Source organism: Thalassotalea sp. PP2-459 (assembly GCF_001913705.1).
Lineage (GTDB): Bacteria > Pseudomonadota > Gammaproteobacteria > Enterobacterales > Alteromonadaceae > Thalassotalea_C > Thalassotalea_C hakodatensis.
In genome coordinates this window covers 1-41,690 of sequence record NZ_MKQD01000039.1, presented here as the reverse complement: position 1 = coordinate 41,690, position 41,690 = coordinate 1, and the positions used below count along the sequence as shown (strand labels likewise).

At 39.4% G+C, this 41,690-nt stretch carries 34 protein-coding genes; 8 read left to right on the top strand and 26 right to left on the bottom strand.

The genetic code is table 11. The annotated features are described in order from the left end of the window. Window positions 1-76: 76 nt before the first annotated feature. From BI291_RS09490 to rppH, 7 genes are all read right to left on the bottom strand, one after another. Window positions 77-424, bottom strand: a complete 348-nt coding sequence (locus BI291_RS09490; protein WP_074498520.1) for a hypothetical protein — start codon at window positions 422-424, stop codon at window positions 77-79. 259 nt (window positions 425-683) lie between these two features. Further along, on the bottom strand, window positions 684-1,418 hold the full coding sequence (locus BI291_RS09485) for a CPBP family intramembrane glutamic endopeptidase (protein WP_074498519.1): 735 nt from the start codon (window positions 1,416-1,418) through the stop codon (window positions 684-686). A gap of 413 nt (window positions 1,419-1,831) precedes the next feature. Continuing rightward, a complete protein-coding gene (locus tag BI291_RS09480; protein WP_074498518.1) occupies window positions 1,832-2,017 on the bottom strand; it encodes a hypothetical protein in 186 nt (61 codons plus the stop codon). Between the two features lie 411 nt (window positions 2,018-2,428). Continuing rightward, window positions 2,429-3,280 carry a thymidylate synthase gene (locus BI291_RS09475; RefSeq protein WP_074498517.1) on the bottom strand — a complete coding sequence of 284 codons (852 nt, stop codon included), beginning with the start codon at window positions 3,278-3,280 and terminating at the stop codon, window positions 2,429-2,431. A 56-nt stretch (window positions 3,281-3,336) separates the two neighbouring features. Next, a complete protein-coding gene (locus BI291_RS09470) occupies window positions 3,337-4,131 on the bottom strand; it encodes a sulfite exporter TauE/SafE family protein (RefSeq protein WP_074498516.1) in 795 nt (264 codons plus the stop codon). Window positions 4,132-4,188: 57 nt separating this feature from the next. Next, on the bottom strand, window positions 4,189-6,465 hold the full coding sequence (gene ptsP, locus BI291_RS09465) for a phosphoenolpyruvate--protein phosphotransferase (RefSeq protein ID WP_074498515.1): 2,277 nt from the start codon (window positions 6,463-6,465) through the stop codon (window positions 4,189-4,191). A gap of 162 nt (window positions 6,466-6,627) precedes the next feature. Then, window positions 6,628-7,125 carry an RNA pyrophosphohydrolase gene (rppH, locus tag BI291_RS09460; protein WP_074498522.1) on the bottom strand — a complete coding sequence of 166 codons (498 nt, stop codon included), beginning with the start codon at window positions 7,123-7,125 and terminating at the stop codon, window positions 6,628-6,630. Between the two features lie 156 nt (window positions 7,126-7,281). On the opposite strand from rppH, the gene mutH reads away from it, so the two are divergent. Together mutH and BI291_RS09450 are read left to right on the top strand one after the other, a co-directional pair. Then, window positions 7,282-7,959: a DNA mismatch repair endonuclease MutH gene (mutH, locus tag BI291_RS09455; RefSeq protein WP_074498521.1), complete on the top strand. Its 678-nt coding sequence runs from the start codon at window positions 7,282-7,284 to the stop codon at window positions 7,957-7,959. A 22-nt stretch (window positions 7,960-7,981) separates the two neighbouring features. Continuing rightward, on the top strand, window positions 7,982-9,403 hold the full coding sequence (locus BI291_RS09450) for a diguanylate cyclase (protein WP_175573106.1): 1,422 nt from the start codon (window positions 7,982-7,984) through the stop codon (window positions 9,401-9,403). Here BI291_RS09450 and BI291_RS09445 read toward each other — a convergent pair. From BI291_RS09445 to BI291_RS09395, 11 genes are all read right to left on the bottom strand, one after another. Further along, window positions 9,396-10,274: a D-hexose-6-phosphate mutarotase gene (locus BI291_RS09445; RefSeq protein ID WP_074498513.1), complete on the bottom strand. Its 879-nt coding sequence runs from the start codon at window positions 10,272-10,274 to the stop codon at window positions 9,396-9,398. The genes BI291_RS09450 and BI291_RS09445 overlap by 8 nt on opposite strands. A gap of 152 nt (window positions 10,275-10,426) precedes the next feature. Then, window positions 10,427-11,656, bottom strand: coding sequence for an amidohydrolase family protein (locus BI291_RS09440; RefSeq protein ID WP_074498512.1), 1,230 nt, complete (start codon window positions 11,654-11,656; stop codon window positions 10,427-10,429). A gap of 11 nt (window positions 11,657-11,667) precedes the next feature. Beyond that, window positions 11,668-13,050, bottom strand: coding sequence for an amidohydrolase (locus tag BI291_RS09435; protein ID WP_074498511.1), 1,383 nt, complete (start codon window positions 13,048-13,050; stop codon window positions 11,668-11,670). Window positions 13,051-13,272: 222 nt separating this feature from the next. Further along, complete coding sequence (msrQ, locus tag BI291_RS09430; protein ID WP_074498510.1) at window positions 13,273-13,854, bottom strand: protein-methionine-sulfoxide reductase heme-binding subunit MsrQ; 582 nt, start codon at window positions 13,852-13,854, stop codon at window positions 13,273-13,275. 8 nt (window positions 13,855-13,862) lie between these two features. Continuing rightward, on the bottom strand, window positions 13,863-14,870 hold the full coding sequence (gene msrP / locus BI291_RS09425; RefSeq protein WP_074498509.1) for a protein-methionine-sulfoxide reductase catalytic subunit MsrP: 1,008 nt from the start codon (window positions 14,868-14,870) through the stop codon (window positions 13,863-13,865). Window positions 14,871-14,980: 110 nt separating this feature from the next. Further along, on the bottom strand, window positions 14,981-15,529 hold the full coding sequence (locus BI291_RS09420; protein ID WP_074498508.1) for a DUF2058 domain-containing protein: 549 nt from the start codon (window positions 15,527-15,529) through the stop codon (window positions 14,981-14,983). Window positions 15,530-15,565: 36 nt separating this feature from the next. After that, on the bottom strand, window positions 15,566-16,192 hold the full coding sequence (locus BI291_RS09415; RefSeq protein ID WP_074498507.1) for an NTP transferase domain-containing protein: 627 nt from the start codon (window positions 16,190-16,192) through the stop codon (window positions 15,566-15,568). Then, on the bottom strand, window positions 16,174-17,175 hold the full coding sequence (locus tag BI291_RS09410) for an XdhC family protein (protein WP_074498506.1): 1,002 nt from the start codon (window positions 17,173-17,175) through the stop codon (window positions 16,174-16,176). The genes BI291_RS09415 and BI291_RS09410 overlap by 19 nt, the downstream gene beginning before the upstream one ends. A gap of 11 nt (window positions 17,176-17,186) precedes the next feature. After that, window positions 17,187-17,669, bottom strand: a complete 483-nt coding sequence (locus BI291_RS09405) for an iron-sulfur cluster assembly scaffold protein (RefSeq protein ID WP_175573105.1) — start codon at window positions 17,667-17,669, stop codon at window positions 17,187-17,189. Window positions 17,670-17,685: 16 nt separating this feature from the next. After that, window positions 17,686-18,936, bottom strand: a complete 1,251-nt coding sequence (locus tag BI291_RS09400; protein ID WP_074498504.1) for an aminotransferase class V-fold PLP-dependent enzyme — start codon at window positions 18,934-18,936, stop codon at window positions 17,686-17,688. A gap of 136 nt (window positions 18,937-19,072) precedes the next feature. Continuing rightward, entirely contained in the window at window positions 19,073-19,456 is a 384-nt protein-coding gene (locus tag BI291_RS09395; protein WP_074498503.1) for a hypothetical protein, read from the bottom strand. Between the two features lie 470 nt (window positions 19,457-19,926). On the opposite strand from BI291_RS09395, the gene BI291_RS09390 reads away from it, so the two are divergent. The 6 genes from BI291_RS09390 to BI291_RS09365 all read left to right on the top strand — a co-directional run bounded on the left by BI291_RS09390 (window position 19,927) and on the right by BI291_RS09365 (window position 25,966). Continuing rightward, a complete protein-coding gene (locus BI291_RS09390; protein WP_074498502.1) occupies window positions 19,927-22,341 on the top strand; it encodes a penicillin acylase family protein in 2,415 nt (804 codons plus the stop codon). A gap of 8 nt (window positions 22,342-22,349) precedes the next feature. Next, entirely contained in the window at window positions 22,350-22,736 is a 387-nt protein-coding gene (locus tag BI291_RS09385) for an MAPEG family protein (protein WP_074498501.1), read from the top strand. 252 nt (window positions 22,737-22,988) lie between these two features. Continuing rightward, window positions 22,989-24,182 carry a chorismate mutase gene (locus BI291_RS09380; RefSeq protein WP_074498500.1) on the top strand — a complete coding sequence of 398 codons (1,194 nt, stop codon included), beginning with the start codon at window positions 22,989-22,991 and terminating at the stop codon, window positions 24,180-24,182. 216 nt (window positions 24,183-24,398) lie between these two features. Then, window positions 24,399-25,130, top strand: coding sequence for a hypothetical protein (locus BI291_RS09375; protein ID WP_074498499.1), 732 nt, complete (start codon window positions 24,399-24,401; stop codon window positions 25,128-25,130). Window positions 25,131-25,154: 24 nt separating this feature from the next. Next, the gene (locus BI291_RS09370; RefSeq protein ID WP_074498498.1) at window positions 25,155-25,751 is read left to right on the top strand and encodes a hypothetical protein; all 597 of its coding nucleotides are present in this window, start codon (window positions 25,155-25,157) and stop codon (window positions 25,749-25,751) included. 38 nt (window positions 25,752-25,789) lie between these two features. Then, on the top strand, window positions 25,790-25,966 hold the full coding sequence (locus BI291_RS09365) for a DUF3012 domain-containing protein (protein WP_074498497.1): 177 nt from the start codon (window positions 25,790-25,792) through the stop codon (window positions 25,964-25,966). A gap of 15 nt (window positions 25,967-25,981) precedes the next feature. Here BI291_RS09365 and BI291_RS09360 read toward each other — a convergent pair whose 3' ends face one another. The 8 genes from BI291_RS09360 to BI291_RS09325 all read right to left on the bottom strand — a co-directional run bounded on the left by BI291_RS09360 (window position 25,982) and on the right by BI291_RS09325 (window position 41,112). Beyond that, a complete protein-coding gene (locus BI291_RS09360; protein WP_074498496.1) occupies window positions 25,982-26,461 on the bottom strand; it encodes a thioredoxin family protein in 480 nt (159 codons plus the stop codon). Between the two features lie 6 nt (window positions 26,462-26,467). Further along, on the bottom strand, window positions 26,468-27,607 hold the full coding sequence (tyrA, locus tag BI291_RS09355; protein ID WP_074498495.1) for a bifunctional chorismate mutase/prephenate dehydrogenase: 1,140 nt from the start codon (window positions 27,605-27,607) through the stop codon (window positions 26,468-26,470). Between the two features lie 9 nt (window positions 27,608-27,616). Further along, the gene (locus BI291_RS09350; protein WP_074498494.1) at window positions 27,617-28,714 is read right to left on the bottom strand and encodes a 3-deoxy-7-phosphoheptulonate synthase; all 1,098 of its coding nucleotides are present in this window, start codon (window positions 28,712-28,714) and stop codon (window positions 27,617-27,619) included. Window positions 28,715-28,982: 268 nt separating this feature from the next. Further along, the gene (gene acs / locus BI291_RS09345) at window positions 28,983-30,926 is read right to left on the bottom strand and encodes an acetate--CoA ligase (protein WP_074498493.1); all 1,944 of its coding nucleotides are present in this window, start codon (window positions 30,924-30,926) and stop codon (window positions 28,983-28,985) included. A 334-nt stretch (window positions 30,927-31,260) separates the two neighbouring features. Further along, window positions 31,261-33,819 carry a glycoside hydrolase family 3 protein gene (locus BI291_RS09340; protein WP_074498492.1) on the bottom strand — a complete coding sequence of 853 codons (2,559 nt, stop codon included), beginning with the start codon at window positions 33,817-33,819 and terminating at the stop codon, window positions 31,261-31,263. Window positions 33,820-33,821: 2 nt separating this feature from the next. Beyond that, window positions 33,822-34,976, bottom strand: coding sequence for a sugar MFS transporter (locus BI291_RS09335; RefSeq protein ID WP_254849556.1), 1,155 nt, complete (start codon window positions 34,974-34,976; stop codon window positions 33,822-33,824). A gap of 211 nt (window positions 34,977-35,187) precedes the next feature. Then, complete coding sequence (locus BI291_RS09330; RefSeq protein ID WP_074498490.1) at window positions 35,188-38,148, bottom strand: TonB-dependent receptor; 2,961 nt, start codon at window positions 38,146-38,148, stop codon at window positions 35,188-35,190. Between the two features lie 72 nt (window positions 38,149-38,220). Continuing rightward, complete coding sequence (locus BI291_RS09325; protein ID WP_074498489.1) at window positions 38,221-41,112, bottom strand: glycoside hydrolase family 16 protein; 2,892 nt, start codon at window positions 41,110-41,112, stop codon at window positions 38,221-38,223. Window positions 41,113-41,690 lie beyond the last annotated feature (578 nt).

The following is a 41,690-nucleotide window of genomic DNA, read 5'->3' as shown; positions in this document are numbered from 1 at the left end:
CACATGAGAGTCTGGGTAACCTGCCGCCGGCAGTTTACCGAGAAAAACTGGAAAATTCTAATTTAGAACTGTGTCATTAATGGGGAAGTGGACACGCCCACTTATTCTTAAACGATAAATCCCAAGATACATTAATACTTCTTAAAAAGTTGAATATACTGATTGTTGATTTTTCCATAGGAATTACATTATTTTCATCATCAGTTATTTTGATTTCTACCTTAAACATTTTTGAAGTTGTATCGATAACTAGTTCACCATCATCTGTCATAATTGAAAATTTTTCTTTTATTTTTATGATGTTATTATCGCGATTCACTCTAAATATTTCTTTACCGCGACATAGTAGAATAATAGAAACATCGCTAAACCAAAAATTTAGTAAGGTATACTTTTCACCTCTAAAATCAAATGTGTATTTCACAAAGCCTCCTAAGAAATCGCCCTAACTTTTGTTCAAGTGATGTTTTCATGTTTTAAACAAAGTGACTTAGTGCCTGTTGATTTTTCACGTTTATTTTTGCAGCAGTTTAATAGTATTTAGACAAGGCATTGCGATTAACGTGTGGTTATTCCACATGAAAAAGCAATAACGACGTATAAATGACAAAAAACGCTGCCCTTTGGGTTCAACAACATTTAATCTCGAAAGATCAACACCCCCTAGTGAAAGAGTAAGATAATTAAAAGTAAAATAATTCAATGATAACCAAACTATTAAGCAATATATGAATTACAATCGTATAGCTAGTATTTTGGGTTTTATAACGAACAAAACCTAACAATAAACCTAAAAAGAATATATAAATTAAAGTAGACACATTGTCATATTTCGTATGAATTGCAGTAAATATAAACGTAGTAATGACTAATGCTCCAATATCCCCTAGTTTAGTCTGCTTTATTTTGCTATAAAGCCAACCACGAAAGATTAACTCCTCAATAATGGGGAAAACAAAAGAAGTAGTGGCGATAATAAGCACAAACATAGCTAAGCCATCATTAGCGGCTTGCACATCAAGCATAAAATTTTCAGCTGGTAGATTTAGTACAACACCCAATAATGTTGATACACACACAAAAATAAAAACAACAGCTAACCACTTCATTAACTCTTGGCGATTAATTGAATGAACAGCCCAATAATCTAGTCGTTTCGTCCAATTATTTCCATGTGTTGCCTTAACCAATATATATATATTTATTAATGATGATATTAGTGACAATATTAATAAGACAGGAATACTATTAATCCAATCATAAAAAGCTTCTAGGGAATAGTTACCCTTTTGCTGGATACCAAAGTAAATATCAAAAAAAATACTAAGTACAGTTGGCGTTAAAATTAATAAAGCTAATAACCAAAGTGATGTATTAAATAAACTCGTCAATGAGTTCTTGGTTTGTGTACTATTCATTATTACTTCTGTTGTCAAAATTGTGAATATATTGTCGATTAGATTTAAAGTTGTTTAAATACCATACCTGCACTGCCGCTGGTAAAACTAATACTCATTTTCTGTATATCATTAACCGTACTAATTTTAATTCTCTAATTGAATAAAAATAAGCCGATAATAATTCCATATGATCTTTTTAAAGCAATCAACTGCCCTTCTTAAAAAAAAGAATATACCAAAGGCAAAAATAGAGCGGCAATAAAACTTAGCAAGACTCCCAATATATAAGAAAAAAACACAAAATCTGCTTTTCTTAAAATGGTAATTTTCTCATCGAAGTACACGGCTAAAATCAACATACAAAGAGATACTAAATATTTAAACACCTTATTCTATTAATCCCCTCAATTTTAAGTTGAAGGGTTAATCTACTAGAACAACTTACGGTAATAATAACGGGCGCTTGCTGAAGCTGAAGCCCAAGATTTCCTATGATGATCATTAATTCCTTTTGCTCCGCCTACTGACTCATATAAATATGCACCAACCGCTCCCCAACCTAAACCTCTAACACCACCATCTACTTGTTCAATTTCATTTACGTTTAATTCACGCATAATATTACACTCCTTGTATCCAGCATTTTTAATAAATAATACTGGTTTGTTAATTGACTCATTCACACCATGAGAATGAGCGGTTAATTAAGCCGACATTAGTAGTTTTGAATACCGTAAACTCAAGTCTGCTGCTCTTATCTCCTGAAAAACATTTAATATGAAATCTGACAGAAAAATCTTCATACAACTTGATTGCAATACTGGTTTCTCATCATCAGAAATCAGTACGGTAATCCATATTCAGAAGATAGGGTCAAAGGTAGAATGGACAATTAAAGGTGGCAATTTAAAAACATTGTAAAAAGCTTGTATAAATGTTGGCTAGGCATTTAGCGCATTAAAATGCCTTATGTATCGCCAACATTGTATTTTCAGTGAAGTGAATAAAAAATGGAGAGAGTTTAGCTGTTAAACACTAAAAGGGTAAGCGATGGCTTCATGATGTTGATAGCCTTTAACCGTAAAGTCGTCCGTTGTTACCCATGTTTCCAAATCTTTTAACGATTTAATATCAGGATTAATTTCAAGCTGCGGTGAAGCAAACGGTTCTCTGGTTAATTGTACGTCACGTAGTAACGGCAGTTGATCTTCATAAATATGCGCATTGACTATTTTATGGTAAGCCTTACCAGGTTTATGACCAGTAATTTGTGCCATTAACGCTAAAAAGGTAAATACTTGAACTTGATTGAAGTTTAAACCCAGCGGCACATCGCACGAACGTTGGTAACTGGTTAAATAAAGCGTATCACCTAACAAAGAAAAGGTGTGAGTATGCATACAAGGGCGTAAACAACCTAAATCAAATTCTCCAGGATTATAAAAGGTAATAATTTCACCACGATCATCAATACCGTTAGCAAGGTTATCAACCACTTTTTTAAGCTGATCTAACGGGGTACCGTCAGGCTTTTGCCATGCACGTCCTTGCACACCATAAACCCTACCCATATCATCTTCACCTTTGCGATAAGGGTTATTCAACCAGGCGTCATTATCATTTGCATTGGCGTTCCAGGTGTTACAGCCTATTTCACGAAATTGTGCCGCGTTACTGTAACCACGTAAATAACCAAGCAATTCAGCGATGGCGGCTTTATAAAAACTTTTTCGTGTTGTAATTAGCGGAAATTTATTACCAGCCACATCGTACTCTAAATCTGCGTTGATCAACGTTAAGCACTTTTTACCTGTGCGCTCATTCGTTACCCACTGCCCTTGTTCGATAATGTTTTTACATAACGCTAAATATTGTTTCATGGCTGTTAATGACTCTTACTAATGTTCCATTCTTTACGGTGATTGTACGCTATTTTTTAACGAAAAATCATTCTTATCGCCACGAGAATTAAAAAACCAGCAAACATTCGTTGTAAATAACGAACGGGTAATTTACCCGCTAGCCTCACCCCATAAGGCGCAAATAATGAAGACGTTAATACAATACCTAACAAAGCAGGTAAATAAATATAACCTAAACTCCAATGCGGTAAATTTGGTTGATCTAACCCCGTGATAATAAAGCCCGCGGCGCCAAATAAAGCTACCACTAAACCACATACCGTTGCTGTGCCAATAGCATGACGGATAGACACCGAATAATAACTTAATAAAGGCACTAATATAGCACCACCGGCTATACCCATCATGCTAGAAATGCATCCAGTACCGAACCCCATAGCACGAATAGTATGATCACCTGGTAAAGGTTTGCTCTTTTGTACTTTTATAGAAAACAACATGTAAGAGGCCAAAATAATAACCGCAGTAGCAAAAATATAGGTTAAAACCTCTGTAGAAAGTGAATCAGCCACATAGGCTCCTGATATGGCGCCTAAAGCTATCATTACCATAAGTTGTCTGGCCAGCGGCCAAGGAATGTTACTATTTTTATGATGAGCAAAGCTTGCTGAAGCAGAAGTAAAAACAATTGATGCTAAAGATGTTGCGATAGCGATAGGCATCACTAACTCTGCATTTACGCCTAGTAACGGCAATAAATACACCAAGGCAGGTACAATGACTAAGCCACCACCTATGCCAAGTAATCCTGCTAGAAAGCCTGCAATACATCCTAATAAAGCACAAGAAATAACGACATTTATAAACATGTTTGATTTCCAATAATAGGCACGAAGGCAACGAAGAAAACAACAATAAAAGCAAGACTACATACCAGCGCGAACAAAACCACCCAAGTTCAATAGTTCAAGTTGTTCATTAAGGTAATCAATAACCTGTTGGGTATCGGAAAAAGTAAGAGCTTTTGATAATATTGCTTTTGCAGTTTTATACTCTACATGACGAATAACCCATGTTATTCGTGCAACATTATGTGAGTTCATACTTATTTTATCATAGCCCATTGCGAGCAATAATAAAGCGCCGGCTGGTTCACTTGCTAATTCTCCACACAAGCTTAATGGTACCATAAAACGCTGAGATTCTTGAGCTATCATATTTAATGCTTTTAACACCGATGGGTGATATGAATTATATAAATTTGCAACACGTGCATTATTTCGATCAACCGCGAGTAAATATTGTGTTAAATCATTGCTGCCGACAGAAAAAAAGTCCACCTTCTGTGCTAGTTCACCTAATTGAAAAATAACACTGGGTACTTCAATCATAATACCTATTTTAGGTTTAGGTAATGATTTACCTTGTTCAAACTCAAGCTCAGCAGAGAGCTCATAATAAGCCTGATTAATCAATCGTATTGCTTCATCAACCTCCACTATGCTCGAAATCATCGGTAACATAATTTCTAAATTACCAATGTTAGCGTTAGCGCGTAACATAGCTCGCACTTGCAATAAAAATATTTCAGGATGATCAAGGGTAATACGAATACCTCGCCAGCCAAGAAATGGGTTATCTTCAATAATAGGAAAATAAGGTAAAGCTTTATCACCACCTACATCTAACGTACGCATGGTGACTACTTGCCCAGAGAAAGCTTGTAAAACTTGCTGATATAATACTGTTTGCTCAACCTCAGAAGGAAAGCAGCTTTTATTCATAAACGGAATTTCAGTGCGATATAAGCCAATACCATCAACACCAGTCGTTTTAGTATGTTCAAATCCTGAAGATAAGCCTGCATTTAATAACACAGCTATCGTTTTACCATCTGGCGTTTCAGCAGGTAACCCTTCAACTTCTTTTACTTTAGCGGTAAGCGCTGTTTCTTCAGCAATTAGATGCTCATATTCTCTTATGAGCGCATCATTAGGCGCAACGAAAAGTTCACCAGTATAGCCATCAATAATGCACATTGATTGGTCAACTTTCTCTAATGGGATACGGTTTACTCCCATTACAGCAGGAATTGCTAATGCTCGTGCTAGAATGGCAGCATGTGAATTATTTGAACCTTGCAGGGAAACAATGCCTTTTAACCCTAAATGCTGATATTCAGCAACTAACGCTGCAGTCACATCTTCTGCCACTAAAATAAAGGATTCAGGCACCGCTTGTACGGTTGTGTTTAATACCTTTAAGTTATATAAAATACGATTACCTAAGTCTTTAATATCACTCGCACGCTCTCGAAGATAATCATCATCTAAACCCTCAAACTGAACTACGTAACCGTCTATTACCAGCCTTAGAGCACTTTCAGCAGTCCAACCTTGAGCAATTTTTTCACTGACTTCTTTACCAAGATTTGCGTTATCCAATAGCTGTTTATACATATCAAAGATATCTAAGCTATTATCTGCAATGCTACGAGCAAGCTCTTTCGTCATTCGTTCAAAGTCAGCACGCGTTGACTTAACAGCCTTCAAAAAACGTTGCTGCTCGTGAACTACATCATGAGTTTGCTTCAAAGAGACACTACGAAGTTCAATATTAGGTTGCATCGAAAAGATGGGTGCCATCGCAACACCTGAAGAGCCTGCAACCCCTTTAATTGAGGAAACCCATTGGCTATTGCCTTGCTGCTTAGTCAGTATATCTGTTGCTTCTGCACTGGCTATTGCGGTGGCAATTTGTGCAGCAAGAGTAACAATAAAGGCTTCTTCCGTTTCTGTAAAATAGCGTGCTTGTTCTTGTTGAATAGAAATAACGCCTAACACTTTGCGTTGATGAATAATGGGTGTGCCTAAAAAAGCATTGAACTTATCTTCTTTCACGGCTGGAGCATGCACAAAATGCGGGTGTTGACGAGCATTAGCGATATTTAGAGGTTCTTCACGTTGGGCAACCAAACCAATAAGCCCTTCGCTAAAGCCTAATGTTGTTTGTCCTAACGACTCTTGAGCAAGACCATCAGTGGCCATTAAAATAAAGTGTTGTTTTTGATGATCCGCCAAATATATTGAGCAACAGTCAGTGCGCATCACCGTTTTTATTTGCGTGACAATACGCGTTAGCGCACTATCAAGTGCACTATCTTGGCTAAACTCCAGTACTATTTTACGTAAACTGGTTAACATCTGAAACGCTTATACTCCTACGGTTATGAATGGGCATTGCTGGGTATTACTCCAATCAGCCATTAACGCCACCGACAAAATATACGAACAAATAATACCCCTAAAAAGAAAAATAGCCCACTGGATCAAAAGTGAGCTATTTCAATTCATACATAGTTATAACTAATTTCGACGCTTTCGACGAGGAATTGCAAACGTTGTGTTAGAGAATTCTTTCATCACTTTACGATAAACGTCTCGTTTAAATGCAACTACTTGCCTTACAGGGTACCAATAACTTACCCAGCGCCAATCATCAAACTCAGGGTGATTTGAGTGCTCTAACTCAACAGCAGACTCTTTCGCAGTGAGTTTGAGTAAAAACCACTTCTGTTTTTGACCTATACAAACAGGTTTGCTTTCATGTCGGATCAAGCGCTTGGGTAACTTATAACGCAACCAATGTTTTGTCGTAGCCATCAACTTAACATGTTCTGGCTTTAAACCGACTTCTTCATATAACTCACGATACATGGTTTGCTCTGGTGTTTCGCCTTCATCAACCCCCCCCTGAGGAAATTGCCATGAATGCTGACCAAAACGTCGTGCCCAAAATACTTGTCCCCTGTCATTAATTATAACTATGCCGACATTGGCTCGATAGCCTTCGGCATCTATCACAGGACTTCCTAGAAAAATTTCACTATAAACTGATTCTTCCACAATAAAGTTCGATGAGCAAATAGAAAAATCAACGAATGTTAAATTTCCAGATATGTCTTGCGGCAATTGCTGCTCTTTCAGATAATAATAAGTAAATAAATGACACTTATTATTATGCAAAAACCTAATCCCCCAAAAACAGAAGAAGAATTACTTGCACGTGCCCAACGTATTGCAGGGCTATCATTAGGTGAAATTGCTCAACAATATGGTATTGCAGTACCTTCAAATTTGACTAAAGAAAAAGGTTGGGTGGGTTTGCTATTAGAACATGCATTAGGCGCTAGTGCGGGTTCAAAACCTGAACCCGACTTTACTGAATTAGGCATTGAGCTAAAATCTATTCCAATCAATCAACAAGCAAAACCTTTAGAAACTACCTTTGTTTGCGTTGCCCCACTCACAGGTTTAGTTGGTAATACATGGCAAAATAGTCATTTAAAGCATAAACTAACCAAAGTATTGTGGGTTCCTGTTATTGCTGAGCGAGAAATTCCTGTGGCTGAACGTATTGTATGCACACCTTTTTTATGGTGTCCGAGTGATTACGAAGAACAGTTAATGGCACAAGACTGGCAAGAACTCACCGATATGATAGTGTTAGGGGAAGTCGAAAAAATTAATGGTAAACATGGTCAAGTGTTACAATTAAGGCCGAAAGCTGCCAACAGCAGCGCGAAAACAAAAGCATATGACTATGAAGGAAAACCATTTATGACCTTACCTAGAGGTTTTTATTTGAAAACCGCATTTACTCAATACTTAATTAATCAACATTTACGTGTAATATGAGTTAACCACCGCCATGAAGTTTATGCGCAAATTTGAAAGATACTTGTCTGCACTATTCTTATTTACCATTATCACTTTATTACTCACTTCTTATTTCACTTTTAAAGAGGTGATAAACAGTTATAACAAAAACCAATATCAATCAATTATCCCGTTATTTTCAATCGTTAACACTGAAATTATTCGACCACTGAATACTGCATTTTTTATTGCTAATGACCCTTTATTAATTGATTTAATTGATCAAGAGCAAGTCAGTAAGAGCCGTTTACTGACTTATTTACGCACCATGTCTATAAGGCATAATGTTGTTACTTTTCTTGCACTTGAAAAGCATGATATTGATATTGATTCTAACGGCGAAGTACTTTCTTTATCAAGCGATAAAGCAGAATGGTATCACCGTTTAAAAGCGCAAGAATACACGCAGTTTGCTGACATAGGTAAAGCTGAAGATCCGCACCTATTTTTTGATATTAAGCTGTTTAACGCACGAGATGAGTTTCTCGGTTTTGCCGGTGTTGCGATAGATCTCGACCATTTTGCAGACGCCTTTTCTGAGTATAGAGAGCGCTTCGGCTTTGAATTAATTTTTGTAAACGAACAAAATGAAGTAACACTATCATCTAATCATTTAATGAAAACTGAAAGCCACCACCGTCAAGACGAAATCATTCATGTTAACGATCTTGACTGGTATCAACAGATGATAAAAAACGGTGGAAAACAACTTGCTAATTCAATTATTGCTTACTCCGATGGTAACAGAGTAATTTCTCAAATGCCTTTACCTGCTTTAAATTGGCGTATGTTTATCATTTCGCCACCCGCTTCTGAACAACAAGAATACTGGACACTATTTTTGACTCGAATCGGTATATTTTTACTGATTATTATCGTGTTATATTCAGTCTTCATTGGCGTTGTTGATTATTTCAAAAAAAGATTAGTTGAGAGTTCAGAAACAGACTTTCTCACTAAGCTTCCTAATCGCAGTTACTTAACATGGAAATATGAAGAGTTATCTTGCGAGCACGATAATATTTGTGTGGTGATCGCCGATATTGACCATTTCAAAGAAATAAATGATCAATATGGTCACGTCGTTGGTGATGCTGCTTTACAAGAAGTGGCCCGCAAACTTGAAGCTTGTTTACGAAATGAAGATATCTGTGGCCGCTGGGGAGGAGAAGAATTTGTTATGATCCTCCCCGATATATCATCAGAACAAGCTATTGAAATTATTGAACGCATGCGTGAAAGCATTGCAAATAACGCCTTTAGTCATTCAAGTATGAGTCAATCATTTAACATCACAATAAGTTTTGGCCTTTGCCATAAAAACAGTGGTAATCAATCACTCGATAACTTAATACAGCTAGCTGATACCGCGCTTTATCAAGCGAAATCTAAAGGTCGAAATCGTACTGAATACGTTAAATAATTTCTATCTGTTGGCTTACCGCCTTAGATTGGCCAGCCTCAATTGACACCCACTGAGTGTTTGCTGCCTCGAGGCAGACATATTCAGTTTCACCACCTTGATGTACATCTGCCATGGTCGCCGCTATCTCTCTACCTGGATTCCAAACAACCCATTGTTGGCAATCATTACTGGTTACTTTTATAGTACGTTGCCAACCGGTGTCTTTGATCAACTGCTCAGTATTATCATAATAAATACGATCAAGTGGGCCCACACAATTCACTAACTCGTCTATTTGTTGTTTCTTGCCAGTAATTTTATCATCAAAATGTACTCCTTTAAGCTGAGGAAGTTGCACATTTTTAGGATCACTAACAGCAAAATAGCTATGTAAGGCGTGGCCAAATTTTAACGGTAACTCTCCTGTATTTTTGATCGATAACCGTTGAAATAAATTATTTGAAAAAATTAAGGTTTGTTCAACCTCAAACGAGTGTTGCCACGCTGAATGTCTATTTTCTCCTTTAATGCTTAACACTAGCGTAATAGCTTCTTGTGTAATTGAACATGACGTTACTTGCCAATCACTGGTTCGTGCAAAGCCATGATTTCCTAGATTATTGCCTTGTTCATCTATCAAGGGGCCGAACCATGGCCAACAAATAGGAATTCCCCCTCTAATTGCTTTTCCTGTTTGATACTCAGCTTTATCACTTAACCAAAGAACAGCACGTTGATTGGTTGGCTGCCAACTAAGTACATGACCACCATAAACACTGACTTTGGCCTGACACAAAGGATGTTCAATCAGTAAAATAGCGTGTTCGTTAGCAAGTTGTTGTTGGCTAATGCTTGCGTAGTCAGTTGATTTTAAAAGCGTAAGGCTCACAAGGTATACCTAATTAAGTGTTAAAGTTTAAGTGTATCAAAGCATAGAATGGAAGAAAGTATAAAAGTATTCAGTGCATACAAAAAAAGCCAGACAAATTTGTCTGGCCTTAATAATATATTACGTGGCAGTTAGCACACGTATAACACTAATTACTTCACGTATGCTCTAGGCATATTCGTTTCAGCCGTGTAACGATCACGTAGTGCGTCTTGACGGCTCAATGTAGATGTTTCTACACCATCAATCCACATTTGTTCAACACGTGTGCTTAATTCAAATGGGTCACCGCTCCATAATACTAGGTCTGCTTTTTTCCCAACCGCAATACGACCAGCATCAATATTGAACGCATCTGCAACGTTAGCCGTGACTGCTTTTAAAGCATTTTCTTTTGAAACGCCGTTTGCTACAGAAATTCCCGCATCAAAACGAAGCATGTATAGATTATGTGTATCACCACTTACCGAATAAGCAACATTAACACCAGCATCAAACAAAGTACTTGCACTTGCTAAAGTGCGGTGCAGTGCATCAAAGCTAGGCAAGTTGTTAATTGCCCCCATAATAACCGGCACTTCTGCCTGCGCAATTTCATCTGCAACACTAACGGCATCACCAGCACCCGCAATCACTAAATCGAGAGAAAACTCTTTTTTAAGCGCGAGTAAAGCGAGAATATCTGTTGCACGATCAACATAGGCTATCATCGGTTTTTCACCGGCTAATAACGCATTAATTGCTTGGTCGGCACGCTTTGGCTTTTTCGCGTCTTTTTTATCCTTTTTCGCTTTCGATAATGCCTCTTTCGTATCTTGTAATTTATGACGAAGTTTTTGAATTTCCATGGCACGAGAGCCTTTACGCTTTGCACCTAAGTCAACAATGACGGCAACATCAGTCATACGTATGCTATCAAATTCACCCGATAAGTCAGCGAAGAATGCCTGGCCTTTAAACATATCATCGCCACCACGAGGAACCGATATATTGGTTGTAATTCCACCTTTTCGCGTATAAGGAATAACCGTAGATTTCGGGTTAAATGCCGTACTAGCATCAAAGGTTATGTTTGCTTTTTTCTCGCTAGAATCGCGCGTGCTTGACACCGCCGATACTTCAACTAAACCAAGCTGGTTCATTGAACCGATAAATCCTGGTGTCAGTGTTTTACCGCCAGCATCTATAGAGGTATCAGCATTAACAGTTTCAGGATTAATCGCAGTGATCACTCCTTCATCAAAAACAACAGTAGCGTTCGTTAACACTCCTTGTTCTGTCATGGTATGAATCGTTGCGTTAGTTACAGCAATGCTTTCTGCATATGCTGAGGCAGTGCTAGTAAGTGCTAACGTTAATAACGAAGCTTTAAATAATTTCATGGTCATTCTCCTTACTGCTGGCCTAATGAAAAATCACTAACGGCTTGATATTTATCATCAAAACGGTCATAAACCTTTGCGCCATCAATAAATACTTGTTCCGCTTGGGCATAAACACTAAACGGGTTGCTATTCCAGATCACCACATCAGCACTCTTACCTGATGCTAAACTACCTGTTTTATCTTCAATACCAAGTGATTTTGCTGCATTGGCGGTGATCCAAGTGATCGCATCTTTTGGCTTAATATCAAAGCCATTTTCATTGGCACGATACATCACTTTACCGGCTTCTTGGTTTAAACGTTGAATGGTAGTCGCTGAATCTGAATGTACAACCGCACACGAATTGGCTTTACTATCAACCACGGCAACATTTTCTTGGATCATGTCGTAAGCTTCCATTTTAAAGCCCCACCAATCTGGCCACATTGCTGCACAATTACCATTCTCAGCAAGTGTATCCGCAATCTTGTAAGCTTCTATAGCATGGTGGAATGTACCTGCGTGGTAACCAAACTCTTTTGAGAGATCGATCATCATCGCCATTTCTTCCGCTTTGTAGCAATGGTTATGAATTTTTATCTCGCCATCAAGCACACCTTTTAGCGTATCAAGTTCAATATCTCTAGCGGGTGCTTCTGAGTTTTTACCTTCAGCATAGTCTGCTTCATATTTATCCCATGCGCGTTTATATTCTACGGCCTCGGCCCAAGCCATACGGTAACCAGCCATGTTACCCATTCGTGTGGCAGGGGAAACTTTTTTCGAACCGTAAACACGTTTTGGATTTTCACCACAAGCCATTTTTAAACCATAAGGCGCATCTGGAAATTTCATCCCTTGCATAGTGTGACTAGGTACATTACGTAAGGTAACCCCTCGCCCACCAAATAAATTTGCCGAACCTGGTAAAATTTGTAAGGTCGTAATACCACCTGCACGAGCCCTATTAAAACCAGGATCTTGCGGCCAAACACTGTGTTCTGCCCATACTTCAGAGGTATTTGGTTGTGTTGCTTCATTGCCGTCAGAATGTGACTCAGCTGAAGGGCTTGGATATACCCCCAAGTGCGAATGTACATCGATAACACCAGGTGTTACCCATTTACCTTTCGCATCGATAATGACAGCACTATCTGCAGAAAGCGAAGCACCTACTTGGCTAATTTTCCCATCAAGCATGAGTACATCTGCATTATCTAAACGCTCTCCAGTGCCCGTTAATACGGTAGCATTGCGAATAATGGTTGTTTGCTGAGGAAGCACTTGATAAGTGCTCGGATATGGATTTTTATTAATCTCTACTTTTTCATCTTGTTTTTCTGACTGAATACACGCCGTCAAAGACACTGAAATAGCAGCAACTAATACCGAAGGTATAAATTTTTGCATGTGAGGTTCCTGAACAAAAAATGTTATTAACTAACATTTGTAAATTTATCGTTATATTTTTATCACCGTAACATTATTACGTAGTGAAGCTTTCGACAAGTGCATTTTTTCGCAATTGTATCAAAGTGCGACAAGACGTTTAATTTTAACGATAAGTAACCAGCACAAGATGTGTAGACAAGAAGAATTGATTGAAATTACAATATCAAATGTTATTTGCTATTAAGAGTTTAAGAATTTACGCTTCCTTAAAAAGAGTAAAATAGTGATAATCACTCCGTAAATAACCGGTTCAGTCACACTAGCTTTCACCGACCAATAAAAGTGTATCCCCCCAAGTAAAATAGCAAAATATACCCAGTTATGCAGTTTTTGCCAGCGCCTTCCCATACGCTTTTTAACCACTGACCATGAGGTGATAGCTAACAGCACTAGGATGATAAACGCTACCATACCTACTGTGATGTATGGTCGTTCAATAATCTCTTCAAAAAATAGCGCAAGGTTAAATTGAATTTCAAATGCCCAAAAACTCAACACATGGCATAGTGCATATAGAAAAGCATACAAACCAATTAATCGCCTATTTTGCATCAAAAAAGGCTTCTTGATGTACTTTGTTAATGGCGTAACGGCTAAGCTTAGTATTAGTAAATTTAATGCGCCAATACCGGTAAAATGTAACACGTACTCGACAGGATCTGCACCCAGCTGATCTGTGATGGCCATATAATAGACATTGATTAATAATGTTAAACTTATCGCGTGAATCAACACCTTTAACGTAAGTGTATCTCTTCTCATAACAACCTTTAAAAGTGTTTTGTTAAGTTCATATTTCGATATAGTTCAGCAACTTGCTCACCATAGCCATTAAATGGCAAAGTCTCTATGCGATTTCGAGCAAACAAGCCTCCGGTGGTTAATCGCCGTTCGCTAGCTTGGCTCCAGCGAGGATGATCAACGTTAGGGTTAACATTAGCGTAGAAGCCATATTCATTTGGCGCCAAAATATTCCAGGTTGTTGGCGGCATTTTTTCAACCAAACGAATGCTAACGATTGATTTGATACTTTTAAAGCCATACTTCCAAGGCACTACTAAGCGAATCGGCGCGCCATTTTGCGGCGGTAATGTTTTTCCGTAAAGCCCTACCGATAACAACGTTAAATCGTTAACGGCTTCATCAATTCTCAACCCTTCAACGTAAGGGTAATCAATACCGCCACCCATACGACGACTTGCCTGACCAGGCATTTGCTTAGGATCATATAACGTTTGAAAGGCAACAAACTTCGCTTTTGATGTTGGTTGCACTTTTTTCAACAAATCAGCAAGCGGAAAGCCTATCCAAGGGATCACCATGGACCATGCTTCTACACAACGAAACCGGTATATACGTTCTTGCAACGTAAACATTGATAACAGCTGATCATAATCTAAGGTAATCGGTTTTTCACACTCGCCTTCTATTCGAAGTTGCCAAGGGTTAACCTGTAGCTGTTGAGCATTTTCTACTGGATCTGATTTACTGGTGCCAAATTCATAAAAATTATTATGAGAAGTGACTTTTGCTTCTGGCGTTAACGTTTCATCAAGAGAGATCCTTTTTTCGAACGTTAACGGGGTTGTTTTAAAAGGTGAGCGTTCTTTTTCACTTGAAAACCAATCAAGTGCTGATGCTTGAGAAGGCGTTGCTAATAAACCCGTAGCACCTACGAAGCCAAGCTGCTTTAGCATAGTACGACGCGCTAAATAAACATTCTCATCTGTAACACTATGCTCCGGAAGATTAACGGCGCTGCTAATCGATTTTTTCATAACCTGCCTTGCCTCAATAATACCAATGAATATAAATACATTACTACGAATGAACTAGCCAATGAGTTCATTCGCATATTATTAGACCTGACTTTAGTAAAATATATTCGCTACCACATTAAATCATCTGGAATTTGATATTCAGCGTACGGGTCGTCTTCATCAACATCACTGGTAACTTTATCGTTTTGCACCAACAACACCTCTGGAGCTAATGCAGCCACTTTGTCGGCGGTTTCAGAGGTCACTAAATACGTTGTTTCGTCAACACCACACAAGGCTAAGCGGCCATTGACTAAGGCATCATAACTTGTGTTATCTAAATGCATTTTTTTAATTTTATTGTTAAAAGTATAGTTATATACTTTCTCACCATCGACGCCTGTTACTTGATGATGCTGTAAAATTTGTACAATTCTCAGCTTATCTTCTTTTTCTTTTAATGCCTGTTGACGTTGGGCATTTAATGCTGAATCTTTTATTTGTTTTTCTTGTTGTTGCTTAGCTAAATCTTGCTGCACTTTCTCTTGTAAGCTAGCTTCAACTTGCTGCCCACTTTTTTGCTGCTTTTTCTTTTTCCGTCTTTCCGTGTTTGCTTTACGCGCACTTTGTTTGGTGGCAAGGCCGGCTTTTAATAGTTGATCTTGTAATGAAGACATGATGTTCTCAAAAATAATTAAGTTTTCGCTATTTTATCAAGCTAGATCAGAATTCATAGTCTGAAAATAACGTAAACAGTGTTGAAGTTGCTCTGGTGTATCTAAATCTGCAAATGCTGCTTCTAATGATAAAGAAATAACATTATCGCCATGTTGATTTACAATCGCCTTAGCGCCAGAATCTGGTGGTATGTGTTTAAGTTGCTTAAAGTAATCGCGGGGAAAAATAATTGGCGGCGAAAATGCACCACTTTTACCGCGCGCACAAATGATACTGTTCGATGCTTGTTGCCACGTTTGTTTGGTTAACGCTAAATCTGCAGCTGTTAACTGCCATTGATCAACCAACAGTAACATTACCCCCTTCACCGTTGAAGGCAACGCATTAATCCCTGCTGCTATTGAACTTCCCATACCTTGTTGCCAATTTGGATTATTCACCACATTAACGGGTAAGTGATTGACCGCATCACTGACTTTTTCTGCATAACAACCCACAACTACCAGCACATTATTAGTGAGTGTTAGCGCAAGCTCACACTGCCTTGCAATGAGCTTATTTCCTTGCACTTCAACTAATTGTTTTGGCTGACCCAGCCTTGATGAACTACCGGCCGCTAATACGATTACAGCCAGCTCACTTTCTATTGTTGAATACGCCATGACTTTATCTGACTCGACTGAAATTGATGACTAATAAACTGCTGAATTTCAGCACAAATTGACAACGCGATGGCTTGTGGACTTCGTCCCCCTATATTTAGCCCAATAGGAGCAAAAACTTGTTGTTGTACATCAGATGCCGTTAACGACAACGCATTAAGTAGCTTATCTCGCCGACCTGCGGGACCTAATAAACCAATATAGCCAATATTAGCCGCTAACGCATGCTTAAGTATCTCACCATCATTATTTAAATTATGAGTCATCACAACAACAGCATCAAACCCCTGATAGTCACCAGCATTTGATTGTTCTGGTCGTAATTTACGCTTGGCAAAACAGTGCGCAAATGCTGGTTGGTCTAAATATGCTTGTCGATGATCTTGTAAAGTTACTCGCCAACCCAATTGCTCAATCATAGTAACTAACGGTGCTACATCAGGACCAGCCCCACACACTAATAAAGAAAATACCGGTGTAACCGGTGTGATCAGCCAATCTCCTTCGGGTAATTCGCGCTGAATATTATCATGATCAAAATCGTTGCTAGCCGTAATAAATTCAGCCATCCCTGCACTTTTATCTTCCACTTGCTGACAATAATATCCTGATTGCCTTTGCTGCACAGCCTTGAGTAATGATACGAAATTAAGATGGTTATTTATTTTCGTTAGTGGTTGTAGATAAATATCAATAGCACCGTCACACCCTAATCCTAGACCCCATAATAAGTCAGCATCAGCTTTTAAATCATACGTAAGTAGTTTTGTATGATTTTCTCTTAACACCTCTTGAGCGTGTAAAGCAATATCAGCCTCTAAACAGCCGCCACTTAATAAACCTGTACATTGTCCTTGCGCAGAAATTAACATCATGGTGCCTGTTTTTCGATACGTTGAACCCTTGGTAGCGACGATGGTCGCTAATACATAGTCTTGCTCAGTTGAAAAATTGCCTACAATTTGTAACCAGTTTTCTTGCATGTGTTAACCCTTTAAGGCTGGTCTTGCAAACATTTTAGTGTTTCCATTAAGGTATTCCAAGGCAGTAATGCACATTGTTTTCTAACGGGAAACTGTTGAATCATCAATAGTGGCGAAAACTGCTCTGCAAGCTCCCCTATCATTGAGATGTTCGTAGATAATGCCCCTGTTAACTGCTGAGCCATTAGCATAGCCTCAACTAAAGTTATCCCTTGTGCTTCTTGACACATAATAGATGCAGATGCTCGACAAATAGCACAGCTATCCCCATGAAAGGCAATGGCCTTAATCACTGATAATTCACCTTGATGCTTGATTTCACAACTCACCGTAATTTCATCACCGCAAGCGGGGTTCACACCTTCATATGAAGCATCTGCATTAATTGCCAACTCAAAGCCAACAGGGTGTTTATGATGAGCAAGTAAAGCAGTTTGATACAACTGGTGCTGAGATTTAGTGTGATCTACATGCTGTTTTTTGGTTAAAGCCAAGTGCATAACTCCAACATTAAAGTGCCATCATTTTATGTGCCGTTGTTAAACTAGCCACTAATTTATCAATATCTGAGACATCATTATACAACCCTAATGACGCGCGTATACTTGCGTTAACACCCAATGTTTGATGTAACGGTTGCGCGCAGTGATGGCCTGCACGAATTGCAATGCCATCATTATCAAGTAAGCTGGCAATATCATGGCAATGTACTTTTTTAACTTGAAAACTTACCAAAGTAGGAATTTTCTCCTCGACATCGGTGGCACATCGCTTTATCAGCGGTTGATAAAAGGGTAATTTTTCAAGCTCTGAATGCAAATATCCTGCTAAGTTATCAATATATTGATTAACATCATGCCATGAAATGTCCGCCATGTAATCAATCGCTTCAATTAAGCCAACAATCGCAGCAACATTATGAGATCCCGGTTCAAATTTGAGCGGACCAGCAATAAAACGACTTTGTTGATAACTTACTGACTCAATTACCCCGCCTCCTAATTGATACGGGCGCATGTTATCAAAAAGGTTTCCTTTTGCGTATAAAACGCCACAGCCTGTTGGACCATAAATTTTATGGGCTGAGAATACATAAAAATCACAATCGATTTCACTGACATTGACTGACCCTTTACAAATGGCTTGTGCACCATCAATTAACGTTGGTATACCTTTATTACGAGCAATACGACAGATATTAGATACCGGATTCATCAACCCAAGTACATTAGAGCAATGTGTAATTGCCAATAATTTTGTATCGCTATCAAGCAATGCGGATAAGTTTGCTTGATTGATTGTGCCATCTTTGTTCAAAGGCGCAATTCGCAACTCAACATTGTATTGTTGAGCTAAACGTTGCCAAGGCAGTAAATTAGCATGATGTTCAGCTGCACTGATCACTATATTAGCTTGGTCGCCATCTTGTTTTTCGATAAGCAAAGGTTCAACAAAGCTATATGCCACCATATTAATAGCATCAGTGGTACCATGATTAAACGAGATATTCTCGCCACTTTGTGCTCCAATAAAATGTGCGACTTTCTCGCGAGCTTGTTCGACTCTTTCAGTCACACTGGCACTCAGCTGATATAAGCCTTTATGACTATTTGCATGGGCATAACATTGATAGTGAAACACCGCATCAGCGACATGTTTTGGAGTTAAGCATGTGGCGGCAGAATCTAAATAACAAAGATTAGGGTGTGCGTGTGATAGATAAACTGGAAAGTCGTGCTTCCATGGACTAACAATAGACATGAGTTTTCATTCATTAACGAGCGTAATTTAACGTTACCAACGCTACGCTAAGATAGCAATTCGCTATTTGTAAGTTTTAATGACATGCGTTTCAGTTGTGAAACAACCTTCACACTACACGAAAATGGTTACGGTATTATTTGACCAAACGCATAGGTACAACATCAGGCTTGACTTCTTCTTGAGGGTTTTTCTTGACAGTTTTTGAAGCCGTTACTTGTTTCTCTGGTGCAACAAGTATTTCTTTATGAACCGATTCGCCATTTTGGAAGCGGTGATATGAAATTTCATCTAAGCCAATTTTTTGAGCAAATTGATAAAAGCTTTTAAAGTCATGCTTAGAAAACTCATCATCATCTTTATTCAATAAACCATCAATGTACATTTTATTGCCATTAATATTACAATTTGCAATAGCTTGATATGGCTCACCATACTCATCAACTTTCAATGCACGAACGGCTTTGATTTCAAAATACCAATCGCCAACTTGGATATAACGTGAATGTGTTTGTGACATTTTTATTCTCTACTAAAATACGCCCACACATCAATCTAGATGTGTTGCACTATAAACAAACATGGTCAAGCAAAAACATCTTGTTTGATAAACGATTGAACAACTGACCGAAAAAAGAATTGCGATTGGCGAAATGCCATGTCCTTGCACTATCTATGATTATTACATTGTTTTTAGCTTTCGGCTAACACTTTTTTTACAAAGACAATCGCTCGTTTTTACAGCGTTCTATAATCTCACGATCTAACCGCTGTATTTAACCTGAACTCGGGATAAGAAATTAGCCAATCAACTGAAACGGTAAGCTTTTTTATTTATCAAACTGTTATATCACGGAGTTTTTCCTTATTACTGCGCACTTCCATCAACAACTCAGCCCAGTTAAAGGCGAAGTAAGTATCGTACATTGTTCCTTTCTCACATTTCAGGTACTCTAAATTTATAAGACATTTACCTTTATTTACCTACTGATGAATCGCGTAAAAAAATCTCTCGCTGCCGGCTTACTACTACTGTTATTAATCATTTCGATGGCAGCAACATGGCTATACAGCCAAATAGATGGCTCATTACCACAACTTGAAGGTAAAACAACATTATTTGGCTTAGAAAAAAGCGTTATGATAGAGCGCGACAGTAACGGTGTGGCAACCATCACAGCAGATAATAGGCAAGATCTAGCGCTTGCTACCGGCTTTTTACATGCCCAAGAGCGCTTCTTTCAAATGGACACTTTACGAAGAAACGCCGCTGGTGAATTATCAAGTTTATTTGGTGCCACTGCACTTTCCTATGACAAATCAGTTCGGATCCATCGGTTTCGTCAACGTGCAGAAGATATCGTTCAACAGCTTTCACCTTACGAAAAGATAATACTTGATGCCTACACTACAGGTGTAAACGAAGGTTTAAGACGTTTAAAAGCTTACCCCTTCGAATATTTATTGTTACAACAGCGACCAGTTGAATGGCGTCCAGAAGACAGTATTTTAGCTGTCTTTTCTATGTATTTAGATTTACAACATAAAGATGGAAAGCGAGAAAGAACACTAGGATTATTGCAAACGTTGTTAAATGACAAGGTATATCAATTTTTAAACCCCAAAGGCAGTGTTTGGGACGCCGCATTAGATGGCACTTCATATCAACCAGCACCACTACCAGACACGCCTTGGCCTAGTGCAACATCTTCAACAATTCCATCAAAGAACACCCATTCTTTAGTATTAACGTTAGTTGATGCTTTTAATACACACAAACACACCGAAGCATTACCTGGCTCTAATAATTGGGCAGTTTCAGGCGCTTTATCTCAAACAGGTAGTGCTATTGTCGCTAACGACATGCATTTAACGTTACGTATTCCTAACACTTGGTATCGTGCCCGGTTTATATATCAAGACAATAATGCTACAACCGATATAACTGGCATTACACTGCCCGGCACCCCTACCATGGTTTCAGGCAGTAACGGTCATATTTCATGGGGTTTCACCAATAGTTATGGCGACTTTAGTGATGTGATCGTATTAGAAACCAATGAGCAAAACACTGAGTACCTCACACCAGAAGGTTTTAAACCTTTTATCAACACCACACAAATGGTAGCAATTAAGCAACAACTTTCAGAAGAAGTACAACTTCAAGAAACTATTTGGGGACCTGTTATTGGTAAAAACCATTTAGGTCAATTACTTGCTTATCGCTGGACAGCACACGACTCGACGGCAGTGAATTTAGGCTTATTGAAATTAGAATCGGCTGCAACGGTAAAACAAGCATTTACCGTTGCAGCAAATACCGGTATTCCAGCACAAAATATGGTTGTTGGGGATAAAAACGGTAACATTGGCTGGACAATAATAGGAAAGATCCCTAAACGAAATAAACCCTTTGGTGAAACACCTGTATCGTGGGCGAAGGGTAAGTATCAATGGAATGGATATTTGCCAGCCAAAGATTACCCCAGCATTTATAATCCAAAAACACAACGATTATGGACGGCAAATGCCCGTGTTGTTGGCGGAGATATGCTGAAAAAACTAGGCAACGGCGGTTACGCATTAGGTGCACGTGCGAAACAAATTTCACAACGCTTATTTGCAGAAAACTCTTTCGATGAAACAACACTACTGGATATTGCACTTGATGATAACGCTGTATTTTTAGATCGTTGGCATGAATTTATTATCGATCAGGTATTAACTACCGATATCATTGAGCAATACCCTGATTGGCAAGAAGCAAAAACCTTATTACTCGCAGAAACCGAACTATCGGCAAGTGTCGATTCAGTAAGCTATCGTTTGATCAGAAACTTTCGTTTAGCGCTCCGTGATCGCGTATTTAGTCAATTAGCAGCTAACATGGAAAACATTGATAAGTCTTTTGAAATTCGTTCCATCCGCCATCAATTAGAAATACCGCTATGGCAATTAGTCACCCAACAACCGAATAACTTCTTATGGTTGCCAGATGAAGAGTGGCAGCAAACTTTTATCTTGGCATTTGAGCAAACCTTTCAAACGCTAACGAAAGATCAAGACCTTACTAGCGCAACGTGGGGGCAACAAAATACAGCTGCGATACAACACCCGTTAGCGAAAGGCTTACCACTGCTCTCGAGTTGGTTATCAATGCCAACAACACCCATGCCGGGTGATAGTTATATGCCAAGAGTACAAAGTGCTCACTTTGGAGCTTCTCAGCGTATGGTAGTATCACCAGGCTATGAAGAGCATGGTATTTTTCATATGCCCACGAGTCAAGCAAGCCATCCTTGGAGCCCTTATTTTGCAGTAGGGCATCAAGATTGGCTGGACGGTAAGACATCCCCATTTTTACCTGGAAAAACTAAATATACACTAACCTTGCTAAGTTATTAGGAACCAACATGACTCTTCTCATCAGCTGTTTACTCATTGCCCTATTGTTGCCGTATATTGCTAAATTACCTGTTGCAATTGCGATGCACAAACTTGGAGGCTACAACAACAAGGCCCCAAGAAGCCAACAAGCAAAATTAACCGGGTTTGGTGCTCGCGCATTAGCAGCTCACCAAAATGCCTTCGAATCTGTCATTATTTTTGCGCCTGCGGTTATTTTAGCGATCGCAACTAACCATACTGGAGAACTCATTCAGCAACTTGCTATAGCCCATATTGTTGCGCGCATCTTTTATCACATTCTCTATTTGGCTAATATTAGTACGTTGCGTAGTATTATTTGGGGTATTAGTTTATTGTGCGCGTTAACCATTGTGTGGCAGTGTTTACCGTAATGCATGCCAAAAGCTGGCTTATATAGCAAAGTACAAACGGTTGATGTCAAATAGGTATAAATAAATTGTTGAAAAACACCGGCGTGCTAGCTAAAGTAAACCGATGAACAATATAACACTCTCTTTTATCTTTTTTAGAACCCAGCACTAGGGAGAGTTGTTGTCGTACAGAATTAGCGATAAACCTCCCAAGCGGAGGTTTTTTTATGCCAAGAAGAATCTTTATTATTAGTAACGTTGGAAACACCCCTTATGTCCGTAAGCGAAGAATTAGATCTTAATAAAATCAGAGAACACATAACGCAACTTGATCAAGAATTACTTGCGTTATTTGCAAAACGCCGTTCACTTACGCTAAATGTTGCTAAAAGCAAAGCGCATCAAATTAGACCTGTCCGTGACCAACAACGCGAGCAAGATTTGCTCGTTCGCCTAATTAAGCAAGGTAGAGAATATGGCCTTGATGCCCACTATGTTACCAGCGTTTTTCAAACCATCATTGAAGATTCAGTGTTAAATCAACAGGCTTATTTACAAACACTTGCTAACCCTAACATTGAAATGCCAGCAGTGAGTGTGGCTTTTTTAGGCAACAAAGGTTCGTATAGCTATTTAGCCAGTCACCGTTACTTTTCGAGAAGAGCAGAAAAAATTATCGAACATGGTTGCCAAAGCTTTAGTGAAATTTTACAACAGGTTGAATCAGGACACGCAGACTACGGAATGCTGCCAATCGAAAATACAAGTTCAGGCGGTATCAATCAAGTTTACGACTTATTGCAACACACTAACCTTTCAATTGTTGGTGAAATTACCCAGCCAATTGAACATTGTTTACTTACTGCAGTTAATACCAGCCTTAGCAATATCAAAACGATTTACGCCCACGGCCAACCTTTCGCACAATGTAGTAACTTTCTTGATAAACAAAGTGGCATGCGCATTGAGTATTGCGAAAGCACTGCAGAAGCCATGGCAAAAGCAAATGAATTACAAGATCCAACTGTTGCTGTTATAGGCAGTGAAGAAGGTGGAAAACTGTACAATTTGCATGCACTAGAAAAAGCAATCGCTAATCAATCAGAAAACCATAGTCGCTTTATTTTAGTCGCAAGAAAGCCAATAGAAGTTGCCGAGCAAATTCCTGCAAAAACCACTTTTATTCTTGCTACAGGACAAAAACCTGGCGCATTAGTTGAGTGTTTAGTGATCCTCAAAAATGCCGGTATTAACATGTGTAAACTAGAGTCAAGGCCGATTCAAGGTCGCCCTTGGGAAGAAATGTTTTATATTGATGTAGAAGCAAACCTAAAGCAAATTACCATGCAAGAGGCGATAAGATCGTTAACGTCAATCACAAATTTTATCAAAGTACTCGGTTGTTACCCTATCGAACATATTAATCCAACCAGTGTACCTAGCAGTGCGCTAAACACCAGTTCATAGATATTCTCGTAGGTAATGTTGCATGTTAGCGTGTGAATTTCACGTTAACATGTCACGTAAAAACGACTATTCAAGCCGCTAAACATATCGCAATAAATACTCAATAGTCTTCATACGTAATAAATTTATGAAGAAATTTCAGAGAAGTGCAAACATTTAGTAAAATTCCCGATATACTAAGAAAAACCATATCACGAAACTAACAGGATGGATTAAGTGAAAGTTATTTCTTCAATTATTGTAGTAATTCTACTTCTTTGCGGCGGAGCATTATGGTTTATTGCTGGTGGCTCACTAAATGAATATGTCAAAACACAAATTGAAACTGTTGGGCATCAGGTAACAGAACAAAATGTGACCGTTAGTCAAGTCGACATTCAATTAGCCAAAGGTGCAGGCAGCATTTATGGTTTAAATCTACCTAACCCTAGCCAATACAACTACCCAAATGCATTCACTTTAGGCGAAATCACTCTCGATATTAATATTGAAAGTCTGATTGAAGAACCTATTGTTTTAGATGCTATCGTTATTCAAAAACCTGAAGCATTTGTAGAGTTCACCAAGGAAGGAAATGCTAACATCAAAGAGTTAATCGATACTATCGGAAAAAACTTACCTAAATCACAAGCAGAAGAAGCGCCAAGCACGAAAGCTGAGCCCAAAATAGCGATTAAAAAGGTTATTTTAGCAGGCACTGCGTTATCAATGGATTTATCAGCATTAGGCAATAAAGAACATCAAGCAACATTACCAGATATTACCTTGACCAATATTGGTGGTGAACAAGGGTTGCCTGCGAGCCAATTAGGGAGTGTTATTATTAAAGAAGCGTTGTCTGAAATTTGGCGTCACACCAAAAAAGTACAAAAAGAGAAACTCAAAGACAAAGCAAAAGAAAAAATCAAAGAAAAAGCGAAAGAAAAGTTATCTGAATTATTTAATTAACAACGTTACTGAGAGATTGCTGCAATGAAATACAGTATTTTAATAATGATAATCATTGTTTCTTTGATGATGGTGAACAATTCCGTTAAGGCTTCAGAGTGGGAATTTAGTGCTCATGTGGGTCAATCTTGGGCGCCCGATTTGAACGGTATCAACAATAGCGAAACTATTACCATTGATGACGGTATCAATTATGGTTTAGGAATCGCTTGGTTTGATTCACCAACCGGTATGGGGCAAGTACTTTTTAACCACGTTAAACATGACTTCATTAGCGAGTATGATCAAAGCCAGCAATCACTCGACATTTTATATGGTCACTTCAATGGTCTTGCGCTTTTTAAGCAAGAAAACTACACAACAACCGTATCTCTTGGTTTAGGTGGCGCAGCATTTGAAACTGAACAAAACAATGAGCTCTATCCTTCAGCAACACTTGCTTTAGGTACTCGCTACGAGTTTTCAGATAATCTATCGTTTTTTACTGAGCTTAGAGGTTATGCAAGCTTAGTTGATGAAGACGATAATATATTTTGCCAAGCTGAAAGCTGCCATGCACAATTTGAAGATAACCTTTGGTTTGAAGCAAATGTCGTCATCGGCATTGCTTTTCGATTTTAAACATTATTTATTTCAATTGGTATAAAAGGACAAACTAAATGACTAAAGTAATTGCTGTAATATGCACTTCAATATTACTAGTTGCTTGTGCCCCTGAAGTGGGCTCTAAAGCATGGTGTGAAGCGATGAAAGAAAAGCCCAAAGGAGATTGGACAGCTAACGAAGCTGCCGATTATACCAAGCATTGTTTGTTTAAATCTGACGACGAAGAGTAACAAAAAACACAACGCCTAGGCGTTGTGTTTTTTTATCATCTTATCTATATCATCCACTAATGATTTTCTTGAACGCTCAATAATTCTACCGATTTCTTGGTCATCTACATAAATAACAATCGTTGGTGTAAACTGCACTCCCGCTTTTTTAGCTCGTCCTTTTGCTTCTGTTTTTTGATAATTTAACGCGATCAACTGATGCGAAAACGCTTTATTTACGTCCATAATTTTCAATAACTTCGGCACTTCGCGTTCACTATCATGGCACCATGTACCAAAATAAACATCAAAGTGAGTACTATCGGGCCATTCCCGTATTAATGCCGTTTTTTCCTCACTAAGATGAAATTGGTGGTAACCATTAGAAAATTGCACTTGAGAAGACAGTAACTGTTGCCGTGATATATCGCCCTCTGCCATCTGCTCTGTATCATTTAAGGCACAACCTGCTAACAAACCAATGCTTAAACAACAGCTCAAAAATTGTTTTTTCATGTTATATCAATGTTTTTTTAATTCGTTTGCTTTTAATAACATGGCTTTACTTTCATGTAAAAAGGTTTCTGCATAATCACCAAACCAATCAGAAACCTGATTAAACATGCTGACAAAAGCGGTTTTATCGCCCATTTCTACATCTTCTAATAACTCAAGAAAACGATAAGCAAAACGCTTCATCATGGCAACATTTTCACGGTTTGAAAAAATAATATCCGTATATAAAATAGGATTTTGCGCAAACAATCGCCCTACCATAATCAACTCTAGACGGTAAATAGGTGAACTCATCTCTACCAATTGAGATATTTCAGCGCCTTCAGCCATTAAATGATAGCCATAAGCAATAGTAGAAAAGTGTCTCATTACTTGTACCATCGACATGGCATCATCGTGTTGATGGGCACTAACGGCATGAATTTTAGCTCCCCAAACAGTGAACTGTTCTAATAACCATTGATATTTATCTGGTGAACGACCTTCACATGCAATAATAGTTTGTTTAATCAAACCAGAAACATCTGGACCAAACATAGGATGTAAACCAACCACAGGCCCATTATGCACCTTCATCATTTCAAACAATGGCGATGCTTTTACACTGGTAAAATCCGCTAAAATACAATCATCAGGCAGTTGGGATAACTGTCCAATAATGTTGGTGGTTAACCTTATTGGCACTGAAACTATCACTAAACTAGCGTCAGCAAGTATCTCTTTACTTCTAGGCCAATCGTCATGCTCCAGTATTTCCACCGCGTAATGAGAGCGAGTGAACAAATCAACAAATACTGCACCAAGTTGTCCAGCCCCACCAATGAGGACTACTTTTCTGCAATCAAGGTTTACACAGCGGTAACCACTGGCATCCTGGCTTCGATAAGAATCTCGCATTAATCGACGAAGAATATCTTCTATAAGCTCAGGACAAACGCCCGCTTGCTCAGCTTGCTCTCGACGTTTCATCAACAGCTGAGTTTCTCGATCAGGCGCATAAATTGGCATACCTACTTGGCTTTTCAGCGCACCAACCTTACTGGTAATCGTACGACGCTTTGCAAGAAGCACAACTAATTGGCTATCTACCTCGTCTATTTGGTCTCGTAAAGCCGTAAGCTCAACAGTGATGTCTGGTTTATCCATAACTATACTTTATTGAATTCTCGTTTTTAAAACAGTGGCTAATTGATCAACACTTCGCATAAGCAATGCTTTTGTCGTACTAAAATCAATACATGCATCAGTCACTGAAACACCATATTGTAGTTCCGTTTTTGGTAAATTTGCGCTTTGATTACCTTCATTTAAATGACTTTCAAGCATAATACCAATAATAGATTTATTGCCATTAACAATTTGTTCAACCACATCATCAGCGACAATAGGTTGACGACGATAATCTTTGTTTGAATTACCGTGAGAACAGTCTACAACGATACCTGGTTCTAAGTGATGTTTTGCTAATTGCTGTTCACAAAGCGCTATATCATCTGCTTGATAATTCGGTTTCTTACCACCTCGTAAAATAACATGACCATCAGGGTTACCCGATGTTGTAATTAAGGCAACTTGCCCTTGCTGGTTTATTCCCATGAAACGGTGTGCTGATGCAGCAGATTGCATCGCATTAATTGCCACATCTAAACTACCATTTGTACCGTTTTTAAAGCCTATTGGCATTGATAAACCGCTTGCCATTTCGCGATGTGTTTGCGATTCAGTGGTTCTTGCACCAATGGCAGACCAGCTAAAAAGTTCCGCTAAATACTGGGGGCTTATTGGATCTAGTGCTTCAGTTGCCAAAGGCAAACCTAAATCCGTTAGATATAACAATAGTTCACGTGCTTTTCTTAAGCCATTTTCTACATCGAATGAACCATTCATATGTGGATCATTAATCAGGCCTTTCCAACCTACCGTTGTCCTTGGTTTTTCAAAGTAAACACGCATCACAATATATAAGGTATCTTTATATTGATCATGCAGTGTTTTTAGCTGTTGAGCATATTCTTTAGCAGCTTCAACGTCATGGATAGAGCAAGGACCACTGATCACGAGAAAACGATGATCTTTTTTATGAATGATATTAGAAATATCTTGTCGTGCATTAATGATAAATTCTCGGCCCTTTGTTGACAGCGGCAATTCTTCGCGAAGCTGCTCAGGCGTTAATAACACTTCTTCAGCATTAACATGAATATTGTTTAGTGATCCCTGGGGGCTTATCACCTTTGATTTAAGTTCAGACATTTTATGTTCCAGATAATTTTAACAGCGAGTTTTATAAGAATAATACATATGTGCTAAACAGCTCGCCTAGCGGCAGAAAAACACAAGACAACAAAGTCAACCTATACTAAAAAATATTACCAACTCAACTGTAAAGTTTTGTTTACTCAATTTGTAATGATATTCTTACATGTTATTTTTTGTCTGGCAATCTATTTCTCATTTTCAAACTTAATTTTAAGCAAAAAAAAAAGCGCCCTTAAGGCGCTTTAGTTCATACGATACACAATTAACCATGAACAATACGATTATCTATTAGATTATCAACAACAGCTGGATCAGCCAATGTTGAAGTATCGCCTAAGGTTCCAATATCATTTTCGGCAATTTTACGTAAGATACGACGCATAATTTTGCCGGAACGGGTTTTAGGTAAACCCGGTGCCCACTGAATATAATCTGGTTTAGCAAAACGACCTAACTCATTAGCAACAAATTCAATAAGCTCTTTGTTAAGTTCAGGAGTTTCAGTAGCACTGGCCATAAGTGTTACATAGGCATATACCCCTTGCCCTTTCACTTCATGTGGATAACCAACAACCGCCGCTTCGGCTACTGCAGGATGAAGTACTAATGCACTTTCAATTTCTGCTGTGCCTAAACGGTGCCCAGAAACATTCAAAACATCATCAACACGACCTGTTATCCAATAAAAGCCATCTTCATCACGTTTGGCACCATCACCGGTAAAATAGTTACCTGGATATTGACTCAAATAGGTATCAATGAAGCGTTCATGATTGCCATAAACACTACGTAATTGCCCCGGCCAGCTGCCCGTCATCACTAATAAGCCTTGGTTTTCACCTTCAAGGGTATTACCGTCTTTATCAAATAGTGCAGGTTTTACACCAAAGAATGGTTTTCCTGCGGCACCTGGTTTCATATCAACCGCGCCAGGTAATGAAGTGATCAATATCCCTCCAGTTTCAGTTTGCCACCAGGTGTCAACAATGGGACAATTAGATTTTCCAACCACTTCATAATACCAATGCCAAGCTTCTGGGTTAATTGGTTCACCTACGGTGCCCAATAGACGCAAATCAGATAAATCATATTTAGTCACATAATCATCACCTACACTCATTAAGGCGCGAATTGCCGTTGGTGCGGTATAAAAAATATTTACCTTGTGTTTTTCACATACTTGCCAAAATCTTCCAGCATCTGGGTAGGTTGGTACACCTTCAAAGACAAGAGTAGTTGCACCATTTGCTAAAGGTCCGTAGAAAATATATGAATGGCCAGTGATCCAGCCAGCATCAGCTGTACACCAATAAATTTCACCATCTTTATAATCAAACACATATTTATGTGTCATTGCTGCGTACAATGAATACCCGCCGCAGGTATGTAATACCCCTTTTGGCGTACCTGTTGAACCCGAAGTGTAAAGAATAAACAGCGGATCTTCGGCATCCATTTCTTCTGGCTCACATACTGCTGCTAGATCAGCTACGGCAGCCTGATACTTAACATCAATTGCATCATTGTAAGCAACATCACCGCCCGTACGTTCAACAACAATGACTGAATGTACGTTAGGGCAATCTGCAATGGCTGCATCGACATTAGCTTTTAATGGAATAACACGGCCACCGCGTAAGCTTTCATCTGCAGTTATCACAACTTTACAATCAGCATCATCAATACGAGCGCGAATAGATTCAGTTGAAAAACCACCAAACACAACAGAGTGAACAGCACCAATGCGTGCACAAGCAAGCATTGCGTAGCCAACTTCAGGGATCATTGGCATATAAATGCACACACGATCACCTTTTTCGACACCGCGTGCTTTTAATAAATTTGCAAAACGACATACATGATCATGCAATTCTTGATAGGTAACTTTTAAATCTTCTTCGGGGTTATCCCCTTCCCATATAATCGCCACATCATTTGCCTTTGTGGCAAGGTGTCTATCGATACAGTTATAGCTGACATTCAGCTTGCCACCTTCAAACCATGTTATATCGCCCGATTTCAAGTCAACTTTGCTTACCGTATCAAACGGTTTTGACCAATCAAGGAATTGATTAGCTTGCTCTGCCCAAAATTCATCTGGTTGGTCGATTGATTGTTGATACATTCTCTCGTAGGTTTCTGTATCAATATGCGTATGTGCCTTGGCACTGGCAGATACAGGATAACGACTCTTTAGTTCTTGCATGATAAGTCCTTCGTAAATATAACTTGAGATATTCTTGCTTTCTACTAACCGCCTTCGCCATTAGTAACAATTGTATTTTTTATAAGTGGCAACATCATATAGCATGTAAATCGTTTCGCATACTCAACTAAAGTCGAATAGCGCTGAATACACGATAAACAAAATAGGTCGCCCTATGCTTACATTATCACCGTTGAGCACAATTGACAACGCTGTCATTTGTTGTGTGAATGAACCTATTTAAATGAGGTAAAATCGAAGAGTCAAGTTGTAGGGGTTAATGTTTTAAGGAGGAAGCGCTTTATGGCTTTATCATAAAGCGCCTAATTAACAATTACTGACAACTAACTGCTTGATCTGTTTCTTTTATCGAACGGTAATCAATATTGCTAATTGACATACTATTACTACCAGCGACTAACAGAGCAAAAGGGGAAACAATCTGGCTAAATTTAACCCCTTGTTCTGCAAAACATTCTAAAGGAATAGCTATATTCTTCCATGTATTTAATGGTAAATGATTAAGCGTTTTATCGATCTTGACGTTGCCAGAGCAACTACCTCGCTCGTCGCCAATGCTTTCACAACTTAATTGAACCTTAGCGCTCTTTATCTCTCCGCTATTTCGGCGCATTGATATCACAAGGTAATTACCGGCTTCATGTGCGGCGGTTAAATCTTCTCGAAAACCATTACCAGTTGTCATTGAAAGACCTGCAGATGTAGCGTCGCTACTCGTTAAGGTAAAAGCATCTTCTTGCACGTTACGATCAATAGTACGGTAGGTAACATGAGTCAATGACGCAGTACTAGAGTTAATAACTTTCTGATCATCACCATCTATTAAGTTTAATTGCCATAACTTAGATACTTGTCCATTAAATAAATTAACATAGCTTTGATCAGCGCTGACCTTAGCCGATTGTTCATTTAAGTTATCTGAAAGTAAGCTTTCTTCACCATAGCGTAAGCCAAATCCATAAGGTAGTAGTGGTTCGTTATCCTCATCAAAACGATTAACTAGCTGATCAGCTGATTTCGGCCAAGAGAACGAAAGCTTGCCCTTAAAATCATACTGAACTTGTCCTTTATCGTCGGTGAGCAACACATCAGCAACAGCTTTACCTTCTGAGCCTGGTAACCATACGGCGACAAAAGCATCACTTGCATTAAGCTCTGCATTTACCCACATCGGACGCCCACTAATAAACAAAGAGACGACCGGAATATTTTGTGCTTTTAGCTTTTTCAGTAACGCTAAATCACTTTTTATGCCGCGCTGATAGTCTAAATTTGAACGATCGCCATGTCCTTCTGCATAAGGTTCTTCGCCGAAAACAACAACGGCAACATCCGGCTTTTGACTAAATTCACCTTGCACATTTAGCTCAACACTTCCACCGGCTTTTGTTACCTGCGATTTAATTCCTTGATAAATCGAACTTCCGCCGGGAAAATCTTCATTGGTGTTGTTTGTTCCCTGCCAAGTGATCGTCCAACCACCTGATTGCTTACCTATGTTATCTGCGCCATCGCCTGCAACTAAAATATGTTGGCTAGGTTTAAGTGGTAAAATATTGCCTTTATTTTTAAGTAGTACCAATGACTCTCTTACTGCTTGCTGAGCAACAAGGCGATGTGACTGCTGACCAATTAATGCTGTTTTACCAGAAAATAAACGATTTTTAGGACTAGGTTTGTCAAATAAACCCGCTCTAAATTTTACCCGTAAAATTCTACGTACCGCATCATCAACTCGTGAATGTGCTATCACACCTTCTTTAACTTGTTTAATGGTGTTTTCCAATAACGGCTTCCAAGCATCGGTAGGCACCATATAAATATCTAAGCCAGCATTAACCGCTTGAGGGCAATTATCATTGGTACAGCCTTCAATTTGGCCATGGCCATTCCAATCTCCAACCACAAAACCATCGAAGCCCATTTGCTCTTTTAACACATTGGTGAGTAAGTATTTATGACCATGCAGTTTTTTCCCATGCCAGCTGTTGAATGACGCCATGACTGATTGAGCACCAGCCGTAAGGCCACCAACATAGCCTTGGCCATGAATATCAAACAGCTCTTGTTCAGTGGCAATATTATCACCTTGATCATCACCGCCAACCGTACCACCATCACCAATAAAATGCTTAACCGTACTGATCACGCGATCATCACCTAAGAAATCTTTCCCAGCATGACCTTGCAGCCCTTTAACAATGGCATATGCGTATTTTTTAACAATGTCAGGATCTTCAGAATAGCCTTCATAGGTTCTTCCCCATCGATCATCTCTAACCGTTGCTACTGTTGGTGCAAATACCCAATCAATACCTGTTACCATGACTTCAGTCGCGGTTATTTGTGCAATTTTTTCAATCATCGCGGGGTTATTCGCAGCACCAAGACCGATATTATGGGGAAATAATGTCGCGCCTATTACGTTGTTGTGCCCATGTACGGCATCAGTACCCCACATTGTTGGAATAGCAATTCCATCAATGCTGTCATCAATCGATGCTTGGTACATTTTTTCTGCTAATACGATCCAATCTTGCGGAGTTGAGTGTTTTTCATTATTGGGAAAAGAGCCACCACCATTTAAATATGAACCAAAGCCATAACGACGCATATCTTCAACACTGATATCTCTTATTTCCGGCTGGATCATTTGCGCGACTTTTTGTTCGAGCGTCATTTTTGACAATAGTGCTTCAACTTTTTTTTCTATAATAGGGTCTTGTTTAACGTCAGAAACAATTTCAGGCCAAACTTCAGCAGCTTTACCTTTATCAACGTATTGTTGTTGCTCAGTTTTATACGCTTGTTGGCAAGCACCAAGCAAACTAATGCATGACAGCGCCACACAAGATTTTAATAACACATTCATAATTATTCCTTAACTCCTTCAACTTGAGTAGGCACTGAGCCCTTAACACCATAAAAAGCAATATAGATATAACAAAGCAACGGTAAGAAGAATGCTAACTGTAAACCTATAGCATCAGCCATCATTCCTTGCAGTAACGGTACAATGGCGCCTCCGACAATAGCGAGACATAACACGCCAGAACCTCGGCTTGCATGCTGTCCTAATCCGCTAATAGCAAGACTAAAAATGGTTGGAAACATAATGGAATTAAACAGCCCAATGGCCAGCACTGACCATTTTGCGATGTCTCCAGAAGAAAAAATAGTTAACAATAACAGTACAATGGCAGCAACAGCATTAAAGGCAAGTACTTTACCCGCGCTAATGTGTTGCATCACAATGGCACCAACAAAGCGGCCAATCATGGCGCCACCCCAGTAATAGGCAATTAAACGCGAGGCTTCAGCTTCCGTTAAACCAGCAATAGTTGGATCGTTTAAATAACTCACAAGAAAACTGCCAATCGCCACTTCAGCACCGACATAAAGGAAAATGGCAATGGCACCTAGTTTGAGGTGCGAAAATTTAAGGGCATCAGCATAATTTGCAGTGTTTTGTTTAACCGTTCCTAAATTCGGCAAAGTTAATTTTGCAAAAATTCCCGCCAGTAAAAGCAACGCTGCAGCAAGTAATAAGTAAGGCAACTGTACAGCAGAAGATCCAGACTCTGGGGTTATCTCTGCGCCAGAAAAAATAAGGTATGCGCCAAAAAATGGGGCTAATGTCGTGCCTAACGAATTAAACGCTTGGGTCATGGTTAAACGCGACGGTGCGGTTTTAACAGGCCCTAATACGCTGACAAAAGGATTTGCTGATACTTGTAATATGGTGATCCCTGCGGCCAACACAAACAACGCAATTAAAAATAATAAATACACTTCCATTGACGCTGCGGGATAAAATAATAAACAACCACATGCAGCTATACTTAATCCGGTAACAATCCCTTTTTGATAACCAATTCTTGCCACTAAATTTCCCGCAGGAATCGACACAATGAAATAGGCACTAAAAAAGCAAAACTGGATCAGCATAGCTTGAGTGTAAGACAGTTCAAATGCGCCCTTTAAATAAGGAATTAAAATATCATTTAAACAAGTTATAAAACCCCACATAAAAAATAATGTAGTAAGAGAACACAATGCCCAAGTGTTGTTACTCGTATCTTGTGGTGGTAATTGCTCTGTTACAGGCTTTGCTGATACCGAAAACTCAGCCATAAAGCACTCCTTCATCTGTTGTTATCAAAGAATTTTCAAAAATTCACGAGGACTTCTCGTACAATAAAAAAGTTCGGCGGAGACCCTCCGCCGAACAACCACCATCTTATTGAAAGCTATATCGAACACCGACTACATAACGAGGGCCATACTGACGAGCAAATAAGAACTGCTCTTCATAACGGCCAAAACCTTGTTCCGTTTCGTTATTAATATTAATGCCTTCAAAAAAGACGGTTGTTTGCTCATCGATGTCATAATTGACGCTTAAGTCCCATTGGCCAAAAGCTTTTGCAAACTGTGGAGGGTTATCGGAAGAGCCTTCATTTTGCCCAACACCAATTAAGTACTCGTCTCGCCAAGCATACGTTGCTTTAACAGACAAGCCATGTTTCTCGTAGAAAGCCTGAAAGTTTGCCGAATCGCTTAGACCTGTTAACGGGGTTTGCTGGGCTAAACTATTCACGTCAAACTCAACATCACCATCGACAATTGTGCCATTGATGCCCAAGCCAAAGCCGCTTTCACCAAATAAATGCTGAAAGGCAACTTCAAAGCCATCTACCGTCTTAGTATCAGGCGCATTAAAAGGCCGACGAATATCCCAAGAAATTAGCGGATCATCTGATGCAGGTGTTAAATAACCTTGCTCATTTAATGGCGAACCATTGGCTTGTATTTCAGCAAAAATAGCATCATTGGTTGCTTGCTCGCCACGCGATTCAATATCAGCTACCGCTTGATTCCAGCGAGGGCCTAAATAAATGTCGTGAAAACCTTCAATGGTTGTTGAGACAATTTGACTGCCTATAAAGTTTTCCACCTCTTTACGGAAGTAACCCACAGAGGCATAACTGGCCTCACCGTAATAATACTCAAGGCTTAGATCAAAGTTAGTTGACTCAAATGGCATTAAATTGGTATTTCCTTCGCCACCATTTCGCGAGCCAATTTTTGGACTGCCAGATAAACTTCTACCGCCGGCTAAATCGCCTAAAGGTGCGCGTGTAATGGTTTTACCCCATGACACACGACCGACTAGTTCGTCAGTCAAATCAACTTTTACATCGATCATAGGTAAGAACACATCATGCTCACCGGTTTGCTCTAAAAAGTTGGCGTCACCCGGTAAATACTGAGTATGCCATTCACTACCACCCTTCCACCACACAGTGGTTGGTACAGGTTGTAACACATGACTAGTCACTTCGGTTTCTTCATAGCGAACGCCAATATTTACTTGTACCGGAAATTCAGCAACATCAAATTCCCATTGAGACTGCAGATAAATACTTTGGGTTTCTTCTTGTACTGAACCTTGAGTAATCGTACCCATATCATGGTAAGCAGTCGTGGCAAAGTAATCATCGCCACCAAGCACTTCATTGGTTAAGAATGCTTCTGAGCGAGCAACCACTTCGTCAAAATCAAAGGTGTAATAATAGTTAGGGGTTAAATTAGCGCCGCCACTACTAAACGCATCCAGAAAGTTATCCGTGCTATTGCGTACAAACATGCCATCAGGAAACATTTCAGGCCATGATGGGTTAAACAAGAAGCCACCAATCAATCCACTCCATGCATTAGAGCCACCCATGGTTTGATCGGTATACGCGCCACCAAATTTCACTTGTACGAGTGGAATATCAAATACGTCATTTTCCCATGTACCATGTAACTGCACTTGTTCAATTTCAGACTTACCTGGCGAATGGATAAATTGGCTAAAGTGTGAATCTATTTCACCTGGCGCGAGTTCTGTTGTACCGTTATTCCAATAGATTTGTGCAAGCGGGATATCACCATTGCGATAATCATAGGTTTTCGTGGTTAACTGATCTGAGCCCAACACTAGGGAGCCAAAACTACCTAACCCTTCATCACCGCCATTATCTATATCGCTAGATGAGTCATGGTAATCAAGCACCAAATTGAGCGTGTCAGTGATTTGCCAATCAAAATTTACCCCAATTGACTCCTCTTCTACATCAGTGGTGCCTCGTGATGCGGTATAAGAGCCATCATTACCGCTAATGTCGGCATAGACAACGGTACCATTGTCATCAATTTCGTAAGCATTAATATTACCGCCGTAATCATTCCATAACCCCCAACCGATTGAGTTTACGCCGGTTGTGGCTTCTGTACGCGTGTAATCTACAGAAACAATCAATGCATCAATTGGCATATATTGCACAACGACATGACTGTTGGTTCTATCGCGTTCTACGTTTTCAATACCGTAGTTCATATCGCGCGGAAAGAAGTGATTTCCAATGCGATTTCCTTCATCATCAATCGCACGTGGATCGACCACCTTGTCGTCATCTAAATTTGTTGGTAATGCAACATTTGCTTGCCACCCTTGAATGTTAGCCAGTTGTTTTTGAAAGTCACGTTCATGATGTGTAAAGGAAAATGCGACCCCTAGCGTATCATCTAAAAACGTATTGGAATATAAGGCTGAAAATTCTGGTGTAACATCACTGCCTTCTTCGTTTGAACTATCGTGAATTGCTTTCGCTGAAAGACTATAACGCTCTCCAGGACTTGCCAACGGCTTACGGGTGACAATATTTACCGTTGCACCTAAACCACCACTGGGATTTTCAGCCCGTGCTGTTTTGTAAACTTCAAGTGCTGACACACCGTCTGAGGCAAGGTTTTCTAAACTATAAGAACGAGTATTACCCGTACCCGGCATTTGACGACCATTTAAGGTGATCAAGTTAAAGTCAGGACCAAAACCCCGTACCGTAATTTGACTACCTTCACCATTACTTCGACTAACAGATACCCCCGTTAAACGTTGTAATGATTCGGCTAAATTAGTGTCTGGAAATTTACCCATTTCTTCTGCTGAAATAGCGTCCACAACGCCCGACATATCACGTTTAACATTCATTGCCCGTGTTAAGCTGCCTTTAATACCTTTAACTTCAATAATTTCTACTTCATTGCTTTTTGAAGCAGCATCTTGCGCGAACACTATTGGACTAGTTGTTGTCGTTAACATAGCGGTTAGTGCAAGTGCGATTGGTGACTTTGTAAAATTTGTAATGTTCATTTTTACCTACTTATTCAATAATTTTTATTGATTTGATTATGCTTAAACAATCAAATCGTTAATGTCCAAGCGTTACGACGTTTTTACAGCTCGTTGCAAGTGCTGCTTATCACTTGTTGTTATCGCTAGATCTAGCGATAACAACATTGTGTGATTAGCGAAAACAACTGGGGTTGCGCTAATAACGTCAAGTAACTCAAAGGTAAATGAAGGCAACAAATCATGTTCATTTGTTGCACGGTAATAAAGCGAATTTGATGTCAATGATATTGTTTGTGTTTGTGCTTGCGGGACACTGCTAGGGTCATAAATCATGACATTATCCAAACGATATACTGCACCTTCACCACTGCCCCATGCAGGGAAAACCATGATCACGTCAATTTGACTAATATCAAGCCCTGCATCGAATAAATCTTGAAGTGAAAACGTATAGGTTTGCCATTGACCAACAACGGGTGCGACACCCTCTTGGCTTGCTGTCAGTTCAAGTTCAACAGCCGTTGTAGTATCTCCTGCTTCTATTTTAAACAGCCACGCCGCGCTACTATCGTTAGGCGCGGACTCTACTTTCATTTCAAATTGCACCACACCGTTTAGCAACAAACTTGACGCATCTAAGTACACATCGTCGTCAGCCATAATGCCCATAACAGTCGGTGTTGCACCAATAACAAATTCTGCCGTTAAACCATGTTCAGTATCATCATTTTCAACGGTTGGTGTTGTACCGCCACAGCAGTCCCAAATTGACCACTGCTCTAAAGCTTGATCAGCGAAAAGTACATGGCCACTAAAGCCAGATGTCGCATTAGGATCGTACATTTTCACATTATCGACACGATATATCGCGCCTTCACCACTCCCCCAGGCAGGAAAAATCATCAACACATCAATTGCGCTAACATCTAACCCTGCATTGGCTAAGTCCGCCAAGTTAAAAGTATATGTTTGCCATTGACCTGTTGTAGGTACCACACCTTCAACGCTGGTAGATAATTCGACTTCTGCCGCAGTTGATGCGTTATCACTTTCTACTTTGAAAATCCACGCAGCATCAGCTACATTTGGTGCAGAAGTCACTTTCATATCAAATTGAATAACGCCGTTAGATAAAATAGCACTGGCATCAAACGGTTCAGGTTCAACATCAGGTGTCGTTATAAACTCAGCACGCGACGCAAAACCCATTACGGTCGGCGTAGCACCGATAGAAAATTCAGCGACAGCACCATGAGCATCATCTTCATCAATCACGACCAAAGGCGTTGAACCACCGCAGCAATCCCATAACGGCCAACTTGCTTTTGCTTCATCAGTAAAAACAGTAAATGATGGCGCTGAGATTTCTGCACCGATAGTTAAATTTGCGACACGATACACCGCTCCTTCACCACTGCCCCATGCAGGAAATATCATCACCACATCAACAGCACTAAGGTCAAGACCGGCATCAGCAAGTGTTTGCAACGAAAATGTATAGGTTTGCCATTGGCCTGCAACGGGTGAAACGCCTTCTATACTTTCAGACAATGAGATTTCCGCCGCAGTACTAGCGCCTTGGCTTTCAACTTTCAACAACCAAGGTGCATCAGCAGTATTTGGTAATGATACGGCTTTCATCATAAAGCTAAGTGTGCCGTTTTCTACAATAGGGCTGGCATCAAAGGGTGATGGTTTACCAGCAGGATCGGTAATAAATTCTTCACGTGAAGTAAAGCCATTTACTGTTGGTGTTGCCCCTACCATAAATTCCATCACATCACCTTGATCAGCATCTTCAACAATCATAGGTGTTGAACCACCACAGCAATCCCATGCGGGCCAATTTACATTCGCAGTGCCATCAAAAATAGTTAAATTTTGCGGTACTCCTGTAGAAGGCGGCGACGGAATTGGCGCCTCACCCTCCTCAAGTGCATCATCTAAACTGTCATAACCACCACGAACCGTTTCACAACCTTTGCCAGTGTCTGGGTTTTGTTGACATTGAAACACACGTACATAATCAATCTCAAAATGTTGACCATCCGCAAACGCTGACGCATCAATACCTAAATTATTGACATTCTCTGGCCAATCACCACCAACAGCTAAGTTGAGTAATAAGTGAAATTCTTGATCAAACGGCGAATTATCCCAATGTGTTGTTAACTCACCACTACCTTGATCAAAAAACTCAGTAAACCAACCCCGATGAGATAAACCAACTGGCTCATCTTTACTATTATACCTTACCGTTGAACGTCGCTGTGTTTGATATAAGTAATCATCAACATACCAACGAATTTCACCTTCTTGCCATTCTATCGCATAGGTATGAAAGTCATCAGCAGGATTTACACCCGCAGGTAATTGATACGCCCTACCGCTAGAGCTATTGTCTGGCCAATCTTTACCATAATGAAGTGTGCCATGCACATTGTTTTCTACTTCACCATCAGCATTAGTTACTTTTAAATTAACCGCTTCCATAATGTCTATTTCACCGGATTTTGGCCAACCACCATAAAATTCATCTGTGGGTAACATCCAAAACGCTGGCCAACTACCTTGCCCGCTCGGTAGCTTTGCTCGAACTTCAAAACGACCGTATTTAAAATCACCTTTATACTTAGTATTTAACCGTGCTGATGTATATGGTAAGTCAGCACTTTCTTCAGCAGGTAAAGCGACGATATGTAAAATACCGTCTTCAATGTAAGAGTTTTCTGGATTGTCGGTATAACATTGCTTCTCGTTATTACCACCACCAACACAGTTAACTTCATGGTTCCACTTTTGACTATCAATGGCACCAATATCAAATTCATCATTCCAGACCATTTCCCAATCTGAAACGGGTTGTGTCGGTTCAACACTGGTTGAAGTGGTGCTTGTTTCTGCACCACCACCGCAACCTATTAAGGCTGCTGCAGCTGTACTTGCAAGCAATGTTTTTAATGTTCTTATCGTTGTAATCATATTGTCATTTCCACGTTAGACAAAGCAGGCTTTTCATTCGTGTTTCTATTTAGCATAGTAAACCGAACGTCTCCCCCACCAATTTAGTGACTTTGTTTTTATTTATCTTGCAGTCACATGACTTTGCTAATTTAGGCTGTTGATTAGTACGCACTAATCAACACTAATAGTGGAATAGGCAAGAAATAGCCACAATAGAAATGCGCTATCATGGGATTAATTTGCGAGTTAATTAGGTTGTTGCGATGAAAGGAGATATTTTTACGACAACATGAGACAGTATTACAACATGTATTGAACAGCGTAATATTAATCAAAAGGAATTAATCGGTTAAGATGAAATACGCTTATCAAAAATGGAAGTACCCTAGTCATTGAAAGCGTAAACACGGCGACCACAGAGAGCTGTAACACTCCCTTAAAGCAAAAATTTCAAAAAAGGCTGCAAAGGCAGCCAATGAAGGTGATGTTGTAATTGATAATTTTAGAGCGTGTTGATCTTTGCTGTTTAAGTTTTGTTCAAATTAAACGCCTTCTGATCGCGGCACTTGGATTATTGCATAGTCATTCTATGGTTA

Bases quoted from the DNA above. Each gene is read 5' to 3' on its own strand.
- BI291_RS09485 (WP_074498519.1), bottom strand. From the start codon at position 1,418: ATGAATAGTACACAAACCAAGAACTCATTGACGAGTTTATTTAATACA.
- BI291_RS09480 (WP_074498518.1), bottom strand. From the start codon at position 2,017: ATGCGTGAATTAAACGTAAATGAAATTGAACAAGTAGATGGTGGTGTT.
- BI291_RS09475 (WP_074498517.1), bottom strand. From the start codon at position 3,280: ATGAAACAATATTTAGCGTTATGTAAAAACATTATCGAACAAGGGCAG.
- BI291_RS09470 (WP_074498516.1), bottom strand. From the start codon at position 4,131: ATGTTTATAAATGTCGTTATTTCTTGTGCTTTATTAGGATGTATTGCA.
- ptsP (WP_074498515.1), bottom strand. From the start codon at position 6,465: ATGTTAACCAGTTTACGTAAAATAGTACTGGAGTTTAGCCAAGATAGT.
- mutH (WP_074498521.1), top strand. From the start codon at position 7,282: ATGCAAAAACCTAATCCCCCAAAAACAGAAGAAGAATTACTTGCACGT.
- BI291_RS09450 (WP_175573106.1), top strand. From the start codon at position 7,982: ATGCGCAAATTTGAAAGATACTTGTCTGCACTATTCTTATTTACCATT.
- BI291_RS09440 (WP_074498512.1), bottom strand. From the start codon at position 11,656: ATGAAATTATTTAAAGCTTCGTTATTAACGTTAGCACTTACTAGCACT.
- BI291_RS09435 (WP_074498511.1), bottom strand. From the start codon at position 13,050: ATGCAAAAATTTATACCTTCGGTATTAGTTGCTGCTATTTCAGTGTCT.
- msrQ (WP_074498510.1), bottom strand. From the start codon at position 13,854: ATGAGAAGAGATACACTTACGTTAAAGGTGTTGATTCACGCGATAAGT.
- msrP (WP_074498509.1), bottom strand. From the start codon at position 14,870: ATGAAAAAATCGATTAGCAGCGCCGTTAATCTTCCGGAGCATAGTGTT.
- BI291_RS09420 (WP_074498508.1), bottom strand. From the start codon at position 15,529: ATGTCTTCATTACAAGATCAACTATTAAAAGCCGGCCTTGCCACCAAA.
- BI291_RS09415 (WP_074498507.1), bottom strand. From the start codon at position 16,192: ATGGCGTATTCAACAATAGAAAGTGAGCTGGCTGTAATCGTATTAGCG.
- BI291_RS09410 (WP_074498506.1), bottom strand. From the start codon at position 17,175: ATGCAAGAAAACTGGTTACAAATTGTAGGCAATTTTTCAACTGAGCAA.
- BI291_RS09400 (WP_074498504.1), bottom strand. From the start codon at position 18,936: ATGTCTATTGTTAGTCCATGGAAGCACGACTTTCCAGTTTATCTATCA.
- BI291_RS09395 (WP_074498503.1), bottom strand. From the start codon at position 19,456: ATGTCACAAACACATTCACGTTATATCCAAGTTGGCGATTGGTATTTT.
- BI291_RS09390 (WP_074498502.1), top strand. From the start codon at position 19,927: ATGAATCGCGTAAAAAAATCTCTCGCTGCCGGCTTACTACTACTGTTA.
- BI291_RS09385 (WP_074498501.1), top strand. From the start codon at position 22,350: ATGACTCTTCTCATCAGCTGTTTACTCATTGCCCTATTGTTGCCGTAT.
- BI291_RS09380 (WP_074498500.1), top strand. From the start codon at position 22,989: ATGTCCGTAAGCGAAGAATTAGATCTTAATAAAATCAGAGAACACATA.
- BI291_RS09370 (WP_074498498.1), top strand. From the start codon at position 25,155: ATGAAATACAGTATTTTAATAATGATAATCATTGTTTCTTTGATGATG.
- BI291_RS09365 (WP_074498497.1), top strand. From the start codon at position 25,790: ATGACTAAAGTAATTGCTGTAATATGCACTTCAATATTACTAGTTGCT.
- BI291_RS09360 (WP_074498496.1), bottom strand. From the start codon at position 26,461: ATGAAAAAACAATTTTTGAGCTGTTGTTTAAGCATTGGTTTGTTAGCA.
- tyrA (WP_074498495.1), bottom strand. From the start codon at position 27,607: ATGGATAAACCAGACATCACTGTTGAGCTTACGGCTTTACGAGACCAA.
- BI291_RS09350 (WP_074498494.1), bottom strand. From the start codon at position 28,714: ATGTCTGAACTTAAATCAAAGGTGATAAGCCCCCAGGGATCACTAAAC.
- acs (WP_074498493.1), bottom strand. From the start codon at position 30,926: ATGCAAGAACTAAAGAGTCGTTATCCTGTATCTGCCAGTGCCAAGGCA.
- BI291_RS09340 (WP_074498492.1), bottom strand. From the start codon at position 33,819: ATGAATGTGTTATTAAAATCTTGTGTGGCGCTGTCATGCATTAGTTTG.
- BI291_RS09335 (WP_254849556.1), bottom strand. From the start codon at position 34,976: ATGTGGGGTTTTATAACTTGTTTAAATGATATTTTAATTCCTTATTTA.
- BI291_RS09330 (WP_074498490.1), bottom strand. From the start codon at position 38,148: ATGAACATTACAAATTTTACAAAGTCACCAATCGCACTTGCACTAACC.
- BI291_RS09325 (WP_074498489.1), bottom strand. From the start codon at position 41,112: ATGATTACAACGATAAGAACATTAAAAACATTGCTTGCAAGTACAGCT.